The sequence below is a fragment of the Acidovorax sp. LjRoot66 genome, assembly GCF_964253305.1.
Classification (GTDB): Bacteria; Pseudomonadota; Gammaproteobacteria; order Burkholderiales; family Burkholderiaceae_C; genus Acidovorax.
This window is the reverse complement of the sequence record NZ_CAXUQU020000001.1, coordinates 5,751,191-5,808,861: the sequence shown is the minus strand read 5'-3', so window position 1 is coordinate 5,808,861 and position 57,671 is coordinate 5,751,191. Positions and strand designations below refer to the sequence as shown.

37 protein-coding genes, 1 tRNA gene and 1 pseudogene (2 of these 39 running past the window's edge) are annotated in these 57,671 nt (G+C 68.9%); 9 read left to right on the top strand and 30 right to left on the bottom strand.

Going from position 1 to position 57,671, the window contains the following annotated elements:
• Nucleotides 1-498: the final stretch of a sensor domain-containing diguanylate cyclase gene (locus ACSQ3Y_RS27155; RefSeq protein WP_200961107.1), read on the top strand. Its footprint begins 972 nt before the window's first position; only the last 498 of its 1,470 coding nucleotides appear in the window; its start codon lies off the left edge, out of view; the stop codon is at nucleotides 496-498.
• Between the two features lie 24 nt (nucleotides 499-522).
• Here the strand turns inward: ACSQ3Y_RS27155 and ACSQ3Y_RS27150 are convergent, their stop codons facing one another.
• The 13 genes and pseudogenes from ACSQ3Y_RS27150 to ACSQ3Y_RS27090 form a co-directional block, all read right to left on the bottom strand.
• Nucleotides 523-1,755 (bottom strand): multidrug effflux MFS transporter, encoded by a 1,233-nt coding sequence (locus ACSQ3Y_RS27150; protein WP_436179452.1) that lies wholly within the window; start codon nucleotides 1,753-1,755, stop codon nucleotides 523-525.
• Nucleotides 1,756-1,945: 190 nt separating this feature from the next.
• The gene (gene bcsG, locus ACSQ3Y_RS27145) at nucleotides 1,946-3,520 is read right to left on the bottom strand and encodes a cellulose biosynthesis protein BcsG (RefSeq protein WP_436179451.1); all 1,575 of its coding nucleotides are present in this window, start codon (nucleotides 3,518-3,520) and stop codon (nucleotides 1,946-1,948) included.
• Nucleotides 3,517-6,027, bottom strand: a complete 2,511-nt coding sequence (bcsA, locus tag ACSQ3Y_RS27140) for a UDP-forming cellulose synthase catalytic subunit (RefSeq protein ID WP_436179450.1) — start codon at nucleotides 6,025-6,027, stop codon at nucleotides 3,517-3,519. Before bcsA ends, bcsG begins: the two co-directional genes overlap by 4 nt.
• Complete coding sequence (gene bcsQ, locus ACSQ3Y_RS27135) at nucleotides 6,024-6,812, bottom strand: cellulose biosynthesis protein BcsQ (protein WP_436179449.1); 789 nt, start codon at nucleotides 6,810-6,812, stop codon at nucleotides 6,024-6,026. The genes bcsA and bcsQ overlap by 4 nt, the downstream gene beginning before the upstream one ends.
• A 25-nt stretch (nucleotides 6,813-6,837) precedes the next feature.
• A complete protein-coding gene (locus tag ACSQ3Y_RS27130; protein WP_157412458.1) occupies nucleotides 6,838-7,011 on the bottom strand; it encodes a hypothetical protein in 174 nt (57 codons plus the stop codon).
• Nucleotides 7,008-8,834 (bottom strand): cellulose biosynthesis protein BcsE, encoded by a 1,827-nt coding sequence (bcsE, locus tag ACSQ3Y_RS27125; RefSeq protein WP_436179448.1) that lies wholly within the window; start codon nucleotides 8,832-8,834, stop codon nucleotides 7,008-7,010. Before bcsE ends, ACSQ3Y_RS27130 begins: the two co-directional genes overlap by 4 nt.
• A 1-nt stretch (nucleotide 8,835) precedes the next feature.
• Nucleotides 8,836-12,747 (bottom strand): cellulose synthase subunit BcsC-related outer membrane protein, encoded by a 3,912-nt coding sequence (locus ACSQ3Y_RS27120; RefSeq protein ID WP_436179447.1) that lies wholly within the window; start codon nucleotides 12,745-12,747, stop codon nucleotides 8,836-8,838.
• Nucleotides 12,748-12,752: 5 nt separating this feature from the next.
• Nucleotides 12,753-13,904: a cellulose synthase complex periplasmic endoglucanase BcsZ gene (gene bcsZ, locus ACSQ3Y_RS27115; RefSeq protein WP_057202018.1), complete on the bottom strand. Its 1,152-nt coding sequence runs from the start codon at nucleotides 13,902-13,904 to the stop codon at nucleotides 12,753-12,755.
• Complete coding sequence (gene bcsB, locus ACSQ3Y_RS27110; protein WP_436179446.1) at nucleotides 13,897-16,287, bottom strand: cellulose biosynthesis cyclic di-GMP-binding regulatory protein BcsB; 2,391 nt, start codon at nucleotides 16,285-16,287, stop codon at nucleotides 13,897-13,899. Before bcsB ends, bcsZ begins: the two co-directional genes overlap by 8 nt.
• A gap of 270 nt (nucleotides 16,288-16,557) precedes the next feature.
• Entirely contained in the window at nucleotides 16,558-25,110 is an 8,553-nt protein-coding gene (locus ACSQ3Y_RS27105) for a GH36-type glycosyl hydrolase domain-containing protein (protein ID WP_436179445.1), read from the bottom strand.
• Between the two features lie 219 nt (nucleotides 25,111-25,329).
• A complete protein-coding gene (locus ACSQ3Y_RS27100) occupies nucleotides 25,330-25,464 on the bottom strand; it encodes a hypothetical protein (RefSeq protein ID WP_436179444.1) in 135 nt (44 codons plus the stop codon).
• A 390-nt stretch (nucleotides 25,465-25,854) separates the two neighbouring features.
• Nucleotides 25,855-25,930, bottom strand: a tRNA-Lys gene (locus ACSQ3Y_RS27095).
• Between the two features lie 85 nt (nucleotides 25,931-26,015).
• Nucleotides 26,016-26,909: pseudogene (locus ACSQ3Y_RS27090) on the bottom strand (NAD(P)-dependent oxidoreductase); the annotation flags it as partial.
• A gap of 123 nt (nucleotides 26,910-27,032) precedes the next feature.
• Here ACSQ3Y_RS27090 and ACSQ3Y_RS27085 point away from each other — a divergent pair.
• Complete coding sequence (locus tag ACSQ3Y_RS27085) at nucleotides 27,033-27,929, top strand: alpha/beta hydrolase (RefSeq protein WP_436179443.1); 897 nt, start codon at nucleotides 27,033-27,035, stop codon at nucleotides 27,927-27,929.
• 23 nt (nucleotides 27,930-27,952) lie between these two features.
• Here the strand turns inward: ACSQ3Y_RS27085 and ACSQ3Y_RS27080 are convergent, their stop codons facing one another.
• A complete protein-coding gene (locus ACSQ3Y_RS27080) occupies nucleotides 27,953-28,930 on the bottom strand; it encodes a GMP reductase (protein WP_057202022.1) in 978 nt (325 codons plus the stop codon).
• A gap of 227 nt (nucleotides 28,931-29,157) precedes the next feature.
• Nucleotides 29,158-29,874, bottom strand: a complete 717-nt coding sequence (locus tag ACSQ3Y_RS27075) for a hypothetical protein (RefSeq protein ID WP_436179442.1) — start codon at nucleotides 29,872-29,874, stop codon at nucleotides 29,158-29,160.
• Nucleotides 29,875-29,905: 31 nt separating this feature from the next.
• Here ACSQ3Y_RS27075 and ACSQ3Y_RS27070 point away from each other — a divergent pair, with 31 nt between their 5' ends.
• Nucleotides 29,906-32,359: a UvrD-helicase domain-containing protein gene (locus ACSQ3Y_RS27070; RefSeq protein WP_436179441.1), complete on the top strand. Its 2,454-nt coding sequence runs from the start codon at nucleotides 29,906-29,908 to the stop codon at nucleotides 32,357-32,359.
• A gap of 134 nt (nucleotides 32,360-32,493) precedes the next feature.
• Complete coding sequence (locus ACSQ3Y_RS27065; protein ID WP_436179440.1) at nucleotides 32,494-32,646, top strand: hypothetical protein; 153 nt, start codon at nucleotides 32,494-32,496, stop codon at nucleotides 32,644-32,646.
• Nucleotides 32,647-32,675: 29 nt separating this feature from the next.
• Here ACSQ3Y_RS27065 and ACSQ3Y_RS27060 read toward each other — a convergent pair whose 3' ends face one another.
• From ACSQ3Y_RS27060 to ACSQ3Y_RS27040, 5 genes are all read right to left on the bottom strand, one after another.
• Complete coding sequence (locus ACSQ3Y_RS27060; protein ID WP_436179439.1) at nucleotides 32,676-33,650, bottom strand: Bug family tripartite tricarboxylate transporter substrate binding protein; 975 nt, start codon at nucleotides 33,648-33,650, stop codon at nucleotides 32,676-32,678.
• A gap of 210 nt (nucleotides 33,651-33,860) precedes the next feature.
• The gene (locus tag ACSQ3Y_RS27055; protein WP_436179438.1) at nucleotides 33,861-34,817 is read right to left on the bottom strand and encodes a Bug family tripartite tricarboxylate transporter substrate binding protein; all 957 of its coding nucleotides are present in this window, start codon (nucleotides 34,815-34,817) and stop codon (nucleotides 33,861-33,863) included.
• Complete coding sequence (locus ACSQ3Y_RS27050) at nucleotides 34,814-35,620, bottom strand: citryl-CoA lyase (RefSeq protein WP_436179437.1); 807 nt, start codon at nucleotides 35,618-35,620, stop codon at nucleotides 34,814-34,816. The genes ACSQ3Y_RS27055 and ACSQ3Y_RS27050 overlap by 4 nt, the downstream gene beginning before the upstream one ends.
• 10 nt (nucleotides 35,621-35,630) lie before the next feature.
• Nucleotides 35,631-36,524 (bottom strand): dioxygenase, encoded by an 894-nt coding sequence (locus ACSQ3Y_RS27045; RefSeq protein ID WP_436179436.1) that lies wholly within the window; start codon nucleotides 36,522-36,524, stop codon nucleotides 35,631-35,633.
• Nucleotides 36,525-36,566: 42 nt separating this feature from the next.
• Nucleotides 36,567-37,718, bottom strand: a complete 1,152-nt coding sequence (locus tag ACSQ3Y_RS27040; RefSeq protein WP_436179435.1) for a CaiB/BaiF CoA transferase family protein — start codon at nucleotides 37,716-37,718, stop codon at nucleotides 36,567-36,569.
• Nucleotides 37,719-37,870: 152 nt separating this feature from the next.
• On the opposite strand from ACSQ3Y_RS27040, the gene ACSQ3Y_RS27035 reads away from it, so the two are divergent.
• Nucleotides 37,871-38,791 (top strand): LysR substrate-binding domain-containing protein, encoded by a 921-nt coding sequence (locus tag ACSQ3Y_RS27035; RefSeq protein ID WP_436179434.1) that lies wholly within the window; start codon nucleotides 37,871-37,873, stop codon nucleotides 38,789-38,791.
• Nucleotides 38,792-38,806: 15 nt separating this feature from the next.
• Here ACSQ3Y_RS27035 and ACSQ3Y_RS27030 read toward each other — a convergent pair whose 3' ends face one another.
• The 5 genes from ACSQ3Y_RS27030 to ACSQ3Y_RS27010 form a co-directional block, all read right to left on the bottom strand.
• Nucleotides 38,807-39,928, bottom strand: coding sequence for a DUF1513 domain-containing protein (locus ACSQ3Y_RS27030; protein ID WP_436179433.1), 1,122 nt, complete (start codon nucleotides 39,926-39,928; stop codon nucleotides 38,807-38,809).
• A 1-nt stretch (nucleotide 39,929) separates the two neighbouring features.
• Entirely contained in the window at nucleotides 39,930-41,027 is a 1,098-nt protein-coding gene (locus ACSQ3Y_RS27025; RefSeq protein WP_436179432.1) for an imelysin family protein, read from the bottom strand.
• Entirely contained in the window at nucleotides 41,024-42,490 is a 1,467-nt protein-coding gene (locus tag ACSQ3Y_RS27020; RefSeq protein WP_436179431.1) for a di-heme oxidoredictase family protein, read from the bottom strand. Before ACSQ3Y_RS27020 ends, ACSQ3Y_RS27025 begins: the two co-directional genes overlap by 4 nt.
• Nucleotides 42,491-42,520: 30 nt before the next feature.
• Nucleotides 42,521-43,723, bottom strand: coding sequence for an imelysin family protein (locus tag ACSQ3Y_RS27015; protein WP_436179430.1), 1,203 nt, complete (start codon nucleotides 43,721-43,723; stop codon nucleotides 42,521-42,523).
• Nucleotides 43,724-44,074: 351 nt separating this feature from the next.
• Nucleotides 44,075-46,021 carry a PhoX family protein gene (locus tag ACSQ3Y_RS27010; protein ID WP_436179429.1) on the bottom strand — a complete coding sequence of 649 codons (1,947 nt, stop codon included), beginning with the start codon at nucleotides 46,019-46,021 and terminating at the stop codon, nucleotides 44,075-44,077.
• Nucleotides 46,022-46,322: 301 nt separating this feature from the next.
• On the opposite strand from ACSQ3Y_RS27010, the gene ACSQ3Y_RS27005 reads away from it, so the two are divergent.
• Nucleotides 46,323-48,353 (top strand): PhoX family protein, encoded by a 2,031-nt coding sequence (locus ACSQ3Y_RS27005; RefSeq protein ID WP_436179428.1) that lies wholly within the window; start codon nucleotides 46,323-46,325, stop codon nucleotides 48,351-48,353.
• Between the two features lie 107 nt (nucleotides 48,354-48,460).
• Here ACSQ3Y_RS27005 and ACSQ3Y_RS27000 read toward each other — a convergent pair whose 3' ends face one another.
• The 4 genes from ACSQ3Y_RS27000 to ACSQ3Y_RS26985 all read right to left on the bottom strand — a co-directional run bounded on the left by ACSQ3Y_RS27000 (nucleotide 48,461) and on the right by ACSQ3Y_RS26985 (nucleotide 51,664).
• Nucleotides 48,461-49,273, bottom strand: a complete 813-nt coding sequence (locus ACSQ3Y_RS27000; protein WP_436179427.1) for an iron dicitrate transport regulator FecR — start codon at nucleotides 49,271-49,273, stop codon at nucleotides 48,461-48,463.
• Nucleotides 49,236-50,069: a BPSS1780 family membrane protein gene (locus tag ACSQ3Y_RS26995; protein ID WP_436179426.1), complete on the bottom strand. Its 834-nt coding sequence runs from the start codon at nucleotides 50,067-50,069 to the stop codon at nucleotides 49,236-49,238. Before ACSQ3Y_RS26995 ends, ACSQ3Y_RS27000 begins: the two co-directional genes overlap by 38 nt.
• A 188-nt stretch (nucleotides 50,070-50,257) precedes the next feature.
• Complete coding sequence (locus ACSQ3Y_RS26990) at nucleotides 50,258-51,211, bottom strand: homoserine kinase (RefSeq protein WP_436179425.1); 954 nt, start codon at nucleotides 51,209-51,211, stop codon at nucleotides 50,258-50,260.
• A gap of 93 nt (nucleotides 51,212-51,304) precedes the next feature.
• Nucleotides 51,305-51,664: a hypothetical protein gene (locus ACSQ3Y_RS26985; RefSeq protein ID WP_436179424.1), complete on the bottom strand. Its 360-nt coding sequence runs from the start codon at nucleotides 51,662-51,664 to the stop codon at nucleotides 51,305-51,307.
• Nucleotides 51,665-51,729: 65 nt separating this feature from the next.
• On the opposite strand from ACSQ3Y_RS26985, the gene polA reads away from it, so the two are divergent.
• Together polA and ACSQ3Y_RS26975 are read left to right on the top strand one after the other, a co-directional pair.
• Entirely contained in the window at nucleotides 51,730-54,552 is a 2,823-nt protein-coding gene (gene polA / locus ACSQ3Y_RS26980; RefSeq protein WP_436179423.1) for a DNA polymerase I, read from the top strand.
• Nucleotides 54,553-54,593: 41 nt separating this feature from the next.
• Nucleotides 54,594-55,523, top strand: a complete 930-nt coding sequence (locus tag ACSQ3Y_RS26975) for a LysR substrate-binding domain-containing protein (RefSeq protein WP_436179422.1) — start codon at nucleotides 54,594-54,596, stop codon at nucleotides 55,521-55,523.
• Nucleotides 55,524-55,530: 7 nt separating this feature from the next.
• Here ACSQ3Y_RS26975 and ACSQ3Y_RS26970 read toward each other — a convergent pair whose 3' ends face one another.
• The gene (locus ACSQ3Y_RS26970) at nucleotides 55,531-56,742 is read right to left on the bottom strand and encodes a D-amino acid dehydrogenase (RefSeq protein ID WP_436179421.1); all 1,212 of its coding nucleotides are present in this window, start codon (nucleotides 56,740-56,742) and stop codon (nucleotides 55,531-55,533) included.
• 239 nt (nucleotides 56,743-56,981) lie between these two features.
• Between ACSQ3Y_RS26970 and ACSQ3Y_RS26965 the strand changes: the two genes are divergently transcribed.
• Nucleotides 56,982-57,671, top strand: the 5' portion of a protein-coding gene (locus tag ACSQ3Y_RS26965; RefSeq protein WP_436179420.1) for an amino acid ABC transporter substrate-binding protein. It continues 201 nt past the right edge of the window; only the first 690 of its 891 coding nucleotides appear in the window; its start codon is at nucleotides 56,982-56,984; its stop codon lies off the right edge, out of view.

Below are 57,671 nucleotides of genomic sequence, written 5' to 3'. Positions count from 1 at the left end.
GAGTACCTGGGCAAGCACGACGTGCTGACCCAGTTGCGCAACCGCGCCTTCTATGCCGAAGAGCTCAACCGGCTCACGCGCAAGGGGCCCTGGCCGCTGTCCGTCATCGCCATCGACCTCAACGGCCTCAAGGTCGTCAACGATGAGCAGGGCCATGCGGCCGGTGACTCCATGCTGCGCCGCGTGGGCGAGGTGCTGGCCAAGGCCGTGGATGCCCCGGCCTGTGCGGCACGCATCGGTGGCGACGAGTTCACCGTGCTGCTGCCGGGCACCGACGAGCGCGGCGCCCTGGCATTGCAGGAGCGCATCATCTCCATGCTGGACCTGAACAACCAGTTTTACCCCGGCCAGCACCTGAGCCTGGCCATGGGTATTGCCAGCTGCCAGTCGGGCGATGCAGTGGAGGCGACCATCAACCGTGCCGACCAGGCCATGTACGCGGAAAAGAACCGCTACTACCAGCAAAAGAACATCGACCGCCGGCAACCGGGGTCGTGATGCCGGAGCCGGTGCTGGGGCGGGTCAGAGATTGATGGGCATGCGGCCGATGTCGGGCCAGCGGTGGTGCAGGTAGATCCAGGCGAGCATGCCGATGCCCATCATCAGCAAGGATGACAGGGCCAGCAAAATGGTCGAATGCATCACCAGCGGGGCGATCACGCCCGCCACCAGCCCGTTGGCCGTGGAACCCACGAAGGCCTGCATCGATGAGGCCATGCCCCGCCGCTCGGGGTACAGGTCCAGCACCAGCAGGGTCACCACCGGCACCATGAGGGCCCAGCCAAAGGCAAACACCGCAATCGGCAGCAGTGCCCACCAGGCATGCGGTGGGAACAGCAGGTTGGCCGCCAGGTTCAGCACCGCCACCGTGAACATGATCAGAAAGCCGTGGCGGATCTGCCGCTTGGGCGGAATGCGCCCGGCCAGGCGCCCGCTGAGCCAGGCCCCGCCCATGATGCCCGAGATGGTGAGGATGAAGAACCAGAAGAACTGCGTGGGTGCCAGCGACAGGTGATCGCCCAGGAAGGCGGGCGCCGACAGCACGTACAGGAACATGCCATTGAAGGGCACACCGCTGGCCAGCGCCAGCAGCACGAAACGCGCGCTCGAACCCAGCTGCACGTAGCCCTGCATCAGGTGGCGCACGTTGAAGGGCTGGCGCTGCTCGATGTGCAGCGTCTCGGGCAGCAGCCGGTAGTTGGCCGTCCACAGCACCACGCCCACCAGGGTCAGGAACCAGAAGATGCTGTGCCAGCCGGTGTGCACGAACAGCCAGCCACCCACGATGGGCGCGATGGCCGGGGCCACGCCGAAATAGATCGTGACCTGGCTCATCACCTTCTGGGCCTGGGCGGGCGGGAACATGTCGCGGATCACCGCCCGCGAGACCACGATGCCCGCGCCTGTGGACAGGCCTTGCAGCGCACGGAACACCACCAATTGCCCGATGGTCTGCGACAGCGCGCAGCCCGCCGATGCCAGCGTGAACACCGCGATGCCCCAGAGGATCACCGGCCGGCGGCCGAAGCTGTCGGCCAGCGCGCCGTGGAACAGGCTCATGAAGGCAAAGCCGAACAGGTAGGCCGACAGCGTCTGCTGCATCTCCACCGGCGTGGCGCCCAGCGCCGCCGCGATACCCGAAAACGCCGGGATGTAGGTGTCGATGGAGAACGGCCCCAGCATGCCCAGCACCGCCAGCAGCACCGCCAGGGCCCAACGGGGTGCTTTCCAGAGCAGATGGGCTTGTGGGTTCATGCGGGAGGAGCCGGGAGTTCGTGAGGGGTGCGCCGCAGGCGGGCAGGAAAGAGGCCCCGACGCTTGGCGGGCTCTCCGACCGATTATGCGGGAAGCGGCGGCCTGCGGCACTGTGCCAGCGCAATCCCTGCACCAGATTGGGGCTGCCCGGCCGGTACCCAGGCGCAAAGCGCCCCAGGGCACCGATGTATCAGTAGGTATACGGAATCCACTCTCCGTTGCCCGACTTCATCATGTACTTGCCGGCGGCGTTGCGCATCACGATCACGTCCGCGTTCTCCGAGACGAAAGGCGTCGTCTCGGGCGCCTTCACGCGCTCGGCCAGGGGGCGGGCCGATGCGGCATAGGGGCTGTCGCTGAGCAGATCACCCAACAGCGTGAACAGGCCCAGGTAGCTCATGGGCTGGTTCACCACCACCGGCGCGGCGGGCGGCGCGTCCGCAGCCTTCTTCATGCCGACCAGCTTCACGGCGGCCGGCACGAGGGTGATGCGCGGGCCCGGGATCTCGCGCATGCCCGAGATCTGGATCTTGTCGCCGCGCAGCGAGGCGCCGTGCTCGGGCACCAGCACCACCACCACCGGGCGGCCAGCGGTCTCCAGCTCCGTGATGAACTTGTCGAAGTCGGCCATCAGCTGCACCAGGCGCGGCTTGTAGGTATCGAGGCTGCTGCGCGAGCTCATGCCCGGCACGCGGTTGCCATCGTGCAGCGAGATGGTGTTGTAGTACATCGCCACCGGCGCGCCGCCGCTCTGGGCGCTGCGCTTCTTCCACCACTGCGACAACAGTGCGTAGTCGTTGTAGATCGGCGAGCCATCGAAATTCTGCATGTGCACCGGCGCATCCTGGTTGCGCTGCAGCTTGCCGGCCAGGCCCCCGCGCTGCTCCAGCGTGTGGGCGAACTCTTCGTAGAGGCCATCATGGTTCAGCAGGCCCGCCGTCTGGTAGCCCAGTTTTTCCAGGTTGGGGAACACGTAGCACTGCGGATCGATGCCCTCGTAGAGCTTCTTGTGCGGCGTCTGCCCGCACGAGCCGTGCAGCACCCGCAGCGAGGCCGGGCCGCTGTAGCTGGCCGCGCTGTTGAAGTTGGTGAACAGCACATCGAAGCGCTGCAGCAGCGGGTGGTTGCGCTGGCCCACGAACTCCATGTCGTCCCAGGACAGCGAGCACACGTGCAGCAGGATGATGTCGAAGGGGGGCGTGCTGCCCGCGGCCGAGGTGAACTGCAGGCGTTTCTGGCCCTCGCTGGCGTAGAACTTCTGCAACAGGGCATCGGGGTCCGAGGCATCGGCCGGCTGCGTGCCATCGCCCTGGCTGGCCAGGGTGCCGCCGGCTTCATTTTCCTGGGCCTTGTGCTCCTGGATGGCCGCCACCAGCGGTACGCTGAGGATGCCGGCCAGGGCGAAGGTGGCAAAGCGCACGCGGCGCGCCAGCGCTGCGTACAGGAACAGTCCGGCAATGGCCAGCACCAGCGCCGCAGGATTCACCAGCCGTGTGGCCAGCTCCAGCCAGTAGTCTGCGCTGAAGCCGGCCAGCGCCTTGAGCTGGGAGAGCACGCGTGCCGGCGTGGGCAGGTAGGAGTCGTGGTAGAGCAGCGCCAGCGCCGCCGGCCAGGCCAGCACCGCGCGGGTGCGCCGCAGCAGCCGGTGGCCGATGGGTGGCAGCAGCGCCAGCCACAGCAGCAGGTTCAGCCACCAGTTGAAGCCGATGTAGCCGGTGAAGGTCAGGCCGACCTTGGCCAGGAAATACAGGTTCCAGTAGCTCATGCACGCAGCCTCTGTTGCCCGCGCTGGCCACCCAGCGGCCAGCGGGCCTTGGCGGCATCCACCAGCGATCCCCAGAATTTGCGGTAGCCCAGCACCCCCAGCTGCGCGATCTCCTGCAGGCCGTGCAGGGGGCGGTCGGTGTCATGGCTGTCGTTCCACTCGCGCCAGGTGTCGGGGCGCGCGAAGGTGCACTGCACCAGGTCAATCTGTTGTTCGCGGGTCATGGGGTCGAATTGCAGGCCCGTGGCGCTCTGGCCCCGGTGCAGCATGATGGTGGCAGGGAAAGTGCATTCGGTATCGCCGCGCCACAGGCCCACCTGGACCTGCTCGCCCACGGTGAGCTGCGTGCCTTGCGGCAGCTGCAGGCCCACGCCGGTCATCGAGAAATCGGTGCACACGGCCGTCAGCACGCTGCCGTCGTCCTGGTACAGGGTGGCCTGCAGCTGCGTGGACACGCGGTGCATGCGGCGCACCTGGCGTGCCTCGGAGGCCACGCCCAGCGCGGCGCCCAGCATCAGGATGCTGTAGGTGGTCCACAGCAGGTTCAGCAGCACCGTGGCCGTCTCCTCGGTGTTCCAGAAGAACAGGCGCATGAGCCCCATGCCGAAGGCGGCGAAGTTCAGGAGCACCAGCACCGTGTAGGGGCGCGAGATCACCCAGTCGAAATAGGGCTGGTCCACCAGCCCGCCCTTGGCCGTGACGTTGAACTTGCCCAGGCGCGGGTTGATCAGCGCCACCGTGGTGGGCAGGGCCACGTACCAGGCCAGCACCGTCTCGTAGACCTCGGCCCAGAAGGTGTGCCGGTGCTCGCCCTGCACGTGGGCGTTGGCGATGTTGGACTGCAGGATGTAGGGCAGCACGTACAGCGCGATCATGATGGCGCCAGCGTTGATGATGTGCCACTCGAAGAACAGGAAAGCCATGGGCGCGGTGAGGAACACCAGCCGCGGCAGCCCGAAGAAGAAGTGCACCATGGCATTGGCATAGCAGATGCGCTGCCACAGCGTGAGCCCCTTGCCCGTGAAGGGGTTGTCCACGCGGAAGATCTGCGCCATGCCGCGCGCCCAGCGGATGCGCTGGCCCACATGGGCCGACAGGCTCTCGGTGGCCAGGCCGGCGGCCTGCGTCTCGTTGATGTAGGCCGTGGTGTAGCCGCGCCGGTGCAGCTTGAGGGCCGTGTGCGCGTCCTCGGTCACCGTCTCCACGGCGATGCCGCCCACTTCCATCAGCGGGCCACGGCGGATCACGGCGCAGGAGCCGCAGAAGAACGTGGCGTTCCAGAAATCGTTGCCGTCCTGGATCAGGCCGTAGAACAGCGCGCCCTCGTTGGGCACGCGGCGGAAGGTACCCAGGTTGCGCTCGAACGGGTCCGGCGAGAAGAAATGGTGCGGCGTCTGCAGCATGGCGCACTTGGGGTCGCGCTGGAACCAGCCCACGGCGGTGGTCAGGAAGGAGCGCGTGGGGATGTGGTCGCAGTCAAAGATGGCGACCAGCTCGCCGTCCGTCTTGGCCAGCGCGTGGTTCAGGTTGCCGGCCTTGGCATGGTTGTTGTCGGGGCGCACGATGTAGCCCACGCCCATGGACTCGGCGAACTCGCGGAATTCCTCGCGCCGACCGTCGTCCAGGATGAAGACCTTGACCTTGTCCTTGGGCCAGTCCAGCGCCATGGAGGCCAGCACCGTGGTGCGCACCACGCTCAGTGGCTCGTTGTAGGTGGGGATGTACACATCCACCGTGGGCCACGATGCCGCCATGCCCTGCAGTTCGGCCGGGCGGCGGTGCAGCGGCCAGGCGGTCTGGATGAAGCCCAGCACCACCACCAGCCAGGTGTAGGCCTCGGCGGCCAGCAGGCCATAGCCGAGGAAGGACTCGATGACCGAGTCGAACTCGATGGACGAGGTGATGCGCCACCAGGCATAGCGGCCCATGGCCAGCAGGCTGATGGCGGCAAGGGCCAGCGACGGGTAGCGCCCGGGCAGGCGGCGCAGCACCAGCGACAGGCTCCAGCACAGCAGCATGAACAGGGTCTGCCCGAACCAGTTGAAGGGCGTGGTCATCACGACCAGGCCGGCCACCATGCCCACGGCCAGCACGGCCCAGCGCAGTCCGGGGATTTCCAGGGCAGGGGACAGCACCTGGTCGGCCAGGCGCATGCCTTTTCCCACATTGACGTGGGCGGCCAGGCGGTCCATGGCGCGCAGGAACAGCCGGATCGGCCAGAACACGGCGGTCAGCAGCAGCGCCAGGCCCTTCCAGCCCCAGCGCAGCACGAAGCCGAGGCCGGCAAACAGCCAGTGCAGCGGCTGCAGCAGCCAGGGCAGCAGGGCGCGCTCCGGGGTGGCGGGCAGCACCACGCAGCGCCACAGCCACATCCACCAGGGGGCACCGGGCGCCACTTCGAGCTGGCGCGCCAGCCAGGCCCACGCCAGGCGCAGCCGTGCGCGCGCTTCCTGCGCTCGCGGGGTGTCAGCGGGCAGGGCCGCGCTGGTATCGGTTTGCGCAGTCATGGGCGGCTGGCTCCAGCCACCAGCATCGACGAGGGCGCCTGGCGCTGGCCGGTGAGCCAGTTGCACACGCCCTGCAGGTCATGGGCAGACTGGGCTTGGGGCGCGAAACTGTGGACGCACATCGCGCGTGCCAGCGCGCGCGGGATGTTCTCGTCTTCGTGCAGCGTGTAGGGAATCAGCTGTTCGCCCCATTGCTGGCGCAGCGTCTGCAGGGCCTCGCGGTGCGAAATGCGGCGCGGGTCGAAGCGCGTCACCAGCACGCCCTGGTCGGCCGGTGCCGCTGCGGCCTCGTGCAGCATGGCCTGCACCCCGGCGGGGTCGGCGCAGGCGCGGGCAGAGGCTTCCAGCGTCACCAGCACCACATCGGCACAGCGCAGCGCTGCCTGCGCCAGGGGCGATGGCCACGCGGGCGTGTCCAGCACCACCGTGCAATCGTCGGGCACGTCGAGCAGTTCCAGCTGGTCCAGCAGCCAGCGCGGTTGCGCCTGCAGTTGCCGGTGCAGGGCTTCGATGGCATCGGGCGGCGCCTTGCCGAAGGGCAGCACGCTGACGCCGTCCGTGTTGTCGAAGCCGCCATCGGCCCACCACTGGCCCGCCGCTGCCAGGGGCGCCCAGCCCAGGGCACTGGGCTCTTGCATGCCCAGGTGCCTGGCGAGCAGGTTCTGGGCACACAGTTCCACCGCCAGGCAGGGCTGGCCCTGGCGCGCCAGGAGCGTGGCCAGGTGGGCGGCCAGGGTGGTTCGCCCCGATCCACCGAGCGGCGATACGATGGCAATCACGCGCATGCAGGGTCTCTCTTCATTCGTTCGGTCATTCCGCGCGGGGCGGGGTCACTGCCCCGGGGGGCGGCAGCTCAGGGCGGTAGGGCTGCACGCAGCGCAGCGGCCGGCGCGCGTGCCGCAGGCGGCGCAGCACCAGCCAGCAGGGCCAGGCCAGCAGCGCGCCCAGCACGGTGTAGAGCAGCAGCTCCATCAGGATCTTCATGCCATGGACCTCGGTGAGGGGCGCGGCACGGCACGCCGCCCAATGGGCCGGTGCTGCACGCCAGGCCCGGCGGCCATGGGCAGCAGCGGGCGGGATTCGGTGCCGGGCGCATCGGGCGCCGGGATGGGCGCGGTCGGCAGCGCTGCAGAGACCGGTGCCACCGCCTGCGCCACCAGCGCTGGGGCCGGTGAAGCGCTGGGCCGGGGGCTGTCCGCCAGGGCGGCGCTGTAGTCGGGCAGGCCCTTGCGCAGCGATTCCTGCAAGGGCGTCACCATGGCGCGGATGCCGGTGTCCGAGCTGTCGGTGGCTTCGCTGGAGAACAGCTGGGTCAATGGCAGCGTGAACAGGCGGTTGAGGGCCAGCTCGACGTCGGGTTCGCGGCAGGCGAACAGAAAGACGTAGACGCTTTCGTGGTCGGCCGTGAACAGGTCACCGTCGCGCGAGGTGTGGCAGGCGCGCAGGGCGTCGAGGTGGGGGATCTGCGCCAGCACGTTCAGCCGCACCAGACTGTGCGACAGGCCGATGCCGTGCGTGCGGTCCAGCATGCCGCGCACCAGGGTGCAGAACTGCGCGGGCGGCTGGTAGCCGCGCTCGCGCGCGGGCATGAAGCTGCCGAGCGCCTCTTCGTAGTCGGGGTGCACCTTGCGCGTGTGGCTCTGGGCGTTGATGTCCTGCAGCAGCTGCAGCAGCCGGGAGAAGCCCACTTCCTTGTAGACCACGGCGCTCGCACCCAGTTGCAGCAGGGCCTGCTCGCTGTGCGTGCGCAGCTTGCCCAGGTTTTCACGCACCACGATCTTGAGCGTGAGCGGGCGTGACAGGCGCAGCTGGTGCACCAGGCGCGCGCGCGCCTCGAAGTCCGACGCCTGGCCGGCGTCGATCAGCACCGTGGCGGCCACGCTTGCGGCGGCGGCCACTTCCATGTCGGCCAGGCTGTCGACGATGCGCCAGTGGCCGGGCACGCCGCGCTGGCCATCGACCGAGGCGCGTGTGGCGATCACCTCCGACTGGTCCACGGCCTCGACCAGCTCGCGCACGGCGCCGCGGGTGCGCGTGCCATCGGCGGCCAGGCGGCCCGATGCGCCGTCGTGCAGCAGGCCGAAGGCGGTCTGGAAGAGGGCGCCGGCATCGGTATTCCAGCGCTCCAGGCCCAGGCTCCAGCGGTCGGCCTCGGTGTGCAGCGTGGCGATGTGCATGGACATCTGGCACAGGTTGCGCAGCGCAGGCAGCAGCACCTCGGGTTCCAGCGGGGGAAAGAAGCCCAGCACCACGGGGCGCAGCCGCTCGCGGCACAGCGCACTGAGCTGGCGGCTCACGCGCGCCAGCTCGGTCACGCTCAGGCCCGTCAGCAGGCCCTGCGCATCGCAGATGTACAGGGCGTGTTCGTCTCGGAGTCCCGTGCGCCCGAGCTCGTCCATCAAAGGCGGCAGGCCGTGGCGCCGCACCTCGGCCTGCAGGCCGGGCGAGAGCACCCACAGCCTGAGCCGGCCCGTGCGGTAGGCTTCGCGGACACGTGGGCGCAGCAGCAGTTCGTCCGCCCATGCGGTGCCCGATGCCACCAGGGCCACCGGGCCTGCGGCGACGGCATCCTCGATGAGGGCCGGTAACCACAGCGCGGCGCTGCTGTCGTCGGCTGCCACCAGCGACACCGGCACATGCGGCGGCAACTGCCCCACGCCGTCGGGCAGGCCGTCTATGCCAATGCGCGTGGGGGCGGCGCTGCCGACCATGTCCTTGCGCGAAGGGGGGCGCACGAGCCGGGCAAGGGAGCGCGGCCAACCCGCAGGCGGGGCGGCTTTTCGCTGGGAGGGAGAGGCGGAGGACATCTCAGAAACTCGAGTAGGGCTGAACGGGGCGCGGCCGGTTCTCCAGCGGCGCGAGCACCGGATCGAAGCGGTAGCGGCCGTAGACCATGAGGTTGGTGGGCGCGTAGTAGGCCGAGCGGTCCAGCTCCAGCTGGGCACCCAGTGCGAGGTTTTTGCTGACCTGGTACTCCAGCACGCCGCGGAAGGATCGGCCGAAGCCCGAGCCGGAGCTGCCCGTGTACACCGGCACGCTGCCGCTTTCGGCCAGGCGCGCGCGCGCCAGCGACTGCAGCAGCGCGTTCTGCGGAAAGTAATCGGTGTCGGCGCTGCTGCTGCGCGAGACCGAGATCGCGCCCCGCGCAAGCCAGGTGAACGCCCCCTTGCGGCCGCTCCACTCGATGGGCAGGGCCACCGAGGCATAGCTGCGCGGGCTGTAGTAGCCGCCATGGCCGAAGCTGTACTCCGACAGGTCTTTGCCGTAGTGCCAGGCCGAGAAGGTCACGCCCATGTTCACCACGCTGTGGCTGTTCTTCCAGACATCGCGGTCCACCGCCATGCGCAACTGGGCGCGGATGTTGCTCTCCACGTTCTTGCCCGTGAGGGCCGCCAGGCTCAGGTTCACCGAACTGCTGTAGGGGCCGAAGTCGGTCGACAGGCGCCCGGAAGCGCCCGTGGCCACCACGCCGCCCCACACCTGGCCGGTGATGGGGTCGCGCGCGCCGGCATACGACAGCAGGCTGCCCGTGATGGGGCGGCGGAACCCTTCGAGCTTGTAGCCGTAGCGGCCCAGGTCGCCGGTCCTGGCGATGCCGCCCACCAGGTTGGTCACCGGAAAGCCCACGCCCGTGGTGCCGATGTCCCACTGGAAATCGTCGCCTACAAAGCCGAAGCCCAGGTTGGTGCCCGAGCCGCGCTGGCGCCGGTAGGCCAATGGCGAATTGGGCGGCAGCGCCGCGATCTGGCCGAAGTCCGTGAAATCCGAGCCATCGGCAGGCAGTTCGCCCGCATCGAGCTTGACCCGGTCCACGTGCAGGAAGTAGTGCCCGTCGTAGCCGCGCGGCATGAAGGCCACCAGGGGCCGCTCCCAGCCGCGCAGGCTGGAGATGCCGTCGGTGGAGTTCTTGCGCAGCCCCGTGTGGGCGGCTTCGATCCACACCTGTCGGCGCGCCTCGATGGAGTCGATCTCGCCCTGGATCTTGGCCACCACGGCCTGGTCGACCGGCAGTGAGAGGGCGTAGCTTTGCTGCAGCACCAGCGGGGGCTCGACCACTGCGGATTCGCTTGGAGCGGGCTCCGTGGGCGGGCTGGCAGCGCCGCGCGTCTCCAGCGTGAGCGCGCTGCGGAAAAACACCAGCGCCTGCGCATAGTTGCGGTTGGCGCGCTCCAGCCGCGCGGCATGCAGCAGCACGTCGCTGTCCTGCGGGAAGGCCTGCAGCAGCCTGGCGGACAGGGCACGCGCCTCGTCCATGCGGCCTGCGCGCTGCCAGATGCGCAGCAGCGCCAGTTGCTGGCCGGCGTCGGTGGGCGGCAGGTGGTCCTGCAGCCACAGCGCCTGCTCGGTGGCACCCCGTGCATCGCCCAGGCGCGACAGGGCGTCCGCCAGGTTCATGCGGATTTCCAGGCTGTCGGGCTGTGCCTTGGCCAGCGGTGCCAGCAACCGGGCCGCATCGGCGTACTCGCCGGCCGCCATGAGCAGGCGCGCCTGCGTCTGCGTGCGCTGCTGCGCCGTGGTCGGCGTGTCGGGCAGCTGCAGCGGCTGGCGCGCCAGGCGCAAGGCCTCGCCCAGGTTGCCGGCCTGGCGCTGCTGCTCGATGAGCCGCTCCCGGTGCGCGGTGTACAGGGCAATGAGCCGTGCCTCCTGCTCCTCGCTCCAGCCCGGCGACTGCAGCAGGGCGGGCAGGCGGGCGGCCAGGCCCGCGTCGTCCAGCGCGCGGTTGAGCAACTGGGCATGGTCGAGCTGCACCTCCGGCGGCAAACCGGGGCTGCGTGCGGCCAGGCGGTCGAACACGGCCACGCCACGGGCCGGTTGCGTGCGGCGGAACCAGGTGTTGGCCACGGCATACAGCAGTTCGGCATCGTTGCCGGCCGCTTGCTCGGCCTGGCCCAGCAAGGCCTGTGCTTCGGCGGTGTCGCGGCTGGCGCCGGCCCGGGCGACCAGCGATTTGACCGTGGAGCGCTGCACCAGCGCCCGCATGGCATCGGTCTGTTCTGCAGCGGGGATTTGTGCCAGGTCGGCAAGGGCACCCAGGTCGTTGTCCACGGCCGAACGGATCAGGGCGCGCGCATAGTGCATGGCGCTGCGGTCCGCGGCGGCGGTGCTGGTCCGCGCGATGCCTTCGTCCATCACGCTCAGCGCCTCGCGCGGCAGGTTCAGCCGCAGGTACAGGCGGGCCAGGCGGTGGCGCAGCCAGGCATCGCCCGGCGTCAGCACGATGGCCGACTCCAGCGTGCGCATGGCGGCGCTCAGGCGCTGGGCCTGCATGTGCCCGTCGGCCTGTGCCACCAGGATGTCGGCCTGCGTGCCCACGAGCTTCTCGCCCAGGGCCGCGTCGCTGGCCGAGGCCTTTTCCAGCAGCACCAGGGCTTCGCCCGAGCGGCCCGTGCGGGCGTAGAGACCGGCCAGGCCCTTCAAGGCCGAGCTGCTGTTGGCTCCGGCCTTGAGCGCACTCTGGTACAGGGCTTCGGCCTGGGTGCGGTCGCCCTGCAGGTCGCGGATGCTGGCCAGTGTGGTCAGTGCTTCGGCATTGTCTGGCTGCATGGCCAGGGCCCGGCCCGCGAGGTCGGCGGCCGTGGCCAGTTCGCTCTTCTCCAGCGCCACATCGGCCTGGCGCAGAAAGCCCCAGAACCGGGCGGTGGCCTGCAGGTCCTTCCACTTGCCCTGCCGCGTGAGCGCGAAGGCCTGGCCGAACAGGTCCTGCGCCTCTCCATGCTGGCCCTGGCGCAGGCGGATCATGCCCAGGTTGCCCAGGCTCTCGCCATCGCCGGGGCGCAGCGCGAGCACGGTTTGCAACTGCTCTTCGGCGCGTTCGGTGTTGCCCTGGTCCAGTGCCACGCGCGCAGCATTGCGCGCGATGTTGGCCGGGTCGCGGGCGGCGCGCTCCGCGCGTTCCACGGCCTGCTGCATGGCGGCCAGGCGGTCGACCATGGCCTGGTCGGCCGGGTAGCGCTGCAGGAAGGCGCGCACGCGCGGCATGTTCGCGGCGGTGTTGGGCAGCCGGTCCACGGCACGGCGCCACAGGTCCTGCAGCTGCTGGGCATTCACGTCGGGCTGCTTGGCAAGCGCCTCGATCTCCTGCACCACGGCGCTGGGGTTCTCGCCACCGTACATGCGCATTTCGAGTTGCGCCAGGCGGTAGCGCGACTCGCCCGTCTCCTGGTAGAGCTTGCCCAGCTGGCGCACGGACTCACCGCCACCGCCCTTGGTGCCCGAGCCGCCCACGATCTGCAGGTACTCCAGCGCCAGGCCGCCCAGTTCGGGCGGGCCGTTGGGAAACAGCTCGCGCGCCACCTCGGCGGCCTCGGCCTTGCGGCCGGCACGCGCCATCAGGCGCATCTGCGAGAGTTTTTCGCGGTCGGGGCCGTACACGCGCACCAGGGTTTCGAGCTCCTGCGTCACCTTGTGCCCTGGGTGGCGGGTGCGCAGCGTCCCCAGGATGCGCTTGGCCTCGTCGGTCTTCTTCTCGCGCAGCGCCAGGTCACCGAGGGTGCCCAGGCCCTGGGGGGAGTAGGGGTCCATGGCCAGCAGCTTGTCGATCAGCTGGCGCGCCATGTCGGGGCGGTTCTTGGAGGCCCACAGACGCGCACCGCTGAGCAGCTCGGCCTCGATGGCCGGCGGCGCGCTGGCCAGCACACCGTGGCTGGCCGGAAGGCAGGCGGCGGCCAGCAGGGTGAGCGAGGGCAGCCAGTGGCGGGGTCGGCGCGGCCGGCTGGGCATGGGGGTCACGGCTTCCACCGCGCGATGAGCTGGCCTGCCGCCGTGAAGCGGTACTGGCCATCGAATGCGCCCTGGCCGAAGAGGGCCAGCACCTGCTCGTAGTAGGCCGTAGGCCGCAGGGGCCGGGCCTCCAGGCGCATGCGCTGCGATTGCAGGGCCTTGTCGTCCCCCGCGGCGCGCAGAAAGGGCAGCATCGCGGCCGAGAAGCCCGAGGGCGCGGGGCCCGAGGCCTGCGCGCTCAGGATGTCGATGGATTCGGGCGGATAACCCTGGTCGCGCACGTAGCGGGCCATGGGCGCCAGGGTGTCGAGCAGCGCCCGGCGGCCCGGTGCGTCGGCATGCATCATGCCGGCCCACAGGTAGACGCGGATGGCGTTGTAGGTGCCCTGGCCCTTCTCCTTGCCCTCGGTGTCAACGAGGAAGCCCTGCTTGGCGTCGTACACCGTCCAGTCGGGCGTGAAGCCCTTGGGCGACGAACCGCGGATGACCTTGAGCGAGCTGTCCACCAGCAGCTTCCACTGCGGGTCGGCGTCACCCGCCGCCAGCCAGTGCATCAGGTGCATGGGCATGTAGCTCGGGTTCAGGCGCCAGCGGCCGTTGGGCTGCACGAAGCCTTTGGGTGCGGGCAGCAGGGTGGGGCCCAGGCCCGGGATGTCAGCGGTTTCTTCGCGCAGCACGCGCGCCGCCAGCAGGGCCGACAGGGCCCGGTAGCTGCGCTCGTTCCACAGGCGCCCGGCTTCGCCCAGGGCGTAGGCGATCCACAGGTCGGCGTCGGAGGCGGCGTTGGCGTCGATCACGCCCCAGGTGCCGTCGGGCCGCTTGCCCCAGAGCCATGCAGGCAGGCGCGCCGTCATGTCGCCGGCGCACAGGTTGTTCTCGGTCCAGCGCAGCAGCTTGTCGAACATGGGCCGGTCGTTGGCCACCAGCGCGAAGAACAGCGCATAGCCCTGGCCTTCGGAGTAGGTCTGGCCGCCACCGTCATCGTCGGAGACCACGCGGCCGCCTTCGTTGATGAACTGGGCCTTGAAGGCATCCCAGGCGGGCCAGGTCGGGCGGCCGGCGCCCGCCTGCTGGGCCCGGGCGGCCGGTAGGCAGGACAGAAGCGCGGCACCGGCACCGGCCTGCAGCGCTGTGCGGCGTCGAAGGAAATCAGTCATTGCGTGCCGCCAGTCGGCGCCGAGCCATGCTGCGCAGCGCGGCGTAGACGATGAAGGTCAGGAGCAGGCCGGAGCCGATGCCCACCAGGGCCAGCAGCAGCGGGTGGCTGTGCATGTGGAACCACAGGCGCTGCCACCACGGCAGGTCGCCCACGTAGTACACGGGCTTGATGCGAAAGCTCTCGATGGCATCGCCGCGCATCAGGCCCAGGTCACCGCGCAGGCTCTTGATCTTGCCTGCGTCGTTCAGGCCCAGGCTCAGGAGTGCCATGGCCTCCTTGTCGGTGGCCGTGAGGGCCACCACGCTGCGCCCGGCCGACAGGGGCGACTCGAAGCCCGTGACGGCCGCCAGCGGCCCATTGCCCTGCAGGATGGCCTGGCCGCCCGAGGCCGACAAGCGCTGGTTGGATTCGAGGTTGAACAGGTCGATGAAGGAGCCCATGGCGCGCTCCAGCGGCTGCACTGAGCGCGCGCCTGCGGCCAGCAGGGCCGGCAGGTGGTTCTTCCACTTCTGCAGCAGGCCGTCGCTGTCGGCCTGGGAGATCACGAGGATGTCGGTGTCGGCAGCCTTGTCGGCCTCGTCCGCGCGCAGCAGCTTGAAACGCGTGCCGGGGTAGCCGGTGGAGGCGCTCATGCGGCCCACGGCGGTGAGGAAGACCTCCACGTCCGAGGTCGTGGGTTGGTTGGGCAGGATGATGGAAGTCTGCGCCAGGTCCGGCACCCGCGTGAAGGGGAAGCCGCTGTTGGCATAGGCCGCCAGGTTGGGCATGGCCAGGTAGTGGCGAAAGGCCGTGAGGTCGATGGTCGACTGCGGGTCGATGGCGGCGAACAGCTCGGTGGGAGGGGCCGAGCGGCAGCGGCCCAGGTCGTTGGGCGGGATCTGGAAGGCGAACTGCAGCTGGTTGTCGCCGCCGATCATGAAGGCCGGGATCTTCAGATCCGAACGCGTCTGCGCATTGCCGTCGTCGAACAGCGGCAGCATCACCGTGCTCTTGCTGCTGGTGCGGTCTTCGCGAGACTGCAGCGGGTAGGACTGGATGAACTGGTTGTTGATCGAGATGTTCAGTGCGCCGTGGTCCGACACGCTGTTGGGCGTATAGCGGTAGGTCAGGTCCAGCGGCACGCCCTTGGCGTTCCAGGTGAACAGGTCGGGCGCCATGCGCGTGTAGACGTTCACCGTGTCGTTGAGCACCGAGCCGCGCAACTGCAGGTCGGCCGCGCTCTGCACCAGCTCGGCCAGGCGCACGGGGCGCTTGGTGGTGATCCAGCGCGGCGCATCGTAGGGCTTGGCCAGGTCGGGGTATTCAAGCGACTTGACGGCGATGCTCTGCCCCGAGAGCACGGCCTTGCCCAGGGCCAGCGCGTCAGCGGCCATCTGCACCTGCGCATCGTCCTTGCCCAGCACCAGCAGCAGCTTGGCGCCCGGGACGTCGGGATGGGGCACCACGGAGAGGGTGGGCTCGGTGACCGGTGCCATCGCCTGCAGGAAGGCGGGGCGGTTGTCGTTGGTGGCCAGCACCACGGCGTGCTGGCGTGGCAGCTGGTTCTCGAACACCGGGAACTGGTTGCCCCGGTAGCCGGCGAGCATGCCGATCCAGCTGGCAATCGAGCCCGAGGCCTTGAGCGTGCCGGTGCTGGGCTTGGCGCCGTACACGAAAGGCAGGTTCACCGGCCGGTTGTCACGCGGGTCAAAGAACGGCGCGGGCAGCAGGGCCAGGTCGTCGCGCAGCGGGATCTGGCGCAGCGACAGGTCCAGCTGGCTTTCATTGCTGATGGTGGCCCACAGGCTCGAATGGTTGGGCGCCTCGCATTCCATCGTGTAGTGGCCGATGAACTGGAAGCGAAAGCGGTTGTAGTCGGTGAAGTAGCGCGGGTCGATGTTCATCTCGACCGTCTGCGGCGTTCCCAGGCGCTCCTTGTCGAGCACGATGGTCTGCAGCGTCTCATCATTGAGGATCACCTTGAGGTGCGACAGGTTCGGGATCAGCGCCGGCGAAAGCGTGAAGGTCAGGCGCAGCCTCGCGGCCTCCACGATTTCGTCGCGCCGCACACCCACGCCCACGCTGGCTTCGCTCTCCACGCCACGCAGCGTGACAGGGCGCGCCAGGCCCAGGTCCTTGAGGCTGGTTTTCCACTGGCGCAGCGGCAGTGCGGGGGCTGGCGCCGTGGCTGCCGAAGCCGCCGCAGCTGGGGCGGCGCTTTCGGATGCTGCCGTGGCGGCGGCTGATGCGCGCGCCGCACGCGCCTTGGCCCGCTCCTTGGCGGTCGACTCCTTGGCGGGCGCGGTCTGGGCATGGGCCGTGGGAAGGGGGGCAGAGACCAGCCCCAGGGCCATCAGCGCAGCCAGCAGGGGAGCTGTTCGGGTGGTGTGTCGAGAATTCACGGTGCTTTAGGGGTGTTCTGGCGTGGTAATGCAAAAGACGCCCGTGGCCCATCTGCCGACGATGTCATTTGTATGACAAAGTGTATCGATACATTTTGACTATGGGATGGTGGAAGACACTAGTTTGCAATTAAGCGCACATGGTTTTGCGGGCGTACGCAACCTTTACGCGGGGAGATGCCAACTGGATTCAGATTTGTAAAAAAAGAATCCTGTCGCGCAAAATTCACTGGCAGTCTGGTCGGGTATGGGGGCTATTGCCCCCGGCCCTCAGCGCTGCGGTAGGGTGATGCGCACATGGTGCTCACCCATGCGCAGAGGCAGGCGCAAAGGGCCTTGGTCGCAGGGCAGGGCCGCCCCGTCCAGCTCGGCAGATGCAACACTGCTGCCCTGTCCCATGGCCGCAGTGACTTCCACCGTGTAGCGGGCGTCACCCAGCACGATCTGCACCTGGAACCCCGGCCACTCGGCAGGAATGCACGGGTCGATCACCAGCACCTGCCCCTCGCGCCGTATGCCCAGGATGCTTTCCACCCCGGCACGGTACATCCAGCCTGCGGCACCGGTGTACCAGGTCCAGCCGCCGCGTCCGGCATGGGGCGCCACGGAGTAGACGTCGGCGGCAACCACGTACGGCTCCACGCGGTAGCGCGCCACCTCGGCGGGCGTGCGCGCATGGTGGATGGGGTTGACCAGCGCGAACAGCGCGTGGGCCCGGGTGCCGGCCTGCGGGTCGTTGCGCAACTGGGCCCGGGCCATGATGGCCCACATGGCCGCATGGCTGTACTGCCCGCCGTTTTCGCGCAGGCCGGGCGGGTAGCCCTTGATATAGCCCGGGTCGTGCGGCGTGGCGTTGAACGGCGGGGTGAACAGCAGGGCCAGGCCTTCCTGCGGCAGCACCAGCTTGTCGCCCAGCGAGGCCATGGCGATCAGCGCGCGCGCCGAGTCGGCGGCTCCCGAGAGCACCGCCCACGATTGGGCGATGGAGTCGATGCGGCATTCCTGCGCATCGTGCGTGCCCAGCCAGGTGCCGTCGTCGAAGGTGGCGCGCCGGTACCAGGCGCCGTCCCAGGCCTCGCGCTCCAGCGCGGCGCGCACCGCCTCGGCGTGCGCGCGCCAGCGCGCTGCCCTTGCGGGGTCGCGGGCATCCGCCAGTGGCGCCATCAGCGCCACCGTGCGCACCAGCAGCCAGCCCAGCCACACGCTCTGTCCCCGGCCCTCCTGGCCCACGCGGTTCATGCCGTCGTTCCAGTCGCCCGTGCCCATCAGCGGCAGGCCCAGGTCACCGGTCAGCGCCATGGTCTGGTCCAGCGCCAGCGCGCAGTGCTCGAACAGGGTGGCCGAAGCATCCGCCAGCATGGGCTGGAAGAACGCGTCGTGCTCGCCCGGCTGCAGTGCAGGCCCTTCCAGGAAGGCAATGGATTCGTCCAGCACCGCTGCGTCGCCCGACACCTGCACGTAGCTGGCGGTGGCAAATGCCAGCCACACCCGGTCGTCCGAGATGCGCGTGCGCACGCCCTGGCCCGAGTGCGGCAGCCACCAGTGCTGCACGTCGCCTTCGGCAAACTGCCGGCCAGCCGCACGCAGCAGGTGGGCGCGCGTCTCATCGGGGCGTGCAAAGGCCAGCGCCATGCCGTCCTGCAACTGGTCGCGAAAGCCGTAGGCCCCGCTGGCCTGGTAGAAGGCCGAGCGCGCCCAGATGCGGCAGGCCTGCGTCTGGTACAGCAGCCAGCCGTTGAGCATGATGTCCATGGCGCGGTCGGGCGTGCGCACCTGCACGGCGCCCAGCAGGCTGCGCCAATGCAGCGCCACCTCGTGCAGCAGCGCATCCACGTCGAGCAGGCGGTAGCGCGCCACCAGGGCCAGGCTTTCGGCAGCCGATGCGCACTGCCCGATGAAGCCGGTCACCTCCCTGCTTTCCCCCGGCTGCAGGGTGAGCGTGCACTGCAGCGCTGCGCACGGGTCGCACCCCGCAACGCCGCCGCCGGACAGCACGGCCTGGCCGCGCAGCGCCGCCGGGGCCGCCAGGCTGCCATGCCGCCCCAGGAACTCCGTGCGGTCGCTCGTCCACGCCGTCTGCTGGCCGCCCAGGTCGGCAAACGCCACGCGGCCGGCAAACGCCGTGCTCCAGGGGTTGCGTGCCAGCAGCACGCCGCTGTCCGCATCGCGCTCCGCCAGGATGAACGGGCCCGATGCCCCGCGCGAAGTGCCCAGCACCCATTCGGCATACAGCGTCACGGTGATCTGCCGCACCTGCGCCGTGCGGTTGTGCAAGGTCAGGCGCGACACCTTGATCGGATCGGCGATAGGCACGAACTGCAGCAGCTCCAGCGCGATGCCGTGGGCCTCGTGCAGAAAGCGGCTGTAGCCGTGCCCGTGGCGCGCCGTGTAGGTTCCGTTGCCGCGAATGGGCTGCGCGGTGGGGCTCCACACGTGGCCGCTGGCATCGTCGCGCACGAAGAATGCCTCGCCCGCCGGGTCGCTCACCGGGTCGTTGGACCAGGGCGTGAGCTGGTTCTCGCGGCTGTTGCCGGCCCAGGTGTAGCCGCTGCCATCGGCCGACACGTGAAAGCCGAAGGCCGGGTTGGCGATGACGTTGATCCACGGCGCGGGCGTGGTCGCCCCATCGCGCAGTATGGTCACGTACTCCGTGCCATCGTTGTCGAAGCCGCCCAGGCCGTTGAAGAACTCGAGCCCGGTGGTGTCCGGCGCAGGGGCCGGTTCGTGCTGTGGCTGCGGTGCCGATGATGCTGGCCTGCCCACCGTCTCGGGGGCCTCTGCGGGCATCAGTGCCAACTGCTGGGCGATGGGGCCGCGCCGCGCCACCAGCGCCACCCGGGCGATGGACTGCAGCAGCGCGCGCGAAGCCGCATCCATCAGGTCGGCACGCAGCGTGTGCACCACGCCGTGCGCCAGCGACTCACCCAGGCGCGGGCGCGACTGGCTGCTGCGCACGGCGGTTTCGATGGCGATCTGCAGGTCCTGCACGTAGGACGACGCACGCTCGTTGATCACCACCAGGTCCACGCCCAGGCGCTTCATGCGCCAGTACTCATGCGCCTGCAGCAACTGGTGTAATTGGGCGATGTCCTCGATGTCGTCGATGCGCAGCAGCACGATGGGCAGGTCGCCCGAGATGCCATGCTGCCACAGGCCCGACTGCGGGCCCGCGCCGCGCGCAATGGCGTCGGCCGGCGCCCGAAAGCGCGCGTCCGCATACAAAATGGGCGCCGCCAGGCGCTGAAAGTCCGCCGCGGCCTCGGCGCCGATGCCGATGTGGCGGAGCTGCACCTGGGCCTGGGTCCAGGCCAGGGTGCGCGCGCGCTCGAAGGCGCTGCGGTCGTGGTGCTGGTCCACCAGGTCGAGCAGCGCTTCGCGCGTGGGCGCCAGCAGGGTCCAGAAGGCCACGCGGGCCATCTGGCCGGGGGCAATGCGCACGCGCTGGCGCAGCGCGAACACCGGGTCCAGCACCGTGCCCACGGTGTTGGAGAGCGCGCCGCCGCCATGCACCGCCAGCGCATTGCGCGCCGTGCGGCCCCGGCCGAGGAACAGGCCCCGGTCGGTCTCGTACTGCGCCGGGGCGATCACCGTGCCCTCCACCACCGCAAAATGCGCGGCCCACACCCCCGGCTCGCCCGGGCTGCGCGCGCGCCGCGTGGCCAGCAGCGCGCCAAACTCGGGCAGGTACTCGGTCTGCACGAACATCTTGGAGAACGCCGGGTGGGCATTGTCCGCCGCAGGCGGGGCCAGCACCAGCTCGGCGTACGAGGTCAGGTCGATCTCGCGCGCACGCGGGCCGGTGTTGACCAGGGTGACCTGGCGCACCTCGCCATCGGCCTCGGCCGACACGATCACCTCGGTGGTGGTGGTCATGCTGCCGTCGTGGCGGGTGAAAGCCGCATGGTCTTCGGCAAACGCCACCTCGTAGCTGTCGGCAGCGCGGCCCGAGGGCTCTGCCGCCGCGGACCAGGTGCGGCCGCTGTGCGCGTCGCGCAGGTAGACGTGCGAGCCCCAGTCCTCGCTGGTCGCGTCCTCGCGCCAGCGGGTCACCGCCAGGTCGCGCCAGCGGCTGTAGCCGGTGCCGGCCGCCGTGAGCATGACGGCATAGCGCCCGTTGGACAGCAGGTGCGTGGCCGGTGCGCCCACGCCCGGCGCGCCCATGCGCCGCACGGCATGCAGGTCGTCGCGCACGTCGGCGGGGCCGGTCTGCGTCTCTTCGGCGCGTGGGTGGGCCACGGCCACCAGGCGCGGCATGCGCTCCTGCAGCAGCAGCTCGCAGGCCTGCACCATGGGCTCGCGGTGAAAGCGCTCGCGCATCTGCCCGCCGTGCAGGGTGTTGGCAATGGCCACGATGGTCATGCCCTGGTGGTGGGCCATGTAGTTGCGCACGATGGCCACGGCCTGCCCCTCGGGCAGGCGGCTGCGCGTGAAGTCGAGCGCTTCGTAAAAGCCGTGCTGCCCAAGCGCGCCCAACTGCGCCAGTCGCGCGAAGTTGTGCCCCGCCGCCGTGGCATCCACCATGCAGGCCAGGCCCGTGGCGTAGGGGGCGATCACCAGGTTCTCGGCCAGCCCGCGCTTGAGCCCCAGGCCTGGCACGCCGAAGTTGGAATACTGGTAGGTGAACTCCAGGTCGCGCGCGTTGTAGGCCGACTCGGAAATGCCCCAAGGTATGCCCTGCAGCGCGCCATAGGCTATCTGCCGCTGCACCACCAGGGTATTGGTGTGCTCCAGCAGGCTGCCGGCAGGCGCGCGCATCACCAGCGAGGGCATCAGGTACTCGAACATCGAGCCCGACCACGACACCAGGGCCGAGCCCTTGCCCACCGGGATCGCCGTGCGCCCTAGGCGGAACCAGTGGCGCGTCTCCACGTCGCCCTTGGCGATGGCGAACAGGCTGGCCAGCCGCGCTTCGGACGCCAGCAGGTCGTAGCAGTTGGCATCGAGCCGGTTTTCCACCGCCGCGTAGCCGATGGACAGGAGTTTGCGCTCGGGGTCGAGCAGAAAGGCGAAGTCCATGTCCAGCGCCAGGGCGCGCGCCGTGTCGGCCAGCCCCTGCCAGCGCATGTCGAGCGTGGGTGCATCTGTCCCGGTGGCCTGCAGGTCGCTCCCCTGCTCGGCGACCCGCGCGCGCACGGCCGCTGTCCAGAACAGCAGGGCATCGCCATCGCCGCTGCCTGCCGGCACCACGATGTCCTGCGCCTCCTTCAGCGCCTTGTCGGCCAGGCGCTGCAGGGCGGGCAGGCCCATCTCCACGGCGCCTGCAGCCACTGCGGTGTCGATCTCGGCCAGCATGGCCAGCAGCCGCCGGCCCTGCGCGCCCTGGGCTGCGGGCACGCTGGTCACTGATTCACGCGCCAGCGCCACGGCATCGCCCAGCCCCTGCACCCAGGTGCTGGGCAGCGGCGCGCGCACCCAGCCCTCGCAGGCATTGGCCAGCGCAATCAGGTGGCCGGCCAGGTTGCCGCTGTCCACCGACGACACGTAGGGCGGCGCCAGCACCTGCGCCGTGCCGGTGTCGTACCAGTTGTAGAAGTGGCCCCGGTGGCGCGCCAGCGCGCCCATGCTGGCCAGCGTGGCTTCCAGCCGGTCCGCGGTCTGCACGGCGCCGGCCCAGCCGAAGTCGCGCGCGGCCACGGCCGACAGCAGGTACAGCCCCATGTTGGTGGGCGAGGTGCGGCGTGCCACCACGGGCTTGGGGTCTTCCTGGAAGTTGTCGGGCGGCAGGTGGTGCTCGGCCGCCGTGACGAAGGTCTCGAAAAAGCGCCAAGTACGCCGCGCAATGCGCCGCAGCGCCAGCGCGTTGTCCAGCGCAGGTGCGCTTTGAGGTGTCGGCACCGAGCGGCGGCTCGAGCGCCAGGCCAGTGCCGGCGCCGCCAGCCACAGGGCCAGCAGCGGCAGCACCAGGGGCCGCGATGCCGGTGCGAAGACGGCAGTAGCAGCAGCCAGCACCGAGGCCAGCAGCAGGCCACCGGCCATCAGCCGGTAAAAGCCCGCAGGCCCCGGGCGCGGTTTGGTGGCCGACTGCGCGGCGGTTTTCCACTCCAGCATCTGCCGATGCGTGGCATACAGCCGGACCAGCGCGCGCACGATGGCATCCACCGCGCGCCAGGCATGGTCGGGCAGCAGCGCGATGGCGGCCACGGTCTGCAGCACCGCCACGCGAAAATCGGACGCCAGCAGGCGCAGGTGGCTGGCCACGCGGATGCCGGGGCGGCTGGCCCACAGCTCGGCCATCCCCGGCAGAAATGCCGGCACGCCCAGGGCCGCCAGCACCAGCAGCACGCCCCAGGGCGCCTGCGGCCAGGGCAGCGCGCAGCACAGCAGCAGGGTCAACAGGCCAGCCGGGGCCAGCAGCGAGCGGCGCAGGTTGTCCAGCATCTTCCAGCGGCCCAGCGCGGGCAACGCGGCACCCTGGTGGCGCCGGCCCAGCACCCAAGGCAGCAACTGCCAGTCGCCGCGCGTCCAGCGGTGCTGGCGCTGCACGGCCACGTCGTAGCGGGCCGGAAAGTCCTCCACCACCTCCACGTCCGAAGCCAGGCCGGCGCGCGCCAGCACGCCCTCGAACAGGTCGTGGCTGAGCAGCGTGTTCTCGGGCACGCGCCCGGCCAGCGCGGCTTCGAAGGCGTCCACGTCGTAGATGCCCTTGCCGGTGTACGAGCCCTCGCCAAACAGGTCCTGGTACACGTCCGACACCGCGGCCGCATACGGGTCCATGCCGCCAGGGCCTGAGGTCAGGCGCTGGTACAGCGAGCCTTCCAGCCCCATGGGCAGTGCCGGCGTCACGCGCGGCTGCAGGATGGCATGGCCCCCCACCACGCGCTGCTCGGCCGGGCTGAAAGTGGGCTGGTTCAGCGGGTGGGCCATCTTGCCGATCAGGCGCAGCGCGGCATCGCGCGGCAGGCGCGTGTCGGCGTCGAGCGTAATGACGTAGCGCACATCGGGCAGGATGTCGGGCTGTGTCCCACCGTCCAGCGCCATGAAGCTGGTGTCCGTGGCGCCGCGCAGCAGGCGGTTGAGTTCGTGCAGCTTGCCGCGCTTGCGCTCCCAGCCCATGAAGCAGTTCTCGCCGGCATTGAAGCGGCGGTGCCGGTGCAGCAGGTAAAAGCGCTGGCCGCCAGGCGCCGGGCCGTGCCGCAGGTTAAGCGCGGCAATCGCCTCCTGCGCCACGGCAATCAGGTGGGCGTCGCTGCCTGCGACCTCGGTGGCGGCATCGAGCCCGTCGGACAGCAGCGCAAACGACAGGTCGCCCCCCGCGCCCGCCAGGTGGTGCACCTCCAGGCTTTCGATGTGGGCGCGCAGGTCGGCCTCGCTGGTCAGCAGCGTGGGCACTACCACCAGGGTGCGCAGATGGGTGGGCACGCCATCATCCAGCGCCAGGCCTGGCAGCCCCACCGGGCCAAAGCGCCGGGTGACGCGCCGGTTGACGAGCACGCTGGCCACCTCGGTGGCAGGCAGAAAGCCGGCCAGCGCCAGCGCCACCAGCCAGCCCGGGTGCGTGCCGTGCATGCCCGCCCACCACAGGGCCGCGCCCAGCAGCAACAGCGCCAGGCCCATGATGGCGGCAATGTAGCCGCGCACGCCCAGGCCCACCTGCCAGCGGTTGAAGCGAAAGCCCCAGGGCGGCTTGAAGCCGATGGCCTGCTCCAGCGCGGGCCGGCCTTCGGCCACCAGGTGGTACCCGGGGTCGGTGGCGCGCGCGGGGGTGGCCCCGGTGCCTTGGGCGGCTACGGCTGCCTGCGCACTGGCCAGGGCCTGCTCGGCAATGGCCAACTCGGTCAGGGCCGAGCCACGTGCCAGTTGCTCGATGGCATTGCGGTAAAGGTTGCGGGTGGCAAAGTCCATCGCTGCGAAGCCGCTGCTCTCGCGCAGGCGTGCGTCCACCAGGCCCATGCCCTCGACCAGGTCGGCCCAGTCGATGTCGGACATCAGCCGCATGCTGGTGATCACGTTGCGCACGCTGACGTTCGATGCGCCCTGGCGCTGCTGGGCGTGCTCGATCACCAGGCCCACGCTGGTGCCCTGCTGGGCCAGCCGCTCTTCCAGCCACTGCAGCGCCGGGGTGGTGCGCGGGTCCTGGTCGCGCAGGCGCTTGGCCAATTGCGCGGCAAACAGCTCCGACAGCGGGCCGCTGGCGCGTGTGCCGATGTCGCCCACCAGGGCCGAATGCGCGCTGCCCGAGGCCAGCAGGCGGTTGGCCAGTGCCTGCGCATCGGCGCGGTCCGCCCGGCCGGCGCTGATCTGGTCGGCCAGCCGGCGCAGGTTTTCCACCAGCACGATGCGCAAGGTGATGGCCACCGCCCACAGCTCGCTGATCATCAGCGGCTGCACCTCCTGGTAGGCCGCGATGAAGCGGCGCAGCGCCAGCGGATCGAAGTGGCTGTCGGTATGGGCGACAAAGGCCCAGGCAATGCCGAAGACGCGCGGGTAGCCGGCAAACGGCCCCTGTGCCAGCTTGGGCAACTGCCGGTAGTAGCCCGGGGGCAGGTCGACCCGGATCTCGCGGATCTGCTCTTCCACCACGTGGTAGTTGTCCAGCAGCCAGTCGGCGGCGGGCACCACGCTGGAACCCGACTCCAGCTCGGCGGCGCTGGCCCGGTACGCGGCCAGCAACTGGCTGGCGTTGGACCGCAGGCGCCGGTGCAACGAGGGCACCCGGGGCGGCCGCAGGCTCACCTGCTGGGCGGCGGCCAGGCTGCGCGCATGCTGCTCCAGCCGCTCCATGCCGAAGAGTTCTTCGCGCACGGGCGCGGTGCCGTTCCACGGCGGCGCGTCAGCGCCCCTCAGAACATGGGAGAGGGAAGACAGGGCATCGACAACAAGCACGGGCGCCTTTCGGGGCACCCCGGGGCCGCGCTGTGCCCTGTGGTATGCCCGCTGCAGGAAAAGGGGCGGACGGGCCAGGCCGTCCGCGTTGAAAGGTGCCTGCGTGTTGCCACGCTGGCGGGCCTGCGCGCTCGGGCGAGACCAAGTACGCTGAGCGCTGCGCTCAGGCGGGGCGCCTGAAGCAGTGGTGCAGCCGGGGGCTGTGCCCTGTGGTGGAGGTCAGCCCTTTTTGCCTGCGCGCAGCGGCGGTGCGCCGCCGGCCTTCGCGGGAGCGACGGGTGCCACCACCGCTAGGGGCTTCTGCTTGGGCTTCTTCGATTCCTTGTTGCCGCGTTTCTGTTCTTTTCCTGCCATGAAAGGCTCCTTCGCTTGGAACACGCCCCGTGGGTTGGCGGGCGCAATGGTCTCAGCCACCCGCAGCGTTGCCGGGGTGGGGCGTTCGGGCGCCCGCCAGCAACCCTCTGCAAAGGAGGGCGCAAACAGGTACCCGGAGGAAGGGGAAAGGTCTGCAGAACGCAGGCGTCCAGCGGCGGGACGTGATTTGAGCGGCAGTTCTTCGACAACACCAGATGGTGGCGAATGCGGCGATTGCAAGGTGCCGCTGCGGGCAGGCCATGGCGGGATTGCCGCAGCGGTGCGTGACAGGCGGCATGCCGCAGGGCCTGGTCCCGTCTGGGGCAGAAACAAAAAAGCCGGCGCCATTTTGTCCATGGCGTCGGCTTCATGTGCCTTGCGGCTTAGATTTGGTGGGTCCTGAGTGACTCGAACACTCGACCTACGGATTAAGAGTCCGCTGCTCTACCAACTGAGCTAAGAACCCAAATCTTTTAGTGATCTGCCTGCATTGCTGCAGAGCCTCGAATTATGCACTAGTTTTTGGCCGGCTTGCAAGCAGGGCCCAAAAATTATTGCATCGCGTTGCGGCTGGCGAGTTCCACGAACAGCGCACTGTGGTCCAGTTCGCCCAGGCCGTGCTCCACGCCTTCGGCGTAGAGCGCCTCGAAAAGCGCGGTCACGGGCGCGTCGAAGCCGATCTCGCCGGCCGTGGCCAGGGCGTTGCGCATGTCCTTGAGCTGCACCGTCATGCGGCCCTGGGGTGCAAAGTTGCGTTCCACCATGCGCTGGCCATGCAGTTGCAGGATGCGGCTGTCGGCAAACCCGCCGCTGATGGCCTCGCGCACCTTGGCCATGTCGGCCCCGCCCTTGGCGGCGAACAGCAGCGCCTCGGCCACGGCGCCGATGGTGATGCCCACGATCATCTGGTTGGCCAGCTTGGCGAGCTGGCCCGCGCCGTGCGGCCCCACATGCGTGGCGCGCCCGAAGGCGGCAAAGATCGGCAGGGCACGGGCGTAGTCCTCGGGGCGTCCGCCGGCCATGATGGCCAGGGTGCCGCTTTCGGCGCCCACCGTGCCGCCGGAGACCGGCGCATCCAGGTGGGCGATGCCCATCTCACCCAGGCGGGCCGCATGGTCGCGCGCCTCGCGCGGCTGGATGGAGGCCATGTCGATGAACAGCGCATCGCGTCGCAGGGCCTGCGCCGCGCCGCGCTCGAACAGCACCTGGCCCACCACGGGCCCGTTGGCGAGCAGGCTGATCACCACGTCCGCGCCGGCCACGGCATCGCGCACATCGGAGTGGACGGTGATGCCCGAGGCGGCGAGCGGTTCTGCCGCCTCGCGCGTGCGGTTCCAGGCATGGACCTCGTGGCCGGCAGCGCGCAGCCGGCGCGCCATGGGCGCGCCCATCATGCCGATGCCCAGGACGGCGGCGCGCAGGGGAGGGGTGTTGTTGTTCATGGTGTCTGTCTCCTGGTGCGGTTGTCTCTGGCGCCATCATCGGCGGTTTTTGCGCTGCCAGCCTGTCATCGGGCTTGCAGTCGGCGCCACTTGCCGGGATGATGTTGCGCCAGAGGAGAACACCCCATGGCCCTGGACACCAAAACGCCGCACGACCCCGCCTGGCTCGAGCTGATGTACAACAACCGGGCCCTGGTGCCCGAGCACGTGAACTATTTCGCCCGCTGGGCGAAGGAGTCGGCCCAGGTGCGGGCCGACCACCCCTGCGTGGCCGACCTGGCCTATGGCAAGGGCGCGCGCGAGACCCTGGATATCTTTCCCACCACCCAGTTGCCGCCCGGCTCCGGCAAGGGGGCGCCGGTGCTGGTCTTCATCCACGGCGGTTACTGGCGTGCGCTCGACAAGTCGGACCACTCCTTCATTGCGCCGGCGTTCAACCGTGAAGGCGTCTGCGTGGTGGTGGTCAATTACTCGCTGTGCCCCGGCACCCCGGAGGCACCGGTCGGCATTCCCCAGATCATGCGGCAGATGGAAAAGGCCATTGCCTGGATCTGGCAGAACATCGGGCGCTATGGCGGCGACCCGCACCGCATCACGGTGGCGGGGCATTCGGCGGGCGGGCAACTGGCAGCCATGCTGCTCACCAGCGTCTGGCCCCTGATTGGCAACCTGCCCGACGGTGCGGTGCGCAGCGCCCTGTCCATCTCGGGCGTGCACGACCTCGATCCACTGATGCACACGCCCTTCCTTCAGGAGACACTCAAACTCACCGAGCAGCAGGTGCTGCAGTACAGCCCGGCACGCCTGCAGGCACCCGGCCAGGGCATGCTGTACTGCGCCGTGGGCGGCGATGAGAGCCCGGAGTTCATCCGCCAGGCGCGGCTGGTGCAGGATGCCTGGGGCTCGCACGCCGTGCCGCGCTGCCAGGTGCAGGAAGGCCTGAACCACTTCAGCATCGTCGATGCGCTGGCCAGGCCTGGGCACGATGTGCACCACATGGCCTTGATCCTTCTGAGGGCCTGAGGCTTTTTCAGACCCTCGGAGGATTACATCAGCAGGTGCTCTCCCGCGTTGTCGCCGCCCAGGATCACGTAGTTCACCTTGCGGATGTCCATCAGCTTCTTGCCGCCAGCGTAGCTGATGGAGCTTTGCACGTCCTGTTCCATCTCGATCAGGGTACCCGCCAGCTTGCCCTTGATGGGTTCGAGGATGCGCTTGCCCTCGACGTGCTTGTACTCGCCCTTGTTGAAGTCGCTGGCCGAGCCGTAGTACTCCTTGAACAGCGCACCGTCCACTTCCACCGTGTTGCCGGGCGATTCCTCGTGGCCGGCGAACAGCGAGCCGATCATGACCATGCTGGCGCCAAAGCGGATGCTCTTGGCGATGTCGCCATGGCTGCGGATGCCGCCGTCGGCAATGATGGGCTTGGTGGCCACGCGGGCGCACCACTTGAGCGCGGACAGCTGCCAGCCGCCCGTGCCGAAGCCGGTCTTGAGCTTGGTGATGCAGACCTTGCCCGGCCCTACGCCGACCTTGGTGGCGTCGGCGCCCCAGTTCTCCAGGTCGATCACCGCCTCGGGCGTGGCCACGTTGCCGGCGATCACGAAGGCCGCAGGCAATTTGGACTTGAGGTAGCCGATCATGTTCTTCACGCTGTCGGCATGGCCGTGCGCGATGTCGATGGTCACGTACTCGGGCGTGATGCCCGCAGCCGCCAGCTGGTCCACGGTGTCGTAGTCGGGTTGCTTCACACCCAGCGAGATCGAGGCATAGCAGCCCTTGGCATGCATATCCTTGACGAACTGCAGGTTGTCCAGGTCGAAGCGGTGCATGACGTAGAAATAACCGTTCTGCGCCATCCAGGTGCAGATGGTTTCGTCCACCACCGTCTTCATGTTGGCTGGCACGACCGGCAGGCGGAAGGTGCGCCCGCCCAGTTCCACGCCGGCATCGCATTCCGAGCGGCTTTCCACCTGGCACTTGCGCGGCAGCAAGAGCACGTTGTCGTAGTCGAAGATTTCCATGAGATTTCCAAGCTCCATAAAGGGCTGCAGCAAAACAATTTCTGCTGCAGTGGGCGCTTGGCTTGGAGACCGGTTCTGTGGCTGCGGCCGTGCTGGCCGCAGCGAACCCTGCTGTGCGCAGGCAAAAAAAACCGGGCTGCAAGAAACTTGGGCCCGGTGACTGATTCTACCCGTGCCATCCGGTGCGGGTATATCCCTACTGTTATCTCTCCAATAGGGAACGGGTTCTAGGGGGCGCAGCGCGACTGTGCTGCATCGATGATCCGCCCGTCCTTGTCCTGCACCCAGCCCACCAGGCGCAGGCGGTCGGTTTTGGCGCTTTCAGGGATATAGATGGGGCGCGAGTCGCGCCAGCCTGAGCGCTCACCCTTGGACAGGGTGTGCGGGTTGTCCAGCGAGCGCTGGTACACGTTGCGCACCAGGTGACGGGCAACGGGCGAGCCCTCGGTGCCCGCCGGGATGGATTCCACCAGCAGCAGGTAGAAGGCGCCTGCATCGGGCCCTGCGGCGGGCGCAGCGCCCCGGGTGGGCACGGGGGAGAAGGCGATGGAGGCGCCCAGGTAGTCGTTGATAGCCGGCCCGTGCGACACCCGCAGCCGGCTGCCCTGCACACCCTGCACCGGGGCGGTGTTCACATCCGTGGCCGTGGGCGCCGTGCGGCCCAGGGCGGCCAGCCGCGCCAGGGCATCGCGCGTGGCGGCGGCCGACAGCGGCGCGTCGTCGCCCTGGGTGCCGGGCACGATCCAGTCCAGCACCAGGGTGCCGGGTGCCGAGGGGGCCGGCGTGGCCTTGTCGGCCCAGCAACTCTCGCAGTCGGCGCTCACGAAGCGCTCGAACAGGGCCACGGGGCGCGGCATGCCGTCGCTGCTGCAGCTCGACTGGGCCGCGAGATGGGGGGCGTGCAGGGCCAGCAGCATGGCTGCGGCAAGGGCAATGTTTTTCATGGCAGGCGGTGGCGCTTTCTACAATGCCCCCATGTTCCCACAAGACCTGTTTCCGGGTGCGCCCGAGCCCCTGGAGTCCTCCACGCCCGCCGCCCCCTCCGCTGTGCCGCCGCTGCTGGCCAATCTGAACCCCGAACAGCTCGCCGCCGTCACCCTGCCGGCGGGGCATGCGCTCATCCTGGCGGGCGCCGGCTCGGGCAAGACCCGGGTGCTCACCACGCGCATTGCCTGGCTGCTGCAGAACGGCTACGCCACGCCCGGCGGCATCCTGGCCGTGACCTTCACCAACAAGGCCGCCAAGGAAATGGTGGCGCGCCTGTCGGCCATGCTGCCGGTGAACGTGCGCGGCATGTGGATCGGCACCTTCCACGGCCTGTGCAACCGGCTGCTGCGCGCGCACCACAAGCCGGCGGGCCTGCCGCAGTCGTTCCAGATCCTGGACACGCAGGACCAGCTCTCGGCCGTCAAGCGCCTGTGCAAGCAGCACAACGTGGACGACGAGCGCTTTCCGCCCAAGCAGCTCGCGTATTTCATCTCCGGCTGCAAGGAAGAAGGCCTGCGCCCGGGCGACGTGCAGGCCAACGACAGCGATACGCGCAAGAAGATCGAGGTCTACCAGCTCTACGAAGAGCAGTGCCAGCGCGAGGGCGTGGTGGATTTTGGCGAGCTGATGCTGCGCAGCTACGAGCTGCTGCGCGACAACGACCCGATTCGCGAGCACTACCAGCGCCGCTTCGCGCACATCCTGGTGGACGAGTTCCAGGACACCAACAAGCTGCAGTACGCCTGGCTCAAGCAACTGGCCGGCAACGACAGCGGTGGGCGCTTCGAGGCGCGTGGCAGCGTGATCGCCGTGGGCGACGACGACCAGAGCATCTACGCCTTTCGCGGGGCGCGCGTGGGCAACATGGCCGACTTCGTGCGCGAGTTCGATGTGCAGCAACAGATCAAGCTCGAGCAGAACTACCGCAGCTACAGCAACATCCTCGACTCGGCCAACGCCCTCATCAGCCACAACAGCCGCCGCCTGGGCAAGAACCTGCGCACCACGCAGGGCCCCGGCGAGCCGGTGCGTGTGTACGAGGCCACCACCGACCTGGCCGAAGCGCAGTGGATGGTGGACGAGATCCGGCAACTGGTGAAGAGCGACAGCTTCGAGCGCAAGGAGATCGCCGTGCTCTACCGCAGCAATGCACAGAGCCGGGTGATCGAATCGGCGCTGTTCAACGCCAGCGTGCCCTACCGCGTGTACGGCGGCCTGCGCTTTTTCGAGCGCGCGGAAATCAAGCACGCGCTGGCCTACCTGCGCCTGCTGGAGAACCCGCACGACGACACCAGCTTTCTGCGCGTGGTCAACTTTCCGCCACGCGGCATCGGCGCGCGCAGCATTGAGGTGCTGCAGGACGCGGCACGCGCGGCCGGTTGCTCGCTGCACGACGGCGTGAGCGCCGTGCCCGGCAAGGCAGGCGCCAATCTCTCGGCCTTCGTTGCCATGGTGGACGTGCTGCGCGAGCAGACCGAGGGCATGAACCTGCGCAAGATCATCGAGCAGATGCTGCAGTCCTCGGGCTTGGTGGAGCATTTCCGCGCCGAGAAGGAAGGCGCCGACCGCATCGAGAACCTGGAGGAACTGGTCAACGCGGCCGAGAGCTTCGTCACGCAGGAGGGTTTTGGCCGCGATGCCGTGGCCCTGCCGGTGGACGAGCTGCGCAACGACCGCCTCACGCAAAGCCCCGCCAGCCAGGGGCTTGACCCCGATGCGCCGGTGACCGACGAGGCCCTGCCCACCGTGGCCGGCATCGTCGACGCCGACACGGGCGAAACGCTGTCGCCCCTGGCGGCCTTCCTCACCCATGCAGCGCTGGAGGCCGGTGACAACCAGGCCCAGGCCGGGCAGGACGCCGTGCAGCTGATGACGGTGCATGCCAGCAAGGGCCTGGAGTTCGATGGCGTCTTCATCGGCGGCATGGAGGAGGGCCTGTTCCCGCACGAGAACTCGGCCAACGAGCGCGAAGGCCTGGAGGAAGAGCGCCGCCTGATGTACGTGGCCATCACCCGTGCGCGCAAGCGCCTGTACCTGAGCCATTCGCAGACGCGCATGCTGCACGGCCAGACGCGCTACAACATCAAGAGCCGCTTTTTCGACGAGCTGCCCGAGGCGGCGCTCAAGTGGATCACGCCCAAGCAGCAAGGCTTTGGCACCTATGCGCCCAACGCGGGCAGCAACCCGTTCGGCCAGCGCGAACGCAGCCCATTCGGCTCCGGCCGCTCGGAGCAGTTCGCCAGCCCCCCGGTGCCGGTGCAGAAGGCCGCGCCATCGCATGGCCTGCGCGTGGGCCTGGCCGTGTTCCACACCAAGTTCGGTGAGGGCAAGGTGCTGGCGCTGGAGGGCACGGGCGACGATGCGCGGGCCCAGGTGAGCTTTCCGCGCCACGGCACCAAGTGGCTGGCGCTGTCGGTGGCCAAGCTCACGATCGTCGATTGAAGGGGTTCGCCTTTTTGGCGCCCTTTTCTGACAGACAGCGGGGGCCGGGACCGCAAAAATGGAGATTCCAAGGGGCTGCGCCCGCGCCGTCCGGCACACGCCCTCCGTCCCGACGGCCAGGGAGGACCCCGCCCATGCTGTTCCATCCATCCCCCATGTCCCGCGCCGCCGTGGCCGGCGCCTGTGTGCTGGCGTTGGCCCTGGCCGGCTGCGACAAGGTGCCCAAGCCCAAGGCCCAGGAGGCGCCGGCCCCGGTCGCCGCGCCGGCACCTGCACCCGCCAAATAGCGGTGCCCCCTCAGGCACCGCTGGCGCGATCAGTCCACCTTGATGTTGCGTGCCTTGACCACGCGGCTGTAGATGTCCGCGTCGCGGCGCACCATGGCGGCCATCTCGGTGCGTGTCACGCCCAGGGGCTCGCTGTGCAACTCGCGGATGCGGCGCGACAGGTCGGGGTCCTTGCTCGCCTCGACCAGCAACGCGTTGAAGCGGGTCAGGATGGGCTGCGGCGTGGCGGCGGGCGCCCAGATGCCGTGCCAGGACATCATCGAGAAGCCCGGCATCACCTCCGACAGCGTGGGCACATCGGGCAGAGCGGGGTGGCGCGTGGGGCCCGAGTAGGCAAGGGCCTGCACCTTGCCGCTGCTGATGAGCTGGTAGCCGGTGGCGATGGGCTCCATCAGCGTGTCCACCTGGCCGCCCACCAGGTCGGCGATGGGGCTGGCGCGGTAGGGCACGTGCAGCATGTCGATGCCGACCTCGTCCTTGAGCGATTCCACGATCAGTTGCGAGGGGCTGCCCGCGCCGTACGAGGCGTGCGAGTAGGTACCCGGCTTGGCCTTGGCGGCGGCCACCAGGTCCTTGACGGTCTTGGCCGGGAACTTGTTGGTGGCGATCAGCACCAGACCCTGGCGCATGGTGGTGGCCACGGGCACCAGGTCCTTGTCGGGGTCGAACGGCAGCTTGCTGTAGATGAAGGGGTTGATCGTGAACGCCGTGGACAGGTTGTACACGAAGGTGTAGCCGTCCGGCGCTGCCTTGGCCACCGCGTCCGAGGCCAGGTTGCCGGCGGTACCCGGACGGTTGTCGATCACCACCGGCACACCGAGCTTCTTGCCCGCGTAGTCGCCGTACATGCGGGCGAAGATGTCCGGCGGCGTGCCGGGCGCAAAGCCCACCACGATCTTGATGGGCTTGTTCGGCCACTCGGCCCCCTGGGCCAGGGCCTTGCCGGCCAGCAGCGTACCGGCGGCCAGCACCAGCATCGTCTTCATCACCATTGTTCTGCGCATTCTTGTCTCCTGTCGCGGGTTCGTGTCCGCTTGTGTGGTCTGTTCGCTTCGCTCGTTTACCGCGCAACGCCGCCATGGCGTGCACCGCACCGTGTGGATCTGTCCGTCAATCGATGGCATCACTCCTTTCGTGCCGGGCGTGGCTGCGCCAGAGCCGCCGATTCCGGTGGGCGGGCTGTGGGAGGGGCATGCGTGGCCTGTGGGTCGCTATCAGTCCACCTGGGCGCCGGAGCGTTTCACTGCTTCGCCCCACTTGGCGACCTCGGTCGTGCCGAAGGTGGCCATCTCCGAAGCGTTCATGGCCGCGGATTCAATGCCCTGCGCGGCGAGCTTCTCGCGCACCTCGGGCTGGGCCAGCACGGCCTGCGTGGCATCGCGCAAGGCGTCGCGCTGCGCGGCCGGCATCGAGGCGGGCGCATACAGCATGAACCAGGCGACCAGGTCGAAATCCGCCACGCCCTGCTCGGCCAGTGTGGGCACGTCGGGCGCAGCCGCGCTGCGCCTGGCGCTCGACGCACCCAGGGCGCGCAGCTTGCCCGCACGGATGTGCGGCAGCACGGCGGCCGGGTGGTAGAACATGAACTGCACGTTGCCGCCCATCAGCTCGGTGAGCGCCTGCGCGCCATCGCGGTAGGGCACGTGCACGAAGTCCTTGGCCAGGCGGATGTTCAGCGTCTCGCCCGCCAGGTGGCCCGAGGTGCCATTGCCCGCCGAGGCGAAACTCACGGATTTGCCACTGGCCTGGCGCAGGTCGGCCACACTCTTCCATGGGGCGCTGGCCGGCACCACCAGCAAGGTGGGCGTGGCGCCTGCAAAGCCCAGCGGCACGAAGTCGCGCAGCGGCTGGTAGGGCAGCTTCTTGTACAGCGTGGGGTTGATGGCATGCGTGCCCACGGTGCCCATGAGCAGGGTGTTGGCATCGGCGCCTGCACGGGCCACCATCTCGCTGCCGATGGTGCCGCCCGCACCGGGTTTGTTCTCCACGATCACCGTCTGCCCGAGCTGGCGGCCCAGGGCCTCGGCCAGCACCCGGCCCACGATGTCGGTCGAGGTGCCGGCGGCAAAGGGCACGACCAGCTTGAGGGGGCGGCCGCTGCCCTGGGCGCTGGCACTGGCGGCCAGCAGCGCCAGGGTGGTGGCGGCAAGGATCTGCCTGCGCTGCGTCATGCTGCTTCCCCAAAGCCGTCGGGCAGGCTGCCCTCGTACTGCAGTTCGCGCGTGGCCTGGTAGGACAGCGCAAAGCCGCTCGGCGTCTCGGCCTCTTCGGCCAAGTGGGCGATGAGGCCCGCCGTGCGCGCCAGGATGGGCACGCCGCGCAGCGACGCCACGGGGAAGCCCACACCCATCAGCACGGCAGGGATCGCGGCCGACACGTTCAGGCGCAGCTCCTTGCCGACGATGGCGGGGATCACCTTTTCCAGCGCCTGGGCGATCTGCACGTAGCGCAGGTCGGCGCCGGCTTCGGTGGCCACAGCGATGAGCCGGCCCACGCGCGGGTCCACCTCCTTGTGCAGCGGGTGGCCATAGCCCGGAATGGAGCGGCGCGCGGCCTTGAGCTCGCTGACCACGGCCGTGGCCGCATCGTCGAGCGTGGCGCCGGCATCGACCCGCGCCGCCACGTCGGCGAACATGCGGCCCGCCGTTTCCGATGCGCCCAGGATCACTGAGCCACAGCCCAGGATGCCGGCGGCCACCGCGCCCTGCAGCGCATCGGGCGCCGCGGCAAAGGTCATGCGGCTGGCCTGCACGCTGGGCACCAGGCCGTGCTCGGCGATCGCCACCAGGGTGGCGTTGAGCACCGCGCTGCAGGCCGCATCGGGCCGGCGGCCGGTGAGCAGCAGGAAGAAGTAGTCGGCGAACGAGATGTGGCCGATCAGGTCCTGGCACAGGTCCTCGCCGCGCACGACGATGGTGTGCTCGTTCGAGGTGCAGATGGCGGTGCGCGGGACAGTGGATTTTCCGATTTTCATGGAGCGGCTTTCAGGCGTGTTGCGGTTCGAGGCGGAAGTCGTAGTGCGCCGACCACCAGGGCGCGGCCTGTGCGCTGCCGTCGGGCGCCTGGCCCACGGGGTGCTGCTCGAAGTCCACGATCAGGCTGGGGCGCACGCCGAACACCGCATCCGATTCGATGTAGGGGCTGCCCGCCACGAAGAGGTGGGTGGTGACCGGGGCATGCCCTGGCGCCGAGACCATCATGTGGATGTGACCGGGGCGGTTGGGGTGGCGGCCCATGCCGTCGAGCATGCGGCCCACGGGGCCATCCACCGGCACGGGGTAGAAGCTCGGGCGGATCGACCAGAACCAGTAGCGGCCCTGGTCATCGGTGCGGACGCGCGCGCGCGCGGCCATGCCCGAGCCTTCCACCTGCATGTCGTACACGCCCTCGCCGTCGCCCGACCAGATGTCGAGCAGCGCGCCCGCCAGCGGCTGGCCGTGCGTGTCGGTCACGCGGCCACTGTAGAAGGTGGGTTCGCCCTTGACGCCTTCGGACAGGTTGGCGCCCAGCGGCAGCTCGGGTGCGCCCTCCCAGTAGTAGGGGCCCTGCACCGTGGCCTCGGTGGCTTCGGTCATGCGCTGGCTGCCCTTGGCGTGGGCCGTGGCGCGCAACTGGTCGAGCATCACCACCATCATCGAGGCACCCAGCGTGTCCGACAGCAGGATGAACTCCTGGCGCTGGCCGGTGCAGGCCTTGCCCACGGCGGTGAGGAATTCGATGCCCTGCATCCATTCATCGGGCTTCAAGTCCACCTCGCGGATGAAGGCATGCAGGTGCGTGACCAGCGACTGCATGATCTCTGCAAAGCGCGGGTCGCCTGCGCCCTCCAGGCGCTGCAGCACGGCCTGGGTCAGCTCGTTTTCATTCGATGGGGTCATGGGTTTTTGTCTCCTTGTCTTTTCTTGGGATCGGCTGGCGGGTCAGAGTGCTTGCCCGAGCCGCTGGCGTATCGGCCCGACGATGGCCGCGTTGTCGGCCCCCAGCGTGGGGGGCGCCGTGACTTCCAGCGCACGCTCGCCGTCGAAGCTCACGGGCGAGCGGATGGTGCGCCACTGGCCGCCCGCGGGGTGGGGGGCGCTCACTTCCAGCTGCAGGTGGCGGGCCTGGGGGTCTTCCATGGCCTCGCGGGTGTCGTACATGGGGGCGTGCGGCACGTCCTGGGCTTCGAGCCGGGCGCACCAGGTGGCGCGCGTCTGTTCGCGGAACAGGCCGCCGAGCAGGTCAATCAAGTCCTCCTGGTGGGCGATGCGCGCTTCGCGCGTCGCAAAGCGCGGGTCGTCGAACAGGCGCGGGCGCTCGATGGCGTTGGCCAGGCCCTGCCAGAATTTTTCGGGCGAGGACATGTGCAGCGCGATCCACAGGCCGTCGGAGCATTCCAGCACGTAGGACTGCGAGACGCTGGGCCGGCTGTAGGGGCCCATGACTTCGTCCTCGGAAAAGTAGTGCGTGAACGCATCGAGGTTGAAGTGGCACATGGCCTCGAGCATGGACACCTCGACCTTGCGGCCCACGCCCGTGCGGCCGCGCTCGACAATCGCGCCCAGTACGCCGTAGGCGGCATAGAAGCCGGTCATCGCATCGGCCAGCGCCGGGCCCACCACGCGCGGGTTGGCGGGGTTCACCAACAGCTTGAGAAAGGCGCTCGCGGCCTGGGCCACGGTGTCGTAGGCCGGGCGGCCTGCGGCCGGGCCGGTCTGGCCGAAGCCGCTGATCGCGCAGTACACCAGGCGCGGGTTCAGTCCGCGCAGCCGGGCTTCGCCCGCGCCCAGCCGTTCGGCCGCGCCGGGGCGAAAGTTCTGGATGTACACGTCCGCATCCTTGACCAGCTCGTCGAACACCGCGGCATCTTCGGGCAGCTTGGGGTTGAGCGTGATGCTGCGCTTGTTGCGGTTGTAGGTCTGGAAATGCGGGCTGTAGAGGCCGCCTCGGAACGCGCGGAACGGGTCGCCCGCGCCGGGCTGCTCGATCTTGATGACCTCGGCCCCCAGGTCGGCCAGGAACATGCCTGCCGCCGGGCCCGTGATGAACGTGCCTTGTTCCAGCACCTTGATACCGCTGAGGACTTTGTGCACCTCGTTGTCTCCTGTTGTAGGTCTCTGGCCGCCCGCTTTTCAGGGTCGGCCTTGTGGGTTGGAGGCGACTGTAGGCGGCGCGGCGGATTCCTGGAAATGATTGTTTTTCATGGTTACCATCGACAGCATCGATCAACCACTGGTGGCACGCCATGGAACTCAGGCACCTGCGCTACTTCATTGCCCTGGCCGGCTCGCTCAACTTCACGCGCGCTGCCGAGCGGCTGCATGTCACGCAGTCCACGCTGTCGCACCAGATCAAGCAGCTCGAAGAGGAGATCGGCGCGGCGCTGTTCGACCGCTCGGGCAAGCGCGTGGCGCTGACCGGGGCGGGCGACGAGTTCCTGCACTACTGCACCAAGGCCCTGCACGAGATCGACCTGGGCCTGGGCGCGCTGCGCCAGAACGGCTCGGAGGTGGCGGGCGAGCTGCACATCGGCTCCACGCACACCTTCAACCTGGGTTTCATCCCGGGGTGCATCGCCGCCTTCCACGAGCGCCATCCGCGCGTGAAGGTGGTGGTCGAGGAACTGTCGGCCGACCACATCGCCGCGCGCCTGCAGCAGGGCACGCTGGACCTGGGCATCGCCTACCGGCCGGCTGTGCCCGGGCCGCTGCAGTTCGAGCCGCTGTACAACGAGGAGATGGTGCTGGTGGTGGCCAAGGGCCACCCGCTGGCGCGGCGCAAGCGCGTGCGCATGGTCGAGCTGCACCGCATGCCCATGGCCCTGCTGCCCGCCAGCTTTGCCACGCGGCAGATGCTGGACGAGTGCTTTCGCTCCTGCGGCGCCGAGCCGCAGGTGGTAGCCGAGATCAACACCCTGGCGCCGATGATGGACCTGGTGGGCAAGACGCAGCTCGCCTCCATCGTCGCGGCCAATGTGGTGTCAGCGCATTCGGGGCTGGTGGTGGTGCGGCTCGAAAGCCCCACGCCGGTGCGCACGCCGGGCATGCTGTGGTCGCCGCTGGCGCGCGAGTCGGCCTCCACGCGCGCCTTCTCGGCCATCGTGCGCAAGCTCGCGCTGCACGGCAGCCTCAAGGACCTGGCGAAGCGAAAGGGCCTGCCCGCCTGAAGGCCCTCTGCCACCTCAGCCGAAATGAACCCAGTGGTTGTCCATGCGCGCGCCGGCCAGTTCTTTGGCATGCGCGTGCGTGAGCGGGCTTGGGGAGCGAGCGTCTTCCAGGGAATGCGAAACACCGGCGGCCCACAGCCGGCCGCTGCCCACCGCCAGTGCGCACACTTCCTCCAGGCCCACTAGGCCGCGCCACTGGCCATCGGGCGTGAAGGTGGCCACGCCCTGGCTGCGCGGGCAGCTCACGGCCCAGCCCTCGGCGGTGCTGGCGATGCTGCCGCCATAGCCTGCCATCGACTGGCCGGCGGGGCACAGGCGCAAGGCCTTGCCATCAAAGAGCGCGAGGATGGGCGCAGCCGCCTTGTCCGCCGCCTTGGCGTGCTCGGCCTGCAGGGCAATGCCCAGCACCGTGCGCTCGGCATTCCAGGCCAGGTGGCGCAGACTCAGGCGCGCATCGGGCAGGCGCCACTGGCCCTGCAGCTCGCCGCTCTGGCCGTGCAGCCGCACGATGCTCGAATCCATGGTGTGCAGGTCGCGCTTGGTGCGTCCGGTTTCGGGGGCGGTGGGCACGCCGCCGTTGGCCACGATCAGCGCTGGTGGGACGCCCTGGGCCGTGGGCGCCCAGATCAGCTCGTGTGCATCGATGCCGTGCGTGGCCCACTCGTCCACGGTTTCCAGGCTGCGCGCATCGCGCCGCGCCACCAGGCTGGCGCCTGTGTCCACGTCGGTCTCGGTGGTGTAGAGATAGCGGCCATCGGCGCTGGCCATCACATGGCCGTTGAACGAGCGTGTCGCATCCACCCAGTGCCACTGCGCCTTGTCGGCGGGCTGGCCCGGGTGCCAGCGCACCAGCCAGTCGCCGGGGCGGCGCGCGCTGGCGACCATGCTGCCATCGGGCAGGCGGGCCAGGCCGTGAGCGCGCGTGGGCACTTCCAGCACCTGGCGCACCTGCAGGGGCGAAGGCCCGCCGGCCTGTGCGGCCAGCACGCCGATGCGGTAGCTGCCATCGGCCTGCTGCCAGGCAGCCAGCAGTTGCATGGCTGCCGCCGCGGCGGGGGCTGCGTGGGTTGCCAGCGGCATCGCCGCCAGGCCGCCCATCAACCACAAGGCCTCGCGGCGGCTCAGCGCGGCGTTCACCTCAATCTCCATCGGCGTCCGAGAAGCCGATGCTCACCTGCAGCGCGGGCGCGATCTCGGCCTCGGCCAGGCGCTTGAGCGCGGCCAGCTCCCTGGACGCCTGCAGCACCCGTTCGCCACCGGCCTTGCCGGTGGCGCCGGACTGGTCGATGGCCTGCAGCGCCTTGTCCACACGCTGCGTGGTGGCCAGCAACTGGTCGGCCAGCGGGTTCAGGCCGCGGCCGCGCAGGTAGGTTTCCAGCGGTACCAGGGCCTCGCCGGGCGTGGGGGTGGCGGCGCTTTCCGGCAGCACGGCCAGGGTGCGCAGCGCGTTCCACTCGGCCTTCCAGGCGGCAGAAGCCTGGCCGCTGGCCGCGCGCGGGTATTCGGGCGGGCGCGTGCCCTGGGCTGCGCGCAGCGGCTTTTCCATGTGCGCCCAGCGCAGGCGCTCGATGCCGCCCACCCACTGGTTGATGAACTCGCCCATGGCCGCAGTGGAGCGCTCCTGTTCGTCCTCGGCCGCCCAGTCGGTGCCGGCGGCGGTGTCGAAGGCGCTGGCCACGGCCACGGCCTCGCGCTCGATGTCCAGTGCCACCTCCACCGCATAGCTGCAGGCGGCCGACCCAGGGGCCACGGGCTGCGTCCACAGCAGCCATTCCAGTGCCGGCAGGCCCTTGGCGGGCGTGCCGATGCGCTCGAAGGCCTTGGCGCCCTGCGGCTGGGTCTTGATGGCGCGTTCGATCAGGGCCGGGCGCGTGGGGGCAAAGTCCATCTGCCGCTGGGTGCGGCGCGCGATCACCGGGCCCACGGCCACGGCGCCCAGCGTCTCCCAGGCCATCATGCTGCGCTGCCAGGCGCTGCGGGCACCGTCGAGGGCGGTGGCCGACTGGCCGGCCGGTGCCTCGCACAGCGCGCGCACGGCCGGCGCCAGCGCCTGCGCGGCCGTGGCCAGATCCTGCGCGCGCGGCTTGCCCCAGCGGCCGTACAGGCTTTGCAGCGCGTGCGTGGTGTCGTAGAACGGCACGGCGTCGCGCTTCCAGCCGGTCTGGGCCTGCGCTGGCAGCAGCAGGGCGCCCAGGGCCAGGGCGGTCACCAGTGCGCGAAGGGAGGGGTGTTTCATAGCGACTCCACGAACTTGACCAGCGCATCGCGCTCGGCCTTGTTCATCTTGAGAACCTTGTCCTTGGCGGCCTCGGCCTCGCCGCCGTGCCACAGCACGGCCTCGAGCACGCCGCGGGCGCGGCCGTCGTGCAGCAGCCGGGTGTGGCCGTTCACGTCCTTGATCAGGCCCGTGCCCCACAGCGGCGGGGTCTTCCACTGCCGGCCATTGGCGGCGAAGTCGGGCCGGTTGTCGGCCAGGCGGTCACCCATGTCGTGCAGCAGCATGTCGGTATACGGCCAGATGCGCTGGCCCGACAGGGCCTTGCTCGTCAGGTGCGGGAAGGGGCCTTCCTTGGTGACATAGCTTGGCCGGTGGCAGGTGGCGCACTGGGCATTGGCGAACAGCGCCTGGCCGCGCACGACCTGTGCGTCCTTGGGGTTGCGGCGTGCGGGTGGTGCCAGCGTGGCTTGGTAGAACACCACGTCGTCGAAGGTCTTGTCGTCGATCTCCACGCCCGGCTGGCCCTGCGCGGCAGCGCTCTTGCCGCTCGGTGCGGCCAGGCAGTCCTTCTGCGTGGGGGTGCAGGTTTCGTTGGCGAAGTGCTTCGAGGTGATGCCCATGTCGCCCTGGAAGGCGCCACCGGTCTGGTGCGCGATGGTCGCGACATTGCCCTTCCAGCCGAAGCGGCCCAGCATCATCTGGCCCGAGGGCGCATCCCACACCCGGTTGGGCACGCCCTTGATGGGGCCTGCCGCAGCCGCCTGGTCCGCCGCGTTGGCCAGGATGTCGGCCTCGGCAATGGCTTCGAGCAGGCCCACGCCGATGATCTGCGGCGCGATGCGCGGGCTGAGCATGATCCCCTCGTCCATGGGGCCGTAGCCCAGGTCGGCAAAGCCGTAGCTCGGGTCGAGCAGCTCATAGCGCGTGCCGTCGGCGAACTGGCCCTTGATGGTCTTGTAGCGCAGGGTCACGCGGCCCTCGGGCTTGACGCCCTGCACGCCCGCGTTGTTGAACTGGTCGCCGTACACCGGGTCATGCTTCGGGCCACCATGGGCATCGGCACCCGGGATGGACAGGCGGATCAGCAGCGCCACCGTGGGGTCCTTGGTCTCGCCCAGGCGGTTGAAGATGGCTGGCGGCTCACCCCGGCCGTCCTGCACGTGGCAGCCCCCGCACGAGCGCGCGATGAAGTGCGGGCCCAGGCCATCGCGCGCCTTGGTGGAGGCGGGTGCCTCGACCCAGTTGCGGCGGAAGAACGAGTTGCCGATCACGAAGCGCGTGCGCTCCGCGTCATCGAGGTTGGCGGCCGGGAAGGAAAAGGCATTGCGGCCCGTGGCGTACACCGTGGTGTTGCCGCCGACCTTCTCGCCGAGTGGGTCGGCGGGGGTGTCGGCCATGAGGCCGCCCAGGGCCGCAAGGCCGATGCTGGCAATCGCCAGGCGCGTGGCGCGCCGGCGGTCAGGGGCTTGCAAAAGCGACATGGAACGAAAGGAAAGCGCAGGCGGGGAGCCTCAGGGTTGGACCAGCGTGAGCTTGGTGATGCCGATGGCGTTGGCGGCTTCCACGAGGTCCTTGCTTTGCTGGGTCAGGCTGTCGATGGTCTTCTGGATGCGCTGGCGGCCCGGTGCATCCTTGCCGCCGATGATCTCACGGTCGAACGGTGCCTGGATGGCTTCGGCCGCAGCCACCGAGGCGGCGATCTGCTTGGTGGTCTTGTCGGCCAGGGCCGGGTTCCTGGCGGCGACCAGGTCGCGCAGCGATGCGCCCTTGACCGTGCTGCCATCGGCGCGCTGGTACTCGCCCAGCCACACGTTCTGGATGCCCTTGGCATTGGTCACGGCATCGCGGTGCGTGTTGTCCGAAAAGCACGAGTGCTCGTCCTCCTGGTCCTGGCTGTTCAGAGCCACTTCCAGGCGCTCGCCCGCCAGTTCGCCGCGCGACAGCGAGCCCAGGCCCACCAGCATCTTGCGCACCGACTCCATGTTGCCCTTGGCGAACTTTGCGCGGTAGTTGGACTTGGCATCGGGTGCCCAGGACTTCACGAGGAAGCCCAGGTCGTCGACCAGCAGTTCGGTCACCACCGTGAGGTACTGGCGGCGGCGGTCGGCGTTGGGCTTCTTGCCGTCCACGAAGTCCTCGAAATTGCGGTTGCCGGGGCCGGTTTCCGAAAGGTCCTGGCCCCACAGCAGGAACTCGATGGCGTGCCAGCCGGTGGCGATGTTCTCTTCGCCGCCGCGCTCGTTCTGCGCCGCCAGCGCCTTCTTGGTGATGGCGATCTTGCGGTTGTTGATCAGGCCGGCCTTGGGTTTGCCTTCCACGCTGTCCACATACGATTCGTCCATGGGCCAGGCGTTGATCTGGCCTTCGGGGCCCTTGTCGTCGTCGATGGGGCCGCCGTAGAAACGAAAGGCCTCCGTCTGTCCATAGAACTCGCGCGCGGCCAGCCAGGTCTTGCGGGCTTCGGCCAGAGTCTCGGCCGATGGCTGGGCCGTGAAGGCCTTGATCGCTGCCTGCATGGCCTTGGCACTGGCCAGCGTGTCTTCGTAGTTGGCATGCACCAGCGTGGCGTACTGCGCAGCCACCGAGGCGGCGGTCACGGCCTGCTGGGCCTGGGCGGCCGTGCCCTGTGCCTGCGCCACACCCATGAAGCCCAGGGGGCTGGCGGCGAGCAGTGCCGCAGCAAGGGTGGTGGTGTGCAGTAGCTTGGTTTTCATGCGTTCTCTCCTGAAACAACGAAGATGATGACAAGGCAGACCGGCCAGGAGTCCCTGGCCCGATGGGCGCGCAAGGCCCGGCAGTCTGGCGGGTGTCGAAGGGCAAGGCCCGTATGCGAGGGATCTGCTGCCGCAGCGGTTTGCCGGCAGCCGCACCGCATGCGCGGGAATTCCTCGACCACCGCGATTATAGGAATGGGATTTATTTGCATTGTCCTGCAAAGGGCATTGCAGCCGCCTGCAAGGCGCAGCCATGGCCCGTGGGGCGGCGCCAGTGAAAAGGGCGGGGTCCCGCATCGCTGCAGGACCCCGCCCCGGCTGCGCGCCCGCGCAGCGTTCGAACCGTCTGTATCAGCCCAGGCGTGGCTGCTTGGGCGATGCGGTGAGGTAACCCACGGCCGCGCCGGCCTTGTTCTTGTAGTTGGCGATGATCAGCGGATCCAGCGTGGGCTTGACCACGCTGTGGATCGCACCCCAGTCACCGGCGTGCTGGAAGTTGCTCATGATGTAGGTCCAGCCGTTGATTTCGTCCACGGCATGCAGGCCGGTGGATTCGCCGCCCGCGGGGATGGACATCAGGCGCGACAGCTGCTTGGTGTCGATGTTGTACGCCCACAGGAAGTTGTTCACGTGCTGGCCGCTGTCTTCGCCGATGAACAGGGTGCGCATCTTCTCCGAGAACTTGAGGTTGTCGGGGTTGCCGATGGTGTTGGGGTTGGCGGTATTGCCCAGGGCGTCGGAGGCGATGTCTTCGCCGACCAGCAGCGCCTTGGTGTCCACGGGCATCCACTCGCTGTTGATGTTGGCACCGGCCGTGTCCTTCTGGCCGCCACGCAGGTTCAGGGCCATCACGGCCCCGGCGTTGATGGCCTTGGGCACGGACACGCCGTTGCCCGCCACGTTCAGGGCGTTGCCGGCCACCATCGAGGTCTGCACGTTCTGCAGGGCCGAGTAGGCGATCTTGTCCTTGGCGTTGACGGTGGTGCCTTCCATCTTGGTGAAGCCCATGCTCGCGCCCACGAAGGCGGCGTAGCGGTGGGTCTCGAGGAAGGCGGCGGCCTTTTCCATGCCGGGCTTGAGCTTGATCCACTCTTCCTTGCCATTGGACACGATGCGGGTGTAGCTGGCGTCGCTCGGGTTGGCCGTGGCCACGGTCATGATGTCGGTGGGCTTGAGCGTGTTGGCCAGGGCCTCGATCTCGGCGCTGTTGGCGGAGCCGAGCTTGATCCAGGTCAGCGGTGCACCGGCCGTGGCCTTGGCGTCGACGGTGAAGCCGGCGCCGACCTTGGCGGCGTACAGCGTGCCGGAGGACAGGTCCTTTTCCTTGTCGGCGACGAACACGAAGTAGGCGCTGTTGGTGGCGTCGTCACCCATCAGCGCGGTGCGCTGGTCGGGCATGACCTGCACCAGCTCGTGCGAGATGCGGCCCATGCAGAAATGCTTCTTGATGCTGGCGGTGCCGTCGGCGTTCACCGTCACTTCGGGCATGTGGCCGTAGTGGTAGGGGTTGGCGCGGCTCGCGTCGCCGTAGAGGTTCTTGGCGTAGGCCTGGAACTGGGTGTTGCTGGCGATGGTGAACGCGTCGGGTTCGTACTCTTCGCTCGACAGGTGGGTGCCCCAGGGCGACAGGCTGGCGCCGCAGGTGATCCACAGGCCATGCACCTTGGAGGTGTCGACGTTGTGGTACTTCACCAGGCTCAGTTTGCCGGTGTTCGGGTCCTGGTCCAGCGTGAGCACGGCGATGGGGGAGGGCAGCTTGCCGTACATGTCGGTCTTGCCGTCCTGGGCCCAGGTGGTGTATTCGAACTGCACCACGGCGAACACGTGGTTGCCCTTGACGCCGTCGACCTTGGCATTGGGCACGGTCAGCAGCGAGGTGCCATCCGGAGCGTCGGAGAAGAACTGGCGGTCCTTGCCGGGCACCGTGGTGTCGATGATGGGCTGGTTGTTGATGTCGAAGTAGCTGCCGGCCAGGATCTGGCCGCCCTTGACGTTGGGCACCGAGTCACCGGTGATGAAGAAGGGCTGGTAGGCCAGTGCGTAGCTTTGCACCGAGCCGTCGCTCAGCGTGACCTGCATGGTCGAGCCCACGGTGTTCGTGGCCATCGCCGCAGGGTTGGCCAGCGTGGGCGCGGCCATCGAAGTGAACGCGGTGGACACATAGGACGCGCCATCATCGCCACCGCCGCAGGCGGTCAGCAGCGAGGCAGCGATGCCGCCCGTGCCCAGCGGAAGCAGGGGGATGCCGGCCAGGAATTGGAGGGCCTGGCGGCGCGAAGGGATGGACGCAGAGGTCATTGGATTGCAGCTTCCGTGGTTTGTTATATGGGTTTTATGAAGAGAGGTCAGCGCTCGCCATGCAGGCATGGCAGGGCACCGGGTGCTCGCCATGCAGGCATGGCAGGGCACCGGGCCGCTCTCTTGGTGCTGGATGCTAAGAACACTGTGTGACAGGCATTTGACGGTGCTGTGGCGGGCTGCCGGCCACGCCCTCGAATCGCCCTGCGAGCCGAGTGCTCTTGCGTCACAGATCGGTCATATGCGATTCCTAGACTGCCGACTCCCATGACTTATCAATACCTAGAGGAGTGCGGTTCTCATGAGCAAGACTATTTCTGACAAGGTTGTTCGCAACGACGCTGGCAACACCCCCTTCAGTGCCATCCTGGACGTCCACCTGTCACGCCGCACCGTCACGCGCGGCGGCCTGAGCGCAGCGCTGGCGTTGCTGACCGGCACCAGCCTTTCCGCCTGCGGCGGCAGTGACGACGAGCCGCTGAAGCTGGGCTTCAGCTCGCTGGCCAATTCCATGACCGACGCCTGCGTGGTGCCTGCGGGCTACGTGGCCCAGGTGCTGGGCGCCTGGGGCACGCCGCTCAACGACAGCGCCGCCGAGTGGGACAAGGACGGCAAGAACACCTCCAAGGACCTGCTCAACTCCACCGGCATGCACCACGACGGCATGCACTACTTCCCGCTCGACGGCAGCTCCAGCGAAGGCCTGCTGGTGGTCAACCACGAGTACATCGACGAGAAGGCGCTGCACCCCGCAGGCCCCACCACGGTGAACAGCAAGCGCCCCGCCGAAGAAGTGCGCAAGGAAGTCAACGCCCATGGCGTGGCAGTGATGCACATCCGCAAGACCGGCAGCGCCTGGGCCATCGTGAAGAACTCGCGCTACAACCGCCGCTTCACCTCGGCCACGCCCATGGCCATCAACGGGCCGGTCGGCGGCACCGACTGGGTCAAGACGCCGTACTCGCCCACGGGCACCACGGTGCGCGGCACCAACAACAACTGCGGCAACGGCACCACGCCCTGGGGCACCTACATCACCGCCGAGGAAAACTGGGCGGCCTGCTTCGTCAACACCAATGCGTCGAGCCAGCCAGCGCACCAGGTGCGCGTGGGCGTGCCCACGGCCGCCGGCCGCTACAAGTGGGAAACCGCCGCCGGAGACGCCACCGAAGTGCAAGGCGAGTTCGCCCGCTTCAACGTCACCCCCAGCGGCACCAGCGCACTGAACGACTGGCGCAACGAGGTCAACGGCTTTGGCTACCTGGTCGAGATCGACCCCTACGACCCCGCCAGCGTGGCCACCAAGCGCACGGCCATGGGCCGCTTCGCGCACGAAGGCGCAGCCTACGGCAAGCCCGAAGCAGGCAAGCCGCTGGCCTTCTACAGCGGTGACGACTCGCGCTTCGAGTACATCTACCGCTTCGTGTCGGACGCGAACTGGGATGCGGCCGATGCACGCCGTAGTGACCGCCTGGCCGTGGGCGCCAAGTACCTGGACAAGGGCACGCTCTACGTTGCGCGCTTTGGCGAAGACGGCAGCGGCACCTGGCTGCCGCTGACGCTGGCCAGCGTGGGCAAGGACGGTACCAGGCTGGGCGACAAGTACAAGACGATCGACGAGATCCTGATCAACACCCGCGCCGCAGCCGACTTCGTGGGCGCCACCCCCATGGACCGCCCCGAGTGGACGGCCGTGCACCCCTCCAACGGTGATGTGTACGTGACGCTGACCAACAACACCAGCCGCAATGCCACCACGGGCACGAATGCGCCCAATCCACGCCTGAACAACGCCAACGGCCACATCGTGCGCTGGCACGACACCCCGGGTGCCAATACGTTCAAGTGGGAGATCTTCGTGTTCGGCTCCGAGGCCGGTGCTGCAGCAGACACCAACCGCTCGGGCCTCACCGCGCTGAACCAGCTGGCCAGCCCCGACGGCCTGGCCTTCGATGACCGCGGCATCCTGTGGATCCAGACCGACAACGGCATCGACGGCGGCCGCAACAATGCGGTGGCGCGCTCCACCAACGACCAGATGCTGGCCGTGATCCCCGGTGCCATGACCACGGACAGCAAGGGTACCGGCCCGGTCATCAACGCCCAGAACCAGGGCGACCTGCGCCGTTTCTTCGTGGGCCCGAACGAAGCCGAAATCACGGGCTTCGCGTTCACGCCGGACTACAGGACCATCTTCCTGAACATCCAGCACCCGGTGAACTGGCCGGCCTACGGCACGAACGACGCCACGGTGGCTGCCTCGGGCACCGTGCGTCCCCGCTCTTCCACGGTGGTCATCCAGAAGGCGGACGGCGGCCCCATCGGGGTGTGACGGGGCGCTTTTTGCAGTAAGCCCTTGCAGGCTGTCACGCGCAGGCGTGGCAGCCTTTTTTCATGGGTACCTGCGCGGCAGCAGGCGCGCCAACGGGTCGCAAGGGGTCAGTAGTCGGAGCCGTACGGCGACGGTGGCCGTGCGCGCGACGTGGGCCCGGAGGCCGGTGCGGAACCGCCGCTGCCGCCAGGTGCTGCAGGGTAGGTGATCTGGCCGCCGCCATCCTTGCTGCCCTTGCGCCCGGCGATCTGCCAGGCCGTGCGCTGGTCCACGAGACGGGCCAGGAACTCCAGTTCCTCGTCCGTGTGGTTGATGGCGCCGGCTGGCGTCAGCATGCGGCCGTTGCGCGGCGCCACCTCGGCCCAGAAGGCCTGGTGGTAGGAGGCCTGGCTGACGACGGATTCGCCCCCGGCCGCAATGTCCACCGTACCGTAGCAGTTGCAGAAATAGCTGCGAAAATCCTGTTCAGGGAACACCTCGGCATACACCCCCGTGCCGCGGATGCCGGCCGTGGCCGTGGGCATGACCACCTGGCGCTCGCTGCCGCGCCCCCAGACGCTGGCCACCGCGCCCGTCAGCAGGCGCAGCACCTTCACTGCCATGGGGGTATCGCCTTCGAGCCCGATGCGGGTGTTCTGGCGCACCATGAAGGCGTCCTTGCCCACGGTGAAGACCACGCTCGCGCCTGGCCCGGTCTCGATCCGGTCGCCGGGGGCGATGCCTTCGCCCGCTGCCAGTGCCTGGCCGTTGCGGCGCACATCGCCGCGCATTTCCACCACGTTGCGGCCTTGCTGCGCGTGCGCCGCAGTGAACCCGCCAGCGGCCGTCCAGGCGGCGGCCGCCTGCAGCAGGCTGCGCCTCTGGTACCAGACGACTTCGTCCTCAGTGCGGCCCTGGAGCTGGTGCTGGCTGTTCGTCATGGGATTCTTCCGATGAAGGTTTGGCGGGCGGTTCGAAGCAGTCGCGGAACGTGAACACGATGGAGGTGAAGAACATCGCTGCCAGCATCATGGCTGTGCCGACCATGATGCCACTGGCGGCTGTGCCAAGCCCTGCCAGGGCAATGAGGCCCGATGCAAGGGCCGCCACCACGCCGGCCATCAGGAAGATGCCCATCCAGCCCAGGCCGAACACGAAGAAGGCACCGAAGTTGCGCACGCAGGCCACCAGGCTGAAGAACAGGGCCTTCACGGGAGGGACGCCATGCCAGTGCACCAGCCCCGGCGCGTGCCAGAAGGTCAGCGACAGGGGAAGGTACAGCAGCATCGACAGCCACATGGCGGCCTGGAACGTGCCGCTTTCAGCGATCTCGCGCTTGAGCGGCGTGCCGCCCAGGTAGACGCTGGCAAACTGGCCGCCGTCGATCAGTGCCGACAAGCCCATGATGGACAGGAAGCCCACGGCGTACAGGGCGCCCAGCACCAGCATGTCGCGCAGGCGCTGCTGGCCGGTGCGAAAGGCCACCAGCAGCACGGCGGGCGTGGGAAAGCGCCCCATGGTGGTTTCTGCCGACGCCACCATCATGGCCAGCGTGGCCGAGGGCAGCAGGGCCAGCGCAATCGCCGGGCCCACCAGCGGCACCAGGCTGGCCAGCGACATGGCGGCCATGGTCATGAAGAACAACGCCGCCAGTGCCATGGGTTGGCGCCAGAACGACCGGATGCCAAGCTTGACCCAGGCGATGCCGGTGCGGGCGGGAACGATGTTGAGTTTCATGGGTGCGAAGGGCGGATCAGGAAAACGGCCCGCGCCGTCAGGTCGGGCTGGAGGCAAGAGGGGGAGATTGCGCCGAATTTACCCCAGCGCACCATGGCCGGGGTGGCATGGGGGCATGCAAAAGGCGCCAGGGCGTGACATTCCTCGCGGAATCCGCGTTCAGAGGCCCTGTTTCTGCGCAGAACCGCTCAGTCCGCGTGCACCGGCAGCGCAATGCGCCCGCGCAGCACGCGCTCGAAATGGGTCGGGTCGTGCGGGGTCAGCATGGAGGCCTCGCGCGGCAGGTAAAAATCCCACAGCCGCGAGATCCAGAAGCGCAGGGCACCGGCACGCAGCAGGGCCGGCAGCAGTTCGCGCTCTGCGGCCGTGAGCGGGCGCACGGCCTGGTAAGCGTTCAGCATGCGCCGGGCGCGCTCGGCGTCGTGCGTGCCGGTGGGCAGGTCGATGCACCAGTCGTTCAGGCACACGGCCAGGTCGAACAGCCAGGTATCGATGCCGGCAAAGTAGAAGTCGAAGAAGCCCGTGAGCTCCTCGCCATCGAACATCACGTTGTCGCGAAACAGGTCGGCATGCACCGGCCCGGTGGGCAGCGCCGTGTAGGCCGAGGAGGCCGCCACATGGTTCTGGTAAGCCAGCTCCGAGCGCAGCAGGGCTGCCTGCCCGGGGTCGAGGTGCGGCAGCACCACGGGCACGGTCTCGTTCCACCACGGCAGGCCGCGCAGGTTGGGCTGGTGGCGGTCGTAGCCGCGCCCCGCCAGGTGCATGCGCGCCAGCATGGTGCCCACGGCGGCGCAGTGCACCGGGCCGGGGGCCAGCTGGCTTTTGCCGCGCAGCTTGCTGACCACGGCGGCTGGCTTGCCGCACATGCTGTGCAGGATGTCGCCGTTGGCGTCAGCGCGCGGGTCGGGCACGGGCACGCCGCCGTGTGCCAGGTGCTTCATCAGGTGCAGGTAGAACGGCAGCTGCTCGGCCGTCAGGCGCTCGAACAGCGTCAGAACGAACTCGCCCTGGTCGCTGGTGAGGAAATAGTTGGTGTTCTCGATGCCGCCTTCGATGCCGCGCAGCGCGACCAGCTCGCCGAGGTTCAGGTGGCGCAGCAGCTTGCGCGCCTCTTCATTGGAGACTTCAGTGAAAACGGCCATCGCTCAGCTTGGGAATGCGAAAAATGCGGGTCAGAAACAGGCAGGGGCAGGATATTTCCGTGCGCCAGCGGCGCAGCGGCCGCCTGCCCGGGGTCAGAACTTCAGGACGTTCCAGACCCGGGGGCCGGTATTGGTCTCGGCACCGTTGAGGGCGCCGGTGCGGCCACGTGCGCCGTCGGGCGACTGCACTTCGTAGCTGGGCATGTTGCCGGTCTTGGGCTGCACGCTGATGCTCTGCGTCTGGCCGCCCACGCGCACCTCGTCGACGCGGCTTCCAGCGTCCTCGATCTGGATGCGTTCGGTGCGCTGGTTGCCGCGCCCGGACAGGGACTCGGGCGTGGAGAGCGCTTCGCCCTGTTTGGGAGCGCCCGCAGGGGCATTCTGGCCAGGGGTCTGGGCCAGTACGGGGCCGCAGGCCAGGGCCAGCAGCAGGGAGAGGTGGGCAGCGCGCATGCGTCCATTGTAGAGCGCGCCGGGCGGCGGTGGTGCGCGGCCTCTGGCCGTGCACAATTGCCCCCATGAGCAATAAAAAGACCCTGGTGCTGGTGGACGGCTCCAGCTACCTGTACCGTGCCTACCATGCCATGCCCGACCTGCGGGCCGTGCCGGGCGACTCCACGAGCGCGGCCACGGGCGCCATCCGCGGCATGATCAACATGATGCAGGCCCTGCGCAAGGAGGTGCATGCTGACTATGCCGCCTGCATCTTCGACGCCAGCGGCCCCACCTTCCGCGACGAGATCTACCCCGAGTACAAGGCGCAGCGCGCGCCCATGCCCGACGACCTGCGCTCGCAGATCGATCCCATCCACGACGTAGTGCGCATGCTGGGCTGGACGGTGCTGGCGATTCCGGGCGTGGAGGCCGATGACGTGATCGGCACGCTGGCCGTGACCGCCGCCGCCCAGGGCATCGACGTGGTGGTCTCCAGCGGCGACAAGGACCTGTCGCAGCTGGTGGACGAGCACATCACCATCATCGACACCATGAACGGCAAGCGCCGCGACGTGGCCGGCGTGACCGCCGAGTTCGGCGTGCCCCCGCACCTGATGGTGGACTTTCAGACCCTGGTGGGCGACACCGTGGACAACGTGCCCGGCGTGCCCAAGGTAGGCCCCAAGACCGCTGCCAAGTGGTTGATGGAATACGGTTCGCTGACCGAACTGGTGGCCCGGGCCCACGAGATCAAGGGCGTGGCCGGCGAAAACCTGCGCAACACACTCGACTGGCTGCCCACCGGGCGCAAGCTGGTGACCATCCGCACCGATTGCGACCTGGTCGAGCACATCGTGGGCCTGCCCGCGCTCGATGCCATCGTGATCGGCGAGCAGCAGGTCGAAGGCCTGCGCGAGTTCTACGAGAAATACGGCTTCAAGGGCCTGGCGCGCGCCCTCGGGGGGGCCGCCGCCGAGCCTGCCGCCGAGCCCACGCCCGCTGCCCGCAAGAAAGCCGGTGGCGATACCGACACCGCCGACCTGTTCGCCGAGCCTGCGGAGGGCGCAGAGGGGACCCCGGCCGCTGCGGAGAAGCCGGCCCGCAACGAGCGCTACGAAACCATCCTGACCTGGGACCAGTTCGACCGCTGGCTGGCCACCCTGCACGTGGCGCCCCTGACGGCGCTGGACACCGAGACCACTTCGCTCGACGAGATGCGTGCCGAAATCGTGGGCATCAGCTTCAGTGTGGAGCCGGGGGCGGCCGCCTACATCCCGTTGCGCCATGAAGGGCCCGACGCGCCGGTGCAGTTGCCCTTCGACGAGGTGCTGGCGCGCCTCAAGCCCTGGCTGCAGGATCCGCGCCACCTGAAGCTGGGCCAGCACATCAAGTACGACCGCCATGTGTTCGCCAACCACGGCATCGAGGTGCAGGGCTACGCGCACGACACCATGCTGCAAAGCTATGTGCTCGAAGTGCACAAGCCCCATGGCCTGGCCAGCCTGGCCGACCGCCACCTGGGGCGCAGCGGCATCAGCTACGAAGACCTGTGCGGCAAGGGCGCGCACCAGATCCCGTTTGCCCAGGTCGACGTGGCCAAGGCCGCCGAATACTCGTGCGAAGACTCCGACCAGACCCTGGACGTGCACAAGGCCCTGTGGCCCCTGCTCGAAGCCAACGACAAGCTGCGCTTCATCTATGAGCTGGAAATGGCCAGCAGCGAGGCCCTGTACCGCATCGAGTGCAACGGCGTGCTGATCGACGCGCCCACGCTGGCCAACCAGAGCCACGAGCTGGGCCAGCGCATCGTGCAACTCGAAACCGAGGCCTACGAGATCGCGGGCCAGCCCTTCAACCTGAGCAGCCCCAAGCAGCTCGGCGAGATCTTCTTCGACAAGCTGGGCATGCCGGTGGTCAAGAAGACCGCCACCGGCGCGCGCAGCACCGACGAAGAGGTGCTCGAAAAGCTGGCCGAGGACTACCCGCTGCCCGCCAAGCTGCTGGAGCACCGGGGCCTGGTCAAGCTCAAGGGCACCTACACCGACAAGCTGGCGCAGCTGGCGTTGCCGCGCACGGGCCGCGTGCACACCCACTATGCGCAGGCCGTGGCCGTCACCGGGCGGCTGTCGAGCAACGACCCGAACCTGCAGAACATCCCCATCCGCACGCCCGAAGGCCGGCGTGTGCGCGAGGCCTTCGTGGCGCCTGCAGGCAGCGTGATCGCCAGCGCCGACTACTCGCAGATCGAGCTGCGCATCATGGCCCACATCAGCGGCGACCACTCGCTGCTGCATGCCTTCCATGCCGGCCTGGACGTGCACCGCGCCACCGCCGCCGAAGTGTTCGGCGTGGAGGTGGGCCAGGTCACGAGCGAGCAGCGCCGCTATGCCAAGGTCATCAACTTCGGGCTCATCTACGGCATGAGCAGCTTTGGGCTGGCCAAGAACCTCGGCATCGAAACCAAGGCCGCAGCCGCCTACATCGACAAGTATTTCCAGCGCTACCCCGGCGTCAAGCAGTACATGGACGAGACCAAGGCCGCCGCCAAGTCCATGGGCTATGTGGAGACGGTGTTCGGCCGGCGCCTGTACCTGCCCGAGATCAATTCGCCCAACGGCCCGCGCCGCAGCGGCGCCGAGCGCGCGGCCATCAACGCCCCCATGCAGGGCACGGCGGCCGACCTGATCAAGCTGGCCATGGTCGCCGTGCAGAAGGAGCTGGACGCGCACAAGCCCGGCATCAAGATGATCATGCAGGTGCACGACGAACTGGTGTTCGAGCTGCCCGAGGGCGAGGTGGACTGGGTGCGCAGCCACATTCCGCGCCTGATGGCCGAGGTGGCGGCGCTCAAGGTCCCGCTGCTGGCCGAGGTGGGCGTGGGCCCGAACTGGGACAAGGCACATTGAAAAGCCGCGGCGCTGGCGCGTTCATTGCAAGGTAAAAAGGCATGCGCCTTCGCCACATTGAAGTCTTCAACGCCGTGATGCTCACCGGCAGCGTGAGCGCCGCCGCACGGCTCATCAACGTCAGCCAGCCGGCGGTGAGCCGCATCCTCGCCCATGCGGAGCTGCAGCTCGGGTTCGCGCTGTTCCACCGGCTCAAGGGCCGCTTGGTGCCCACCACCGAGGCGCAGACCCTGTACCCGCACATCGAGCGCCTGTTCACCCAGCTTGACGACGTGCAGCGCCTGGCCGCCAGCCTCAAGGGCGACGGGCGCGAGGGCGAGCTGCACATCCTGAGCGTGCTGGCACTGAGCTACGAGGTGTTGCCGCGCGCGCTGCGCAGCTTTCGCGCGCAGCATCCGGACGTGGGCATCACCATCGAGGCGCTGCACTCGCCGCAGATCGTCTCGGCCCTGGTGCTGCAGGAGGCGGACGTGGGCTTCGTCTTCAGTTCCATCGCCCACCCCTCGCTGAGCCAGGAGCACATTGCCGATGGCTACATGGTCTGCGTGGCGCCCAAGGGCATGCTGGACCCCGCGCTGGTGCGCTCGGGCACCGTGCACCTCACCGACCTGGCCGACACGCCGGTGGTGCGCCTGGACGTGCGCGACCCCATCGGCACCGTGGTCAGCCATGCCTGCCGCGAAGCGGGCGTAGGGCTGCGCACGGCCATCACGGTGCAGACCTACCACGCCGCGCTGGCGCTGGCGCGCCATGGCCATGCGGTGGCGCTGGTGGATGCCTGCACGGCCGCCTCGGCCGACCGCAGCCAGGTGGACGTGCTGGCGCTGGCGCCGCACATTCCCGTGCCCATCCAGTCGCTGCGCACCGTCGACCGCCCGGCCTCGCTGCTGGCCAGCGCCATGACCGCCTGCATGCGCCAGGCCGTGGCCGAGACCATGGGCGGCGTGGGGCTGCCCAGCCCCGCGCCTTGAAGGGGTGTCAGCGCGCGAGCAGATCCGCCACCCGTGCCGCCGTACCGAAGGCCAGCGTGAAGCCCAGTGCACCATGCCCGGTGTTGAGCACCAGGTTGCCCGGCGCGCTCGCGCGGCGGCCGACCACGGGCAACCCTGTGGGCGTGGCAGGGCGCATGCCGGTCCAGGGCCGTGTCGCCTCGAAGTCGCTGCAGTGCGGAAACACGGCACGTGCGGCATTGCACAGGCTCGCTATGCGCTCGGGCGGTATGCGCGTGTCGTGCCCCACCAGCTCGGCCATGCCCGCCACGCGCAGGCGCTGGCCGATGCGCGCGAACACCACCTTGCGCGCCGCGTCGGTCACGCTCACATGCGGCGCAGCCCCCGGGGCATCGCTGGCGTCGAGCGTGATGCTGTAGCCCTTGAGCGGGTAGACGGGCAGGCGCATGCCCAGCGTGCGCGCCACGCCATGGCTGGCGCTGCCCAGGGCCAGCACGAAGTGGTCGGCCTCCACATTCCCCAGACTGGTGCGCACCGCCCGGATGCGGCCCTGCCCGGTGGCAAAGCCCTGGATTTCGGTCCCCAGCAAAAATCGCACGCCGCGCCCGGCCAGCAGGGTCTGCAGGCCCTGGCATACCTGGAGGCAATCGGCCGCGCATTCGCTCTGGGTGTAGATGGCGCCAGCGATCCGGCCCTGGTAGTGGGCCAGGGCCGGTTCCAGCGCCACGCAGCGTGCGGCATCCACGGCTTCCTGCACGCTGCCGAAGGCGCGCTGCAGTTCCATCTGCCGCCGCGCTGCGCCAAACGCATCGGCTGTGCCGTAGAGCACCAGCTTGCCGGTGGCCGAGAAATCGCATTCCAGCCGTTCGGCCTGCAGCATGGCGTCAAAGCGCTCCCGGCTCAGCGCAGCCAGGCCCAGCAGCTCGGCCGTGCTGCGCGCCGAGGTGGTGCGGTTGCAGGCCGCCAGGAACTGCAGACCCCAGCGCCACTGGTGCAGGTCCCACTGCGGGCGCACGGACAGGGGGGAGTCGGCCGAGAACAGCAGACTGGGCAGTTGCCGCCAGATGCCTGCGTCGGCCAGGGGTTGTACATAGCTGTAGCTCAGCTGCGCGCCATTGCCGCCACTGGCCCCTTCACCGGGTGCGCCCCGGTCGATCACGGTGACCTCCATGCCGCGCTGGCGCAGCGCGTACGCGGTGGCCAGCCCCACGATGCCCGCGCCCAATACACATACCTGCATGCTCTTTGCTTTGGTTGGTTGCTCTGGCGGCCACTTTAGAAGCCGGCGCCGGGTTTGAACAATGCCGATGCACGCGGGGGCCATGACGGCAGGTTATGGGGTGGGTATGCCCCAGGCATAACTTTCCGGCATGGCCTCCCCGGTGAAATGAATTGTTCAAAGCGGGGGCAAGTTCCTACAGTGCGTTCACGCCTTGCCTTTTTCTTTCTCCTCATCCACCTCCTCACGAAGGGAATCCCATGCGACTGTCCGCCGTCAACCGTGCCGCACTGCTGGCCACCGGCCTCCTGGCCTGTTCCATCGCCAGTGCCGACACGCTCAAGAAGATCGCCGATACCGGCAAGATCACACTGGCCTACCGCGAGTCATCCGTGCCCTTCAGCTACCTGGCAGGCCCTGGCCAGCCCGTGGGCTTTGCGGTGGACATCTCCAATGCCGTGGCCGACGCCGTGAAGAAGCGCCTGAACAACCCGGCCATCAAGGTCGAGCTGCAGCCCGTCACCTCGCTCAACCGCATCCCCCTGGTGCAGAACGGTACGGTGGACCTGGAGTGCGGCTCCACCACCAACAACAGCGTGCGCGGCAAGGACGTGCAGTTCGCCACCAACTACTTCTACACCGGCACGCGCCTGCTGACCAAGAAGAGCTCGGGCATCAAGGGCTTTGGCGACCTGGCCAAGCGCAAGATCTCCACCACCTCGGGCACCACCAATGCCCAGGTGGTACGCAAGTACGACCGCGACAACAAGCTGGACATGGAGATCCTGATGGGCAAGGACCATGAGGATTCGCTTCTGCTGGTGGATACCGGCCGGGCCGAGGCCTTTGCCATGGACGACATCCTGCTCTACGGCCTGATGGCCAATGCGCGCAACCCGGCCGAGTGGGACGTGGTGGGTGACGCGCTGCAGGTCGAGCCCTATGCCTGC

Excerpts from the sequence above, each read along its gene's own strand:
- ACSQ3Y_RS27150 (WP_436179452.1), bottom strand. The coding sequence starts at position 1,755 with ATGAACCCACAAGCCCATCTGCTCTGGAAAGCACCCCGTTGGGCCCTG.
- bcsG (WP_436179451.1), bottom strand. The coding sequence starts at position 3,520 with ATGAGCTACTGGAACCTGTATTTCCTGGCCAAGGTCGGCCTGACCTTC.
- bcsA (WP_436179450.1), bottom strand. The coding sequence starts at position 6,027 with ATGACTGCGCAAACCGATACCAGCGCGGCCCTGCCCGCTGACACCCCG.
- bcsQ (WP_436179449.1), bottom strand. The coding sequence starts at position 6,812 with ATGCGCGTGATTGCCATCGTATCGCCGCTCGGTGGATCGGGGCGAACC.
- ACSQ3Y_RS27130 (WP_157412458.1), bottom strand. The coding sequence starts at position 7,011 with ATGAAGATCCTGATGGAGCTGCTGCTCTACACCGTGCTGGGCGCGCTG.
- bcsE (WP_436179448.1), bottom strand. The coding sequence starts at position 8,834 with ATGTCCTCCGCCTCTCCCTCCCAGCGAAAAGCCGCCCCGCCTGCGGGT.
- ACSQ3Y_RS27120 (WP_436179447.1), bottom strand. The coding sequence starts at position 12,747 with ATGCCCAGCCGGCCGCGCCGACCCCGCCACTGGCTGCCCTCGCTCACC.
- bcsZ (WP_057202018.1), bottom strand. The coding sequence starts at position 13,904 with ATGACTGATTTCCTTCGACGCCGCACAGCGCTGCAGGCCGGTGCCGGT.
- ACSQ3Y_RS27100 (WP_436179444.1), bottom strand. The coding sequence starts at position 25,464 with ATGGCAGGAAAAGAACAGAAACGCGGCAACAAGGAATCGAAGAAGCCC.
- ACSQ3Y_RS27085 (WP_436179443.1), top strand. The coding sequence starts at position 27,033 with ATGGCCCTGGACACCAAAACGCCGCACGACCCCGCCTGGCTCGAGCTG.
- ACSQ3Y_RS27080 (WP_057202022.1), bottom strand. The coding sequence starts at position 28,930 with ATGGAAATCTTCGACTACGACAACGTGCTCTTGCTGCCGCGCAAGTGC.
- ACSQ3Y_RS27075 (WP_436179442.1), bottom strand. The coding sequence starts at position 29,874 with ATGAAAAACATTGCCCTTGCCGCAGCCATGCTGCTGGCCCTGCACGCC.
- ACSQ3Y_RS27070 (WP_436179441.1), top strand. The coding sequence starts at position 29,906 with ATGTTCCCACAAGACCTGTTTCCGGGTGCGCCCGAGCCCCTGGAGTCC.
- ACSQ3Y_RS27065 (WP_436179440.1), top strand. The coding sequence starts at position 32,494 with ATGCTGTTCCATCCATCCCCCATGTCCCGCGCCGCCGTGGCCGGCGCC.
- ACSQ3Y_RS27060 (WP_436179439.1), bottom strand. The coding sequence starts at position 33,650 with ATGCGCAGAACAATGGTGATGAAGACGATGCTGGTGCTGGCCGCCGGT.
- ACSQ3Y_RS27055 (WP_436179438.1), bottom strand. The coding sequence starts at position 34,817 with ATGACGCAGCGCAGGCAGATCCTTGCCGCCACCACCCTGGCGCTGCTG.
- ACSQ3Y_RS27050 (WP_436179437.1), bottom strand. The coding sequence starts at position 35,620 with ATGAAAATCGGAAAATCCACTGTCCCGCGCACCGCCATCTGCACCTCG.
- ACSQ3Y_RS27045 (WP_436179436.1), bottom strand. The coding sequence starts at position 36,524 with ATGACCCCATCGAATGAAAACGAGCTGACCCAGGCCGTGCTGCAGCGC.
- ACSQ3Y_RS27035 (WP_436179434.1), top strand. The coding sequence starts at position 37,871 with ATGGAACTCAGGCACCTGCGCTACTTCATTGCCCTGGCCGGCTCGCTC.
- ACSQ3Y_RS27025 (WP_436179432.1), bottom strand. The coding sequence starts at position 41,027 with ATGAAACACCCCTCCCTTCGCGCACTGGTGACCGCCCTGGCCCTGGGC.
- ACSQ3Y_RS27020 (WP_436179431.1), bottom strand. The coding sequence starts at position 42,490 with ATGTCGCTTTTGCAAGCCCCTGACCGCCGGCGCGCCACGCGCCTGGCG.
- ACSQ3Y_RS27015 (WP_436179430.1), bottom strand. The coding sequence starts at position 43,723 with ATGAAAACCAAGCTACTGCACACCACCACCCTTGCTGCGGCACTGCTC.
- ACSQ3Y_RS27010 (WP_436179429.1), bottom strand. The coding sequence starts at position 46,021 with ATGACCTCTGCGTCCATCCCTTCGCGCCGCCAGGCCCTCCAATTCCTG.
- ACSQ3Y_RS27005 (WP_436179428.1), top strand. The coding sequence starts at position 46,323 with ATGAGCAAGACTATTTCTGACAAGGTTGTTCGCAACGACGCTGGCAAC.
- ACSQ3Y_RS27000 (WP_436179427.1), bottom strand. The coding sequence starts at position 49,273 with ATGACGAACAGCCAGCACCAGCTCCAGGGCCGCACTGAGGACGAAGTC.
- ACSQ3Y_RS26995 (WP_436179426.1), bottom strand. The coding sequence starts at position 50,069 with ATGAAACTCAACATCGTTCCCGCCCGCACCGGCATCGCCTGGGTCAAG.
- ACSQ3Y_RS26990 (WP_436179425.1), bottom strand. The coding sequence starts at position 51,211 with ATGGCCGTTTTCACTGAAGTCTCCAATGAAGAGGCGCGCAAGCTGCTG.
- ACSQ3Y_RS26985 (WP_436179424.1), bottom strand. The coding sequence starts at position 51,664 with ATGCGCGCTGCCCACCTCTCCCTGCTGCTGGCCCTGGCCTGCGGCCCC.
- polA (WP_436179423.1), top strand. The coding sequence starts at position 51,730 with ATGAGCAATAAAAAGACCCTGGTGCTGGTGGACGGCTCCAGCTACCTG.
- ACSQ3Y_RS26975 (WP_436179422.1), top strand. The coding sequence starts at position 54,594 with ATGCGCCTTCGCCACATTGAAGTCTTCAACGCCGTGATGCTCACCGGC.
- ACSQ3Y_RS26970 (WP_436179421.1), bottom strand. The coding sequence starts at position 56,742 with ATGCAGGTATGTGTATTGGGCGCGGGCATCGTGGGGCTGGCCACCGCG.